The following is a 40,558-nucleotide window of genomic DNA, read 5'->3' on the forward strand; positions in this document are numbered from 1 at the left end:
TCTCGAGGAGTTGGGCGATGCCGCGTCGGACGATCTCGTGGTCGTCGAGCAGGAACACCGAGATGGTCACCGGGGGCCTCCTGGGGTGCCGTGCCCTCGACACTAACCCCCGTTCGTCCCCCGGGGCACCGACCCGACGACCTCACGTCGCGGGACCAAGGTCCCTGACTGTTCGACAACACTTGTTGTGGATGACACTACAGCTGTAGTTTCGCGATGTGTCCAACCGGCGCGAGGTCCTGCTCGACGCGGCGGTCCGGGTGCTCGGCGGCCGCGGGATGCGGGCGCTGACCCACCGGGCCGTCGACGCGGAGGCGGCCGTGCCCGTCGGCTCGACCGCGAACTACTTCCCGAACCGGGAGTCGCTGCTCGGCGCGATCGTCGAACGGATCTCGGCCCGCGAACGCGCGAACTTCGAGGAGATCGCCAGGACGGTCTCGCCGACGACCCCGGCCGAGCTCGCCCGCGTCCTCGGTGCGGCGGCCCGCGACGCCGCGGGCGTGCACCGCGAGCTGACGCTCGCGCGGTACGCGATCCTCGTCGAGGCCGGGCACAACGCCGCGATCCGCCGGCGCGTCGCCGAGAACGGGAGCAGGGTCGATGCGTGGTTCGCCGTCTGGTTGCGGCTCATCGGGTCCCACGATCCCGACCATCTGCACCTGGTCGCCAACTACCTGACCGGGCTGATCCTGCACCAGCTCGCCGTGCCCGACCCGGCGTTCGACCCGACGGCCATGATCGCCGGCTTCCTCGAGTCCCTGGTCGCAGCCGTCGGCACACACGAGACCGAGACCGCGGGGAGGACGATCTGATGACGCGCCAGGAACCCTGGAGCCCGGCCCCGATGGACCGCACCCAGGCATGGACCGCCATCGACGCGCACCGCCAGGACCTGGTGCGGCTGCTGGAGGATCTGTCGGCAGACGAGTGGCGACGACCCTCGCTGTGCGCGGGCTGGACCGTCCGCCAGGTGGCCGCGCACATCGCGCTGCAGAACACAGGCTGGTCCGACATGCCACGGGCGATGGTCGACACGATCCGGCACGGCGGGATGAACGCGGCGATCCATGCCGCGGCGTGCCGGCACGCGGAACTCCCGGTCGACGTGATCGTCGACGAGATCCGCGTCCGGATCGGGGTCTGGCGTCCGCTGCCGACCCTGACCCACCACGCGACCGCCATCGACTACCTCGTGCACGGGCAGGACATCGCCCTCCCGCTCGGGCGCACCCTCGCGATGCCGCCACGGCTCGCCGCCCTGGCCGCCGACCGCGTGTGGTCGCACGGGGCGATGTTCCACACCCGGCGGCGGCTGGCCGGATACCGGTTCGTGGCCGACGACATCGAGTGGGCCGCCGGGGCGGGCCGCGAGGTCCGCGGGTCCATCGACGCCCTGCTCCTGCTGCTCACCGGCCGCCCCGCCGCGCTGGACCGGCTGACCGGTCCCGGGGTGCCCGCGCTGCGCGCCCCCGCGGCGCCGTGACACCCGGCCGCGCCTCCGGAGCGGCGCGGCCGCGGGGTGACGACGTGGGGCCCGGCGAACATCGCCGGGCCCCACGTCGATCGGGCCGCGTGCCGGTGCGTCGGGTCAGGAGGGGTTCCCGTCGGGCCGCAGGGTCACCCGGCGGCTGACGACTCCCCGGCTGCCTGCTGACCGGTGCCCTCGTGGGCGCGCACCGCGATCGGCGCCCCGGCGAGGTCCTCGTCGTTGCACAGCAACTTGACCTCGTAGTAGACGCCGTCGGGGCTGTCGTCGTAGTCGAGGTGGATGCCGATGACGTCGACGGGCTCCCCGAGCCACTCCTGGACCTCCCGCAGCCAACGGGCCGAACGCTCCAGGGCCGAGGGCAGGTCGTCGTCGCGGAATCCGACGGGCCGGAACGGTACGTCCTGGATCGCGTCGTGCCGGTGATCCGGCCGCGGGAGGCCGCGGGCCAGGCCGGAGTCGTCGAGGTCCAGGGCTACTGACTTCTCGCTCACCCGTCCAGGATGGCCGCGCCGCCGCGGGCCGGGCAACTCGGCACCTCCGAGCGGGGACGAGACGCACGACCTCGCCGGTGCTCCTCGTCCGGTGAACGCGGTGACACGGGCCGAGCGACCGCGGACGGCCACCTGTCCCGGCACATCTTGGGCGGCAACGGGATCTCCGGCGAGTACTCGCCGCTGCGGCACGCCAACAACCTCGAGTCGGTGCGAACCTACGAGGGCACCGACGAGGTCCACACCCTCGTCGTCGGCCAGGCGCTCACCGGGCAGGCCGCCTACCGGTGACCGGGCTGCGCCGCGTGCGCGACCCGGTCGAGCGTCGTCAGCCGCCGCAGGATCTCGGTGAGGACCGCGTCGACGTCGGCGTCGAGGGCGACCTCGACGGGTGCGCCGGGTGCCTCGGGGCGGCGGTCCGGGACCATGAGCCCCCGCTCCGGGCCCATCGTGCACGCGACGCCGAGCCGCAACGCGGTCGTCCGGAGCGTGCCCGGGACGGCGGCCTCGAGCACCGCCAGCGTGTCGTGCAGGACCAGGGCGTCGCGGCCGTAGCGGCCGAGGAAGGTGCTGCGGTAGAGCGCGGCGGTCCCGGCGAGCGTGGCGCACCGGGGGCCCGCCGCGGTGAGCTCGTCGAGCCACGTGCCCTCGACGGCGCAGCGCATGGTCAGGTCGAGCGGCACGAGGGTGACGGGCACGTCGGCCTGGATGAGCACCCGGTGTGCCGCCTCCGGATCGGCGTAGATGTTGAACTCCCCGGCGCCACGGGTGTTCCCGCTGCCCAGCGACCCGCCCATCGCGACGATCCGCCCGATCCGGGGGATCAGCGCGGGGTGGCTCCCGAGCAGCAGCGCGGCGTCGGTCATCGGGCCCAGGCAGACGATCGTCACCGGGGCCTCCGCGGAGGTGAGCACGTCGGCCATGAGCTCGACGGCCGACCGGGCATCGCCCGGGCCGGGCGCGGGGAACGCGTCGGCGCGGAGCCCGAGACCGTCGACGCCGTGCCAGTCGGGCGCGGTCTCGGCCTGCGGGTGGACGAGCGGACGGACCGCGCCGGCAGCGGCCGGCACGTCGGCGCGGTCGGCGAGCGCGAGGATGCGCCGGAGGTTCGGGAACGTCTGCTCCCGGCCGACGTTGCCGAACGTCGCGGTCACTGCCCGCACGTCGCACTCGGGGCTCCGCAGCGCGAGGACCAGCGCGAACGCGTCGTCGACACCCGGGTCGGTGTCGATGATCATGGGGATCGGACCGCTCGTCACCGCTCGTCTCCTGTCGTCGGGCTCGTGGTCAGGAGCCTTCCACCGGCTCCCACCGCCGGTCATGTCGAGGCTGCCACGCCCGCAGCCGGTCGAGCAGCGTGGCGGGGTCGGTCGCGGAGAGGACGAGTGCGCGGTCGGCCGCGCGGAGGAAGCCCTGCTCGACGGCGTGGTCGAGGAAGCGGAGGAAATGGTCGTAGTACCCGGCGGTGTCGAGCAGCGCCGTCGGCTTCGCGTGGATGCCCAGCTGCGACCAGGTCAGGGCGTCCGCGAGCTCACCCGGCCCCCGGCGGCGAGAACGGCGTCGGCGAGTGCGCCCATCGTGCCGACGGCGGCGCCCCCGTCCACGAGCCCGATGCCGTCGGTGGCGAGCCGGGTGCCGAGCCGTCGTGCGGCGTCGAGGTAGGCCGACGTTCGATCCGCAGAACACGCACAGGGTGTCGATCGTGCCCACAGGTCACCTCGGGCGTCGACGTGGCGTTCGGTCGATCGCGGACCGACCGGCCGGGCAGTGGAGTGGCGAGCGGGGAGAGAAACGTTTCTGTCACTGTGGAGTCCGAACGCGAACGCGGTCAACGACGGACGGCGGCTGCCGAATCGGAGTGGTCATGGCTCACGCCACTCAAGAAGGCCTGCGAGGATAGAATCGATTCACGAGGCAAGGGTCCGCTCGCTCGCCGGTCGGCCGCGAGGCCCCGGAGGTCAGGCCGGGAAGACGGTGGTCCAGTCGTTCCTGATGCTCGCGACGGTCCAGTTGTCGGTCTTCGCCCGCGAGAGCGCCTCCTCGGCGCCGGCGGTGTAGGCGAACTCGCGCTCGGGGTCGTCGTGCAGCAGGAGGAGCCGCAGGGTGGGCGCGTCGGGGCGGTGGGTGAACTCGAGCATCGGGACGTCACCGTTGGAGTTGCCGGCGGCGAGGAGGGGACGGCGGCCGGTGCGGTTCCAGATCCGGATCGGCTTCTCGGGGCCGTCGTCGAGGTAGTCGGCCTCGGGCCTGTGCGTGATCGTCCCGCCGACGTCGTTGCTGGTGTAGGTGAAGGTGCTGCTGCTGCCGATCACGCGCTCGCGGGGGATGGCGTACATGTCCTGGCTGACCGGACGCATGAAGTCGCGGCCGCCGCCGGAGGCGATGTAGGTCGTGAACCCGTTGTCGGTCAGGTGGTCGAGCAGCTCGACCATCGGGGCGTAGGCGCAGCGCAGGTAGCCGCGACCGAGTGTGGGGTGGGTCGCGGTGCGCAGGAACGTGTCGGCCTGGCGTTCGAAGTCCTCCACGCTGATCCCGGCGTAGGCGGCGAGGATCCCGCCCGCCAGCGTCCGCACGTCGGTGTCGTCCCCGGCGTAGTGCGCGGTCATCAGGGAGGCGAACCAGCCGAGGTCACCGGTGGCGGCGGCCGCCCACGGCTGACGTTCGCGCAGCTCCGGTCGTGCCTCCGCCATCTCGGTGAGCCGGCGCAGGATGAAGTCGAGCTGGATGGGCATCGGCTTCTCGCACCAGAGGGTGCCGTCGTTGTCGAACACGGCGACGCGTTCCTCGACCGGCACCGGCGGGGATCCGTCCTCGCCGCAGGTGCGCCGGACGAAGTCGAGGACGGCGTCCTTCGTCGGTCCGTCGCGCCACGTCGCGAGTGGGGTGTCGGCCACGACTCGTCCTCCTGGGCTCGGTGCGCCGCTGCTCTTGCTCTGGTCCGACGACCGGGCGGCCGGTCGTGCTCGGGTGGGGGAGGGTCAGGGATCGGCCGCCATGCGGAAGCCGATGTTGCCGGCGCTGCTGTCGGGGGTGTTGGCCGAACGCGCGGCGCAGCGGTAGCGCCAGCAGTAGGACTCGTGGCAGGGGTAGGACCCGCCGCGCATGTTCCGTTGCCCGGGCCGGCCCGGGCCGAACCGGTCGGCACACCACTCCCAGACGTTGCCCGTCATGTTGTGCAGCCCGTACCCGTTGGGCGCGAACGCGTGCACCGGCGCCGTACCGCGGTAGCCGTCCGCGCCGGTGTCGTGTGCGGGGAAGCGGCCTTGGAAGACGTTCATGCGGTGCTGGCCGCCGGGCGTCAGCTCGTCGCCCCACGGGTAGCGGGCGCCGTCCAGCCCGCCGCGCGCCGCGTACTCCCACTCGGTCTCCGACGGCAGGCGCCCGCCGGCCCAGCGGCAGTACTCGCGGGCGTCGAGCCACGAGACGTGGACGACGGGATGGTCGCCGCGACCGTCGAGGTCCGACCGCGGGCCTTCCGGTCGGCGCCAGTCGGCGAGGTGGACCTGGCGCCACCACGGGGCCCCGACGACCGAGCGGGTCGGGGGGAACCGGTCGGGCAGCAGACCCACGAACACGAAGGACCAGCCCTCCCGTTCGGCCGTGGTGAGGTACCCGGTGGCGTCGACGAACGCCGCGAAGTCGTCGTTGCTCACCGCGTGTGCCGCGATCCCGAACGGCGCGACCCTGGCGACCCGCGTGGGGCCTTCACCGTCCTCGGGGTAGCGCTGCTCGTCGGAGCCCATCGTGAACTCGCCCCCGGCGAGCGCCACGAGTGCGGTCTCCGCCGGTGCGCGCGCGCCGGGAGCCGGTTCCTCGACGGTGGCCCGGATGGTCGGCGAGGACGGACAGCAGCACGTGTCGCTGCCGGCACCGACGGGTCGGGTCACGGCCCGACTATCGGCGGCCCGCCCACCTCATCGCATCACTCGCGAAGGGTGAGGGCCGCCGCCGCGCCGCGCCCCGCCCGAGCCTGGCTCGCTCACCCTCGCCGGGTGGTCCGTGGCGCGCCCCGGGCTGGGCAGGGTCTGAGTCCTCGCCGTCCTCCGCCTCACACCTCGCGCGGACCGGACCGCGCACGGGCGTGATCGGCGGGCCGGGTCCGCGGCGGCGCGCGTCCTGGTGACGAGGCGGCAGAGGAGACAGTTCCATGGCACCACGACCGTTCCGCGGTGTGATCAACGTCGACATCCGCGACTCGAAACCGGACTGGACGCCGTTCGAGCCGCCGAGAGCGCCCGACGGCGCGTCGAACGTCGTCTACATCGTGCTCGACGACGTCGGTTTCTCGGCCATGTCCTGCTACGGCGGCCCGATCGCGACCCCGAACATCGACCGCATCGCCGACGACGGGGTCCGCTTCACCCAGTGGCACACGACGGCCCTCTGCTCGCCGACGCGGTCGTGCCTGTTGACCGGGCGCAACCACACCCGCAACTCGATGGCCTGCATCACCGAAGCGGCCGTCGGCTTCCCGAACGCGAGTGGCACCGTCCCGCCGGAGAACGGCATGTTGCCCGAGATCCTGGGCGAGCGCGGCTGGAACACCTACATGGTCGGCAAGTGGCACCTGTGCCCGACGGTCGAGATGAACCTGGCCTCGACCCGGCGGAACTGGCCGTCCGGGCGAGGCTTCGAGCGCTGGTACGGGTTCCTCGGGGCGGAGACGAACCAGTGGTATCCCGACCTGGTCTACGACAACCACCCGGTGGACCAGCCGAAGTCGCCGGAGGAGGGCTACCACCTCACCGAGGACCTCACCGACAAGGCGATCGAGTTCATCCGCGACGCCAAGACCATCGCGCCGGAGAAGCCCTTCTTCCTCTACTACGCCCCCGGTGCGGCGCACGCCCCGCACCACGCCCCCAAGGAGTGGATCAGCAGGTTCGCCGGGCAGTTCGACATGGGCTACGAGGCCATGCGCGTCCAGACCCTCGCGCGGCAGAAGGAGCTCGGGATCGTCCCGCAGGACACCGAACTGCCGCCCATCAACCCGCTCGGCACGCCGGAGACCCGCACCGGGCCCGACGGGCAGCCGTTCCCGCCGCTGGACGAGACCCGGCCCTGGGACTCGCTGGGCGACGACGAGAAGCGGTTGTTCACGCGGATGGCCGAGGTGTACGCCGGCTTCCTCGCGCACGCCGACCATCACATCGGCCGGCTGCTGGACTACCTGGAGGAGTCCGGACAGCGCGACAACACGATGATCATCGTGGTGTCGGACAACGGCGCCAGCGGCGAGGGCGGCCCCGACGGGTCGATCAACGAGATGAAGTTCGCCAACGGCATCCCCGACGACATGCAGTCCAACCTGGCGATGCTCGACGAGCTCGGCGGCACGCGCACCTACAACCACTACCCGAACGGCTGGGCGATGGCCTTCAACACGCCGTTCAAGATGTGGAAGCGCTACGAGTTCAACGGCGGCACCGCCGACCCGTGCATCATCTCCTGGCCCACGGCCGGCGCCGCGGCCGACGTGGCGGGCAACGGTCAGCTGCGCCACCAGTACCACCACGCGATCGACATCGTGCCGACGATCCTGGACACGCTCGGCGTCGAGGCCCCGGACACGATCAAGGGTCATGTGCAGAGCCGGATCGACGGCGTCAGCATGCGTTACAGCATCGGCGACCCGTCCGCGCCGTCGGCGAGGACGACGCAGTTCTACTCGATGCTCGGCTCGCGCGGCATCTGGCACGACGGCTGGAAGGCGGTCACGACCCACCCCACGCTGAGCGGCTGGAGCGACTTCAACAACGACACCTGGGAGCTCTACCACGTCGACGTCGACCGGGCCGAGCTGCACGACCTGGCGGAGGAGCAGCCCGACAAGCTGCGTGAGCTGGTCAGCCTGTGGTACGCCGAGGCTGGCGACAACGGTGCCTTCCCGCTCGACGACCGGTCCGCGCTGGAGATCATGATCACGCCGCGCCCACAGGTGACGGCCGAGCGCGACCGATACATCTACTACCCGAACACCGCCGAGGTTCCCGAGCAGCAGGCGGTCAACGTCCGCAACCGGTCGTTCTCGATCGGCGCGCTCGTCGACATCCCGGCCCCGGGCGCGCAGGGTGTGCTGTTCGCCCACGGCTCACGCTTCGGCGGCCACGCCCTCTACGTCAAGGAGGGCCGGCTGCACTACGTCAACAACTTCGTCGGTCTGACGGAGCAGAAGATCGACGGCACGGTCGACCTGCCGATCGGTGAGAAGCTGCTGCTCGCGGCCTCGTTCGACAAGGACGGCGAGGACCCCAAGGGCGTCGCCACCGGGATCCTGTCGCTCTACCACGCCGACCGGAAGGTCGGCGAGGGCCGGATCAAGACCCAGCCCGGGCTCTACAGCCTGGCCGGGGAAGGCCTGTGCGTCGGGCGCGACAGCGGCGAGCCGGTGACGTCGGACTACCCCGGCGAGCACCCGTTCGTGTTCACCGGCGGAACGATCCGGCGCGTCGCCGTCGACGTCAGCGGTGACCTGTACGTCGACCTGGAGCGTGAGGCCCAGGCCATGATGGCGAGGGAGTAGCGACACGTGCGCCCTCCGGGGGATCGGTGGGCGACAGCCGATCCCCCGGAGCGGGCCGCACCGCGGTTCAGCCGACCGTCGCGAGGGCGCCGGGTGCGATCTCGACCCGGACGGGGGTGTGCGCGTCGACGGCGAGGACCTCTCCGTCGAGCTGCAGGGGGGTCGGCTTGTGGGTGACGAACCGGTAGGCGGTCGCCGTCGGTTGCGGGCCCAGTCCGCGGGTCGCCGCCCTGATCGCGACGCCGAGGACCTTCCATTTCGACACGTGCGGGAGCGCGATCACCTCGAACCGGCCGTCGTCGGGTCGCCCGGTCGCGCTGATCGTCGCGTATTTGGCCATCTGGGTGATGTTGGCGAAGAGGAGGCTGTCGAGGTTGCGGCGGGTGCCGTCGTCCAGGGTGACGGCGAACGGGCGGAACCGCGCGAACGTGCGCACCACCGAGACGATCTCCCGCAGTGAGCCCTTGCCCCCCTTCTCCAGGTCGATGGCGACGATCGGGGTGAGGCCGACGCCGATGTAGGAATGCGCGTAGCGGACGACGGTGCCGGGCCCCTCGCCGACGGTGAGGCGCAGCAGGTCGAGGTGCCGCACCTCGCCGGCGACGATGGCGTCGCCGAGGGCCTGCTCGCGGGTGGTCCGGCGGTGGTCGTTGGCGTTGCCCGCGGCCATGACCGCACAGACCGTTCCGGTGTCGCCCGCCTGCATGACGCCGTCGACGACCTCGTTGTAGCCGCCGTCCCCGCTCACCGAGACGATCAGGGAACGGGGCACGCGGGCCGCCTCCCCGGCCAGCTCGCGAGCATGGCCCGCGCGTTCGGTGGGGCGCAGGCGAACCGTCGTCCGCGGCAGGCGCCGGGTGAGCTCGGCGCCGAGTTCCGCCGCCAGCTCGGCGGCGGAACCCGTGCTGTGCGGGTTGAAGATCACGACGATGCGATCGAACCGGGGCCGGGTGGTCACGTCTGCCTCCCGCGGTGTCCCGTGTCGTCGTCCGCCTCGGGCAGGCACTCGCCGAGCCCCGGACTGCACGGTACGAGCCCGTCGGCGGAACGCAACACGGGGCAACCGGCCCGCAACGTCGAAAAAACGCATGTGAAATACGGATTCGGGAAGGTCATCGAGCCGGCGGCCGTGGCCGTGCACACCCGGGCACCGGCGAGTCCTCGTCCCACACCCCACCTGGAGAATCGATGACCATCGACTTCACGATGTCCGACGAGCAGAAGAAGCTGCAGTACGACGTGCGTGCGTTCGCCGAGAACGTGCTCAAGCCGATCGTCGCCGCAGCCGACGCGGAACCGGACCCGCTCAAGGGCTTCCAGATGACCAAGCCGGCCTACGTCGAGGCGTACAAGGCCGGGATCGCCATGTGCATGCTGCCGGCCGAGTACGGCGGCGGCGGCATCTCCTGCGTCGACCTGGTGATCGCCGCCGAGGAGATCTGTGTCGTCGACCCCGGGTTCGCCTGCACCGTGCTGTGCAACGGGCTCGGCCTGATGCCGGTGGCGTGGTACGGCTCGGAGGAGCAGAAGCAGAAGTTCCTGGGTGCCGCGACCTCGGACCCGACCGGCGAGTACCTCGGTGGCTGGACCGCGAGCGAACCGCCCGGCAACCCGTCCGGGACCGCGAACTTCGACATCCCGCTGCCGCGGCCGGCCGGGGTCGGCCTCACCGCCGAGCTCGATGGTGACCACTACGTCGTCAACGGCCGCAAGTACTGGCCGTCATCGGCGGGCTGGGACGAACGCGGGGTCAACGCGGGCACGTTGATCGTCCGGACCGACCCGAACGTCGGCGGCACCTCCGGTCTCTCGGCCCTGGTCCTGGAGCGGGACACCCCGGGCGTCACCTACCGGCACCTCGACAAGACGGGGCATCGGCTGGCGTCGAACGCGGAGATCGTCTTCGAGAACGCCAGGATCCCCGCGACGAACCTGCTCCCGGGTGCCGTCGGGAACGGCGATCTGGTGATCAACAGGAACTTCGCCTGGTCCGGGCCGGTCGCGGCGATCGCCGCGGTGGGCATGGCGCGGGCGGCCTACGAGATGGCGCTCGACTTCGCCAAGGGCAACACCGCCGGTGCGCTGAAGCCGATCATGGGCTTCCAGAACGTCGGGTACGTCCTCGGTGACGTCGCGGCGAAGATCGAGATGGGCCGCTACTTCTCCTGGCGGGCCGCGGACTACCTGGACAAGCACGACCAGCACGCGGAGCTGGTCGGGGCGATGAACAAGATCCAGGTCACCGAGCTGATGTTCGAGTGCGTGTACAAGTGCATGCAGATCGTCGGGGTGAACAGCCTGGAGACCAAGAACGGTTTCGGCAAGATCCTGCGTGAGGCCTCCGTCCTGCCCATCTACGACGGCGGGAACATGGGTATGCAGCGTCGCCGGGTGCACGGAATCCTCGCCGACCCGCTGTTCAACCCGCGGGCGATCATGGAGGACGACTACGTGGTGTTCGGGAAGCACCACGAGGAGATCGACACGATCGCCGGCTGAGCCGGGCGGCCCGGCCCGGCGCTGCTCCGCCGGGCCGGGCCGGTATCGGGTAGGTTCGGGCCGTCCCAAACGAGACGAGCCGAAGTTGAGACACACCAACCACGCCGACTACGCGCTGCGTGTCCTGCTCTACCTCCGGGTCGCGCCGGGTAGGCGGGGCTCGGTCGGCGACATCGCCACCGCGCACCACATCTCCCGTCACCATCTCGACAAGGTCGTCACCGGGCTGGCCGCGGCGGGGCTGGTGGAGACGGCCAGGGGCCGCGGCGGCGGGGTGCGCCTCGTCCGGGATCCGGCCTCGATCACGCTGGGCGAGATCATGCGGGCGATGGAGAACGACTACGCGGTGGTGGAGTGCCTGGGCCCGGCGCGGTTCTGCCGGGTGGCCGGGGTCTGCGGGGCGCGGAACGTCTTCTCGCGCGCACTGGACGCATATTTCGCCGTGCTCGACGACGCCACGCTCGAGGAGATCGCCGACAACGACCTCGGTCTGCGCGGCGCGCTCGGTCTGAGCGGCGGCACCGGACACTGAACCGCTCGCGTTCCCGGACGGCCGTCGTGACGCCCCGGGGACCATCGTCTCGTGCCTGAAGGGGACATCGTGGCCGTCGACTTCGCGCTCACGGATCGGCAGCGTGCGCTCAAGCGCAATGCTCGTGAGTTCGCCCGTGAGGTGCTGCGGCCCGCCGCGGAGGCGGCCGACCGGATCGCCGATCCGCACGAGGCGTTCCGGGCCATGAAGCCGGTGTACGAGCAGGCCGCTGCGGCGGGCATGACCACCATGTTCCTGCCCGCGGAGTACGGCGGGGGCGGCGCGTCGAACGTCGACTTCCTGATCGCCATCGAGGAGCTCTGCGCGGTCGACCCGGGGTTCCCGACGATCCTGCTCGTGAACGGGCTGGCCCTCATGCCCGTGCTCTGGCACGGCACCGACGAGCAGCGGGAGAGGTGGCTCGGGTACGCGACCGGACCGCGCCGCAGCGACTTCCTGGCGGGCTGGGCCGTGAGCGAACGGGGTGGCACCGCGAACTTCGACCATCCGAGCCCGCGCGCCGGGATCCAGCTGCTCGCCGAGCTCGACGCGGCCACCGACGAGTACGTGCTCACCGGCGAGAAGCACTGGCCCTGCAACTCGGGGGGCTGGGACCTCGACGGGGCCGACATGAGCGTCTGCATCGTGCGGACGGACCGGTCCGGCGGCGGCACGGAGGCGCTGAGCGCGATCATCGTCGAGCGTGGCACCCCGGGCATCACCTACGAATCCATCGACAAGCTCGCGCACCGCACCTGTCAGAACGTGACGATGACGTTCCGCGGCGCCCGGGTCCCGGCCGCGAACCTCCTCTGCCCCGGCGACGGGGATTTGCTGATCAGTCGGAACTTCACGTGGTCGGGCCCCATCGCCGCGATCGCCTCGGTCGGCGTGGCGCGCGGGGCCTACGACTTCGCGCTCAAGTGGGCGAAGTCCTACACCGGCGGGGGAGCGGGGCCGATCATCGAGCACCAGGCCGTCGGGCACCTGCTCACCGACATCGCGGCCAGGATCGAGGCTGCCCGGTACTTCTGCTGGAAGGCCGCCCACTACCTCGACGCCCATCCCGACGGCGGCCACGCGATCGGCGCGATGAACAAGACCTTCTGCGGCGACCTCATGCAGAGGGTCGTCTTCGACTGCATGCGTCTGGTCGGCGTCAACGCCCTCGACACGCGGTTCCCGTTGGCGCGCCTCTACCGGGAGTCGGTCGTGTTCCCGCTCTACGACGCGGGCAACCTGGGGATGCAGCGCCGCCGGGCCTGGGGGGTCATGGCCGATCGCGGATTCAGCCCCGACACCTTCGTGGACGGGGACCCGCTGCCGTTCACGAAGGCGATGGAGGGCTACGGCGCCGGGGGCGTACCCGGCCTCCCCTGACCGTGAGCCGGCGGGCGGGCCGCCGCGACAGCGGGCGCGAGACGCGCCGCCGGAAGATCCGGTTCGGGTGCCGTCGGCCGTGGCGGCGGGCTCACTCGTGTGGTTCCGACGGGTGAGTGACCGGCGAGCCTCGTTTGCGTTATTGCGTCGCACCGCGGTCGGCGCGTACACCGGAATGCGTACTCCTGGGGCGGCCATCGGAAGATCCGCTTGCGGCAGCGTCGCCCGACCGTGGACGCGCGGGGCCGGTACGCACCGGGCCGGCTTCGGACGAACCAAAGGCGGTTCTCCATATGACCGACGGACAGCGGCTCGCAACACCACCCGGAACGGGCAACGGTTCGGTGCTGGACGCATGGGAGCGGTTCCAGCAGGGCGACGACCACATCCGTGGGGTCCGGCCCGAAGTGGTGGTGTCGTGGCTGCGCTGCCGGGAGAAGTACAAGGTCGACCCGCACCTCACCGAGGCGCCCGCGGCCCCCGCCGCCGGCGAGCACGCGCTGGAGCACGGTGTGGTCTTCACCGAGATGGGCGGGGTCGCAGCGTCCGCGACCCGCGAGGTGGAGGGCCTCAACGGCATCGTCACCGTCACCGACTGCACGGGCCGTGTCCTGGCCGTCTGGGGTGACCCGGCCACCCGGCTGCGCGCCGACGAGGCGAACCTGAAGCCGTGGCACTGCTGGTCGGAGTGCGCCGCGGGCACCAACGGCATGGGGACGGCACTGGAGACGCACGGCCCCGTGCTGGTCGGCGGGGCCGAACACTGGTGCGAGGCGTTCCACAACTGGGTGTGCGCCGGCGTCGCCGTGCGTGACGTCGTGACCCGCGAGCCGATCGCGGTCCTGAACGTCTCGTGCTGGCGCACCGCGCTGCCCCGGTCGACCGCGGGCTGGCTCGCCAACGCGGTCATGCGGGCCCAGAGCATCCTGAAACGCCGCGCCCGCGACAGCGGCGCGGAGCTCGTCGCCGCGTTCACGCAGGCCAAGGGGCAGTCGAGCAGCCCGCTGGCCGCGGTGGACACCGCGGGCAAGGTCGTGATCGCGAACGACCCGGCGAGCGTGCTGATGGGCGTGCCGGCATCGACGCCGGCGGTGGATCCGACGGTCCGCTGGAACTCCGGGCTACCCGACATCATCGGCGCCGCGCGATACGCCAGCGTGCACGCTGCGCACAACCCCGCCTGGGTCGGCTCCACCCAGGTCTTCACCCACCTCGCCGACGACCCGACGCCCGTCAGCATCCGGCCCGTCTTCCTGTCCGGGCACCTGGTCGGCAGCCTGATCGCGTTCGGGTCCTCGGACGGCGAGCGCCTCGCGCCCGGCGAGGGGGCCGCGCACCCCCGCATGCCGGTCCGGCGCCTGGTGGGCGTCCGGGACGACCGGATGGTGCTGCTGCGGTTGCCGGAGGTGTCCTTCGCCGAGTCCGACGGCAACGACGTCTGGCTGGCGACCGACGAGGGGCGGTTGCGCGCGGCCACGCCCGGCCTCGACAAGCTCGACGCCGAGCTCGCCGGCTCGGGGTTCCTGCGGGTCCACCGCCGCTACGTCGTCAACGTGGACCGGATCCGCGAGATCGAGCGGGGGCCGCGGGGCGAGATGCTGCTGGTCATGGAGGGTCGGCAGCGGGAAGCGGTGCCCGTTTCGCGACGCAACTCCGCGGCCGTCCGCCGCGCGCTCGGAATCTGAGCGGAACCGGGTGCGAACGGTGTCGATCGGTCCGCGAACGGCGCGTTCCGGGGAACGGACGGTGAATTCGGCGGACCCCGATCGCGGCGGGCGTAGAGTCGTTCTCCCGGGACGGCCCGAACGGGTGCCGGCCCGGATTCGCGTGTGTGCGAGCGCGGGGCGGGCGCCGCCGTGGGCGTGACGATTCCGCCGCGCCGTCGTGACAGTTCTGGAGCGTCTCCGAAGGAATTCCGTGTCCGCCACCCATGACGTGTCCGCCACCTATGACGTCGTCCTCCGTACGCGGAACGCCGAGCGCGCCGCCCTCCCGCACCCGACGCGCGGCGGCGCCAACCGGGTCTGGTGGCCGCACCGGCTGGACCTGACGGTCCTCGCGCCCGACGCCGCCGACCCGTGGGCTGCGGGCTTCGACTACGGCGCCGCGTTCGAGACGCTCGATCTCGCCGCCGTGCGCCGCGACATCGAGCGGGTCCTCACGACCTCGCAGCCCTGGTGGCCCGCGGACTACGGCAGCTACGGCCCGCTCATGGTGCGCATGGCGTGGCACGCCGCCGGCACCTACCGCGTCCGCGACGGGCGCGGCGGTGCCCGCGGCGGCTACCAGCGCTTCGCGCCGCAGAACAGCTGGCCGGACAACAAGGGGCTGGACAAGGCGCGGCGACTGCTGTGGCCGGTGAAGAAGCGGTACGGCCGCGCGCTGTCGTGGGCCGACCTGATGATCTTCGCCGGTACCGTCGCGCTGGAGACCATGGGCGTGCCGACGCTGGGCTTCGGTGGTGGCCGCGAGGACGCGTGGGCGCCGGACGACTCGGTCGACTGGGGCCCGGAGCGCGCCTGGCTCGCCGACGAGCGGCACACCCGTGTCCGCGAGCTGGACGAGCCGCTCGCCGCCTCGGAGATGGGCCTGATCTACGTCAACCCCGAGGGCCCGCGCAGCGTCCCCGATCCGTGGCTCGCCGGGCGGGACATCCGGGAGACGTTCCGGCGCATGGGGTTCGACGACGAGGAGACGGTCGCGCTGATCGCGGGCGGGCACACGTTCGGCAAGACCCACGGTGCTGCGCACGACAGTCACCTCGGGCCGGAGCCCGAGGGCGCCCCGCTGGAGGAGCAGGGTCTGGGCTGGCGCAACGACCACGGCACCGGCGTCGGACCCGACGCGATCGTGAGCAGCCTGGAGGGCGTCTGGACGGCGCACCCGACCCGCTGGGACCACGGCTACCTGGAGACGCTCTACCGCTACGACTGGGACGCGGTGCTCAGCCCTGCCGGGCTCTGGCAGTGGGTCCCGTCCGGCGGGGCCGGTGCCGGCACGGTGCCCGATGCCCACGACCCGGCGGTCACCCATGTCCCCACGTTCCTCACGACGGACCTGGCGCTGCGCTACGACCCCGGGTACGAGCCGGTCTCGCGGCGCTTCCTCGAACGGCCCGACCTGTTCGCCGACGCCTTCGCCCACGCGTGGTTCAAGCTCACCCACCAGGACATGGGTCCGATCCAGTGCTATCGCGGGCCGCTGGTCCCCGCGGAGCCACAGCTGTGGCAGGACCGCGTCCCCGACGTCGACCACGAGCTGGTCGGGCCGGCGGAGGTCGCCGACCTGAAGCGGCGGCTCCTCGCCGCCGGGCCGTCGGTGGCGCAGCTCGTGACCACCGCGTGGGCGTCGGCCTCGACGTTCCGGGTGAGCGACCGCCGCGGCGGCGCGAACGGTGCCCGGATCCGCCTGCGTCCGCAGCGCGACTGGGAGGTCAACGAGCCCGCCCGGCTCGCCGAGGTCCTGGACGCGCTCGAGCAGGTCCGGGCGGCGGCACCGCACCCGGTGTCGCTCGCCGACCTCCTCGTCCTGGGCGGGTGCGCGGCCGTCGAGCGGGCCGCGGCCGACGCGGGCCACGACCTGCAGGTCCCGTTCGTGCCGGGCCGCACCGACGCCACCCAGGAGCAGACCGACGTCGACTCGTTCGCGGCGCTGGAACCCGTCGCGGACGGTTTCCGCCAGTACCGGGGCCCGGGCTGCCGGCTGCCGGGCGAGCACGCGCTGGTCGAGCGCGCCGCCCTGCTGGGCCTCAGCGCACCGGAGACGGTGGTGCTCCTCGGGGGCCTGCGGGCGCTCGGGGTGACCGTCGGCGGGTCGCGGCGGGGGGTGCTCACCGCGACGCCCGGTGTGCTGACCACCGACTTCTTCGTGAACCTGCTCGACCCGGGCACGTCGTGGACCCCCGCGGGCGCCGACGCCTTCGACGGCCGCGATCGCGCCACCGGCGAGCTCCGGTGGACCGCGAGTCGCGTCGACCTCGCCGTCGGCTCGAACTCCGAACTGCGCGCGATCGCGGAGGTGTACGCCGCCGACGACGCCCATGGGCGGTTCGTCACGGATTTCGCGGCGGCCTGGGACAAGGTCATGACCCTCGACCGCTTCGACCTCCGATGACCCACGCGTGGCACGAGCGGTGCCCCTGCTCACACGAACGGTAGGCGGGTCAGGGTGAGCGGCGCGGCTCTTGTGAGCGGAAATCCGGCGGGCGTACGCTCCGAATACCGAATTCGCAAAGCATTGCCGCGAGGGGTCTCGAATTCAATCCCGCGGACCAAGAATGCTGTCGAGAAACGGATTCCAGGCTCAGGGAGGTGACGCCCGTGACCAGTGCTCAGGAGCGATCGGACCTGATGGGCAAACTCGGGCTGAACGTGCAGAACAGAGCGGCGATCGGGAGGCTGCTCAATTCGGGCAATGTCGGTGAGGCCAAGGAACACGGGGACGGCCGCATGACGGCCACGATCCGGATCAACCCGGACGAACTGACCTGGGACCCGCAGATCCTGGTCATGCCGCACGGCGGCGACATCGAGCTCGAGCTCATCAACGACGACCAGAACACCCACTGCGCGCTGCTGCCGAGCAACGGCGACCGCAAGTTCATCTGGCTGGTGAACCACTCGCGCGGCCGGGCGACCCTCAACCTCGACGGCCCCGGTTGCTACTGGTACAGCTCGCCGACCGGCAACGACGAGGGCCGCGGTCTGACCGGTGCCATCGTCGTGCTCGGCGACGTGCCGCCGGAAGCGCGCCTCGACCGACCCGACCAGCCGCGCCCATAGGAGGAGCACACGCCATGACCGTCGAGTACGTCGACGCCGGCGAGGCGATCGACCAGGGAGATCTCAGCGGCAAGCACGGCACCGCGCCGCCGGTCGTCGAGGGCGTCACCTACGAGCGGATCCTCGAGGCCCGCTCCGAGCCGCAGAACTGGCTCACCTACTACGGCGCCTACAACGGGCAGCGGTTCAGCCCGCTCGACCAGATCAACACCGAGAACGTGAAGCGGATCGGGCCGGCCTGGGTCTTCCAGGCGGGGTCCAGCGGCATGATCGCGGGCGCCTCCACCTACGCGTTCGAGGCCGCCCCGCTCGTGGTCGACGGGGTCATGTTCGTCTCGGGCTGGGACGGCTGGGTCTGGGCGCTGAACGCGGCGACCGGCAACGAGATCTGGCGCTACAAGCACGCGACCCCGTACGACGTGTCGCTGTGCTGCGGCAACGTCAACCGCGGTGTCGCCGTCGCCAAGGGCAAGGTCTTCAGCGTCACGCCGAACGCACACCTCATCGCCCTCGATGCGACCACCGGGAAGAAGCTCTGGGACCGGACCTACGGCGACGTGCGGGCAGGGGAGAGCGCGACGTGCGCCCCGCTGATCGTGAAGAACCTCGTCATCGTGGGCAGCTCCGGCGGCGAGTTCGGCGTCCGCGGCCACCTCGACGCCTTCGACCTCGACAGCGGCGAGCACGCGTGGCGCTGCTACATGGTGCCCAAGCCCGGCGAGCCCGGCTCGGACACGTGGCCGTCCGAGGGACAGGCGTGGGCGCGCGGCGGCGGCAACTGCTGGCTCACCGGCACGTTCGACCCGGAGACCAACCTTCTCTACTGGGGCACCGGCAACCCGGCCCCGGACTTCGACGGCGAGGTGCGCGAGGGCGACAACCTCTACACCGACAGCATCGTCGCGATCGATGCCGACGCGGGTGAGATCCGCTGGCACTACCAGTGCACGCCGCACGACGTGTGGGACTACGACTCGATCTCCGAGTGCATCCTGTTCGAGCACGAGGGCCGCAAGCTGCTCGGGCACTTCGACAAGAACGGCTACTTCTTCGTCGTCGACCGCACCAACGGCGAGCTGGTCCGGATCACGCCGTTCGTCGACCGGATCGACTGGGGCAACATCACCCGCGACGGCAAGGTCACACCGTCGCGCTATCCGGAGAAGGAGGGCGAGCCGGTCCACTTCTTCCCGGGTCCGGCCGGTGCCAAGGAGTGGACGCACGCGGCGTACAACCCGGAGACGGAGCTGTTCTACGTACCGGTACAGGACGTCGGTGCCACCGCGACTCGGCGCCGCCGCGAGTTCAAGGAGAGCATCCCGTACTGGGGTGCCGGCGTGCAGGTCGACATCGAGGACATGACCGGCTACGTCAGCGCCTACGACGCGAACGGCGAGGAGAAGTGGCGCTGGCGCGCCAAGCTCCCGATGTGTGCGTCGGTGCTGACCACGGGCGGCGGCCTCGTCTTCGCCGGTGAGCCCAACGGCATGTTCAACGCCCTCGACGCCCGCACCGGCGAGCACCTGTGGCAGTTCCAGTGCGGCAGCGGCCACCACAGCAGCCCCGTCAGCTACAGCGTCGACGGCCGGCAGTTCGTCGCCGTCCCCGTCGGCTGGGGCGGTTGGGCCGAGGGCTTCCTGCCCGGGATGCTCGGCGCCGGCCACGGCAGCGCGCTGATGGTCTTCGCCCTGCCGCCGGAGTGACCACCCGCCCGCGATCGACAGACAGGAGGTGACCAGTGGAAACGACCGCTCGTAGCGAGTGGGAGGCACCCGAGTTCGACGAGATCGGCTGCGCTCCCGAGGTGACGATGTACGTCGCCCGCAAGGAGGACTGAGGGCGCGCGGGGCGCCGGCCGCACGGTCGGCGCCCCGCGTCCGTCGGACGGGGAGGTCCGCGATGTGGCTGCAGGTGCTCGGCTCGGCTGCGGGCGGCGGCTTCCCGCAGTGGAACTGCGGGTGCCCGGGCTGCCGCGCGGTCCGCGACGGCTCGCGACCCGCCCGCCCGCGGACGCAGTCCTGCGTGGCGGTGAGTGCCGACCGGCAGCGCTGGTTCCTGCTCAACGCATCGCCGGACGTCCGCAGCCAGGTCGAGGCGTTCCCGCCCCTGCAACCGCGCGCCGGCCGGGCCACTCCGCTGGGCGCGGTCCTGCTCACCGACGGGGAGCTCGACCACACGTTGGGTTTGCTCCTGCTGCGGGAGGCCGAGCGCCTGGAGGTGCACGCCACCGAGGCCGTCGCCGCGACCCTGCGCGACGGCAGCGGCGTGCTCGCGACGCTGGAGCGTTACTGCGACGTGGACCTCCGGACGGTCGTACCCGGCGTCGACGTGCCGCTCGCCGACGGCCTGACCTACCGCGCCTTCGACGTCCCGACCACCAAGCGGGCGCGCTTCGGCGGCGGTCCGCAGGAGGGCCGGGTCGTCGGCTACCGGCTGACCGACGGGCGCAGCGGCCGGGCGGCCGTCCACCTGCCGGGCATGCAGCGGCTCACCCCCCAGGTGCGCGCGGAGATCGACGGCTGCGCGTGCCTGTTCCTCGACGGCACCTGCTGGGACGACGACGAGCTGATCCGCCTCGGGCTCGCGGCGAAGACGTCGCAGGAGATGGGGCACCTGGCGATCGGCGGTCCCGGCGGGAGCCTGGAGCAGCTGGCCGGGGTGGACGTCGAACGCACGATCTACATCCACATGAACAACACCAACCCCGTCCTGCTCGAGGACTCCGCGCAGCGACGGACGCTCACCGACCGCGGCCTGGACGTGGCCGAGGACGGTCTCGAAGTGAAGGTGTAGGGGGCCCATGACCACGTCGTTGCAGACGTCGCACACCGAGGCGTTCGTCGAGGCGCTGCGCGCGCAGTCGCGTGCCTACCACGACCAGCACCCGTTCCACGTGCGGATGAACGCAGGACTGTTGAGCCGCAACCAGCTGCAGGGCTGGGTGGCCAACCGCTTCTGCTACCAGCTGGCCATCCCGCGCAAGGACGCCGCGATCCTCGCCAACTGCCCGGACGTCGCGGTGCGCAGGCGCTGGATCCGGCGCATCGTCGACCACGACGGCACCGGGCCCGGAGAGGGCGGCATCGAGGCCTGGCTGCGGCTGGGCGAGGCCGTCGGGCTCTCGCGCGAGGACATGCTCGCCGAGACCCTCATCGTGCCGAGCGTGCGGTTCGCCGTCGACGCGTACGTGACCTTCGCGCGCACCCGCCCGTGGGTGGACGCGGTCGCCTCGTCGCTGACCGAGCTGTTCGCCCCCGACCTCATGGCCGAGCGGCTCGCCGCGTTCGAGCGCCACTACCCGTGGATCGACCGCGACGGCCTCGCCTACTTCCGTGCCCGCCTGTACCAGGCGCCGCGCGACTCCGAGCACGCGCTGGAGGTCGTCACCGAGCACTGCCGCACGCCGGAGGACCAGCAGCGCGCCGTGGCCGCACTGGCGTTCAAGTGCGACGTGCTCTGGAGCATCCTGGACGGCATCGACCGGGCGTACCCGGAGTGACCGCCGTGGACGGCGGGGAGGTCGTCGAGGACGTCCGCAGGCCGCGGCTCGCCCCGCACGTCCGGCTGCGGTTCGACGCCGCCCGTGGCCGGCACGTCCTGCTCAGCCCCGAGACCGTCGCGGTGCTCAACGCGACCAGCGCGGACATCCTGCTGCTGTGCGACGGGCGGACCGTCGCCGAGATCGTCGCGGAGCTGCGGGCGCGGTACGACCACGTCGAGGAGGCGGACGTGCGCGAGTTCCTGCGGCAGATGGCCGAGCGACGCTGCGTGGAGGTGTGATGAACCGGCCGTTCGGACTGCTCGCCGAGCTGACCTACCGCTGCCCGCTGTCGTGTGCCTACTGCTCGAACCCGGTCACCCTGGCCGAGTACGGCGACGAGCTGACGACGGCCGAGTGGTGCCGCGTGTTCGAGCAGGCCCAGGAGCTGGGTGTGCTGCAGCTGCACCTGTCGGGCGGGGAGCCCCTGCTGCGCCGCGACGTCGTCGAGCTGGCGGCCACCGCCCGCGAGCTGGGGATGTACTCGAACCTCGTGACGAGCGCGCTCGGACTCGACCGTCGCCGTGCCGAGCGGCTACGCGCAGCGGGCCTCGATCACGTGCAGGTCAGCGTGCAGGCGGACGAGCAGGAGATGTCGGACCGGATCGCCGGCACGCGCTCGTTCGACCGCAAGATCGAGGCGTGCCGGCTCGTGAAGGAGCTGGGCTGGCCGCTCACGCTCAACGTCGTGCTGCACCGACAGAACATCCACCGGGTCGGCGACCTGCTGGCGCTGGCCGAGGAGCTGGACGCCGACCGGATCGAGCTGGCCAACACCCAGTACTACGGGTGGGCCTGGCGCAACCGCGACGCGCTGCTGCCCAGCCGGGCGCAGCTCGCCGAGGCCGAGCCGGTCGTCAGCGCGGCCCGGGCGCGGCTGGCCGGCCGCATGGAGGTCGTGTACGTGCTGCCCGACTACTACAGCCGCTACCCGAAGCCGTGCATGGGCGGCTGGGCCGAACGCCAGCTCACGGTGGCGCCCAACGGCGACGTGCTGCCCTGCCCGGCAGCGCAGTCGCTGCCCCTGCCGCGCGCGAGCGTGCGCGAGGACCCGCTCGAACGGATCTGGACGAGCTCGCCGCTGTTCGAGAGCTACCGGGGCACGGACTGGATGCCCGACCCGTGCCGCGGCTGTGACCGGCGGGAGATCGACTTCGGCGGTTGCCGGTGTCAGGCGTTCCAGCTCACGGGCGACGCGGGGCGCACGGATCCCGTCTGCCACCTCTCACCCGACCACCACCTCGTCGACGAGGCGGTGCGGGTCGCGAACGGGGAGCCGGTGGAGCTGGAGCTCGTGCCGCGGCCGCACCGGGCGGGCGCGTCGTGACCGAGATCAACGCCGACTCGGCGATCAGCATCGCCGTCCTCGCCTTCTTCCTCAGCCTGGACAACTTCCGGTCCGCGATCGCGATCGGGACCGTCCCGTTCGGGATCCGGCGGGCGGTGCAGATCGCACTCGTCTTCGGGCTCTGGGACTTCGTCGCGCCCCTGGTGGGCGGCGAGTTGGGCCACCTCGTCGGCGACGCGATCGGCGACGTCTCCGAGTACGTCGGCCCGGTCGTCCTCGGCGTCTACGGGCTGTACCTGCTCATCGGGGCGCTGCGGAAACCCGAGCCGGAGGAGGTGGACCATCCCTGGGTGACGCTGCTGGGCATGCCGCTCGCGCTGAGCGTCGACAACCTGCTGGCCGGTACGGGTCTGGGTCTGCTCGGCGTCGCGCCCGTCGTCCCGGCGCTGGTGTTCGGCCTCGCCACCGTCGTGATGTCGCTGGCGGGACTGTTCATCGGGCGGCTGGTCGCCCGTGCCATCCCGATCCGCGCGGACCTGCTCTCCGGCATCTCGCTCGTCACCGCCGCCGTGGTGCTGCCGCTCGTGTTCTCTTCCTGACGCACCTGCCCGCATCGTCAGACTCCCGCGGCAGGTGGGGGGTGCCGCGGGGAATCCTGCCGGTCTCGCTGCAGCGCCAGGGTGGGGCAGGCGTCGATCGCCGCCTGGGCGAGTCGCAGCAGCGAGTGCGGAAGCGGGTCGCTCGTCCGCCCGTTCGCGAGTATCGGGTATCCCCACTCGTCCAGCGTGATCACCTCGGGCAGCAGCTGGGCGCAGAGCGCGTGCCCGTCGCAGGCGACGAAGTCGACGCGTAGACGTACGTCCGACACCCGGCGGCGATCGCTCATCGGGCACGGCCCGGCAGGGGGAAGAGTGCCGGTGCGGCCGCACCCGCGCACGGCAGGCCCCGCAGGTGATCGTGCAGGTCGTGCCGAAAGACCCGGAGGGCGCTGCGCACCAGCCGGACGGAGCCGTCCGGATGTGCACAGGCGCCACGGCCGTCGACGGTCCCCAGCCGGCGCTGGAGGCGGGCGTGCGCGTCGGGGGCGCCGGGAGAGCCGTGCACGATCGCCCGCAGGTCCTGGGCGATCGCCGGCAGGCCGAACCGGCACGGTCCGCACTGCCCGGCGGACTCGGCGGCGAGATGGTCGAGCAGGTGGGCGGTCTGACCCAGCCCGCACACGCGGGTGGGCAGCGCGAGCAGCGTCGGGACGCCGAGTGCCGATCCCGCGGACCGCATCGCCTCGTGGGTGAGCGGGGTGGCGAGCGCGTCGATCCCGAGCCACGCGCCGCCGTAGCCGCCGGACAGGATCGCCTGCACGGGCTCGGCCGGACCGCCGGCGAGTTCGAGGACCGCCTGCACGGTCGTGCCGCCGGGAACCTCGTCGACGCCGGGGTCACGGAGTGCGCCACCGGTGGTGACGAGCAGCGTGCCGGGCAGGTCGGACGTCCCGGCGCGGCGGAACCAGTCCGGTCCGTGGTGGGCGATCAGCGCGAGGTGGGCGAGTGTCTCGACGTTGTCGACCAGCGTCGGACGGCCGGCGACGCCGCGCTCGGCGGGTCGCGGCGGCGTGGTCGTCGGCAGCGCGGGCCGGCCCGAGAGGTACCCGACCAGCGCGGACTCCTCGCTCGCGACGTAGCGGCGGGGGACGGTGACCACCCGCGCGGGGACCCGGTCGTCGCGGGTGGCCACCGCGGCCCGCAGATCCCCGAGGCCCGGCTCGCCGGTGTGCACGCAGAGGATGGCGTCGTCGGCTCCGAGGGCGTCCGCGGCGGCGGCGAGCCCGTCGAGCACGAGGTGCGGGGAGTGGTGGAGCAGGACGGCGTCCTTGCGCGAGGCGGGCTCGCCCTCGCACCCGTTGGCGACGACGACCGGGACGCGCCGGCGTGCGCGCACACCCCGCGCGGCGACGGCGCGCAGCTTCACTGCGGTCGGGAACCCCGCCCCGCCGCGCCCTCGCAGCCCGGCCACCTCGACGAGGTCGGCGAGCCCGGCAACGTCGAGCACCGGCAGGGACCCGTGGCGGCGCCGGTGCGCCGCCAGGTCGTCGCGGTCGCCGTCGGCGTACCACGAGGCCAGGAGCCGGTGGGCGTGCGACAGGTCCTGGGCCGTCGTCATCGTGTGGGCTCCCGGGAGTCGTCGGACCAGATCAGCGCCCGCCAGAGCAGCCCGGCGGTGGCCGCCGCGACGCAACCGAGGGTGAGGACGAGGACCCAGCCGGTGGTCGAGTCGGCTCCCCCGATGCCGAGCCCGTGCGCGACGGCGAGCGGCCAGCACGCGTACGCGGTCATGTGGACCGCCTTCCACGCGCGCAGGCCCAGCCGGGCGCGCAGCAGGCTCGTGACGACCAGCGCGGCGAGGAGGTCGAAGGCCACCGCGCCCAGCCCGAGCCAGAACGGCTCGTACGCGGAGGTGAAGGGGAGCACGACGTCGAGCCACCGGATCGGGACGTAGCCGTCGAGTACCGCGGTGGCCACGTGCACCGCGAGGAACACGATCGCGAGCAGCGAGACGTTGCGGTGCAGGCGGCCCAGCGCGAACCGGGGCCAGCGTGTCGTGGCCGCGCGGGCGACCCCGGAGATGCCGAGCAGCAGCGTCGTGGTGAGCAGCACGAGCACGACGAGGCCCGCAGCACGGCTCGCGTACCAGGTCCACATCAGCGTGCGTCGAGATCGGCCGGCCAGCCGCCCAGTACCACGAGCTGCCCGTCGTCGGCGACGAGCCGCGCGGGCAGGTTCGCCTGCGACAGCCAGTGGCAACCCTCGTGCCCCGCCACGATCGCCGCGGTGGCCGCGGTGTTCGCCTCCAGGCACGTCCTGGCGGCGACGCTGACGGTCCGCCAACCGCCCGCGGTCGGAAGGCCCGTCCGTGGGTCGACGATGTGGTGACAGCGGAGGTCGCCGCGCCGCCAGCGTCGGCGGGTCGTCCCCGACGTCGCCAGCCCGCCGGAGGCGATCGCGACCACAGGCCCCGGACCGCGCGCGGCGTGGTCCTCGCCGATCCGGATCCGCCACCCGGTCGCCGGGGGCGGCCCGGCGACGGCCACGTCTCCGCCCAGGCTCACCAGCACTCCGCAGCCGGTGCGGTCCGCGATCGCCGCCGCGGACCGGTCGGCGGCGAGTGCCTTCGCCGTCGAGCCGAGGTCGATGCCGGTCCCGCGGGGGACCAGCACGGTCCGGTCGGTGACGTTCCAGCCGACCCGCCACCAACCCGGTGCGGGCACCGGGGCGGCGGCGGTGTCGGAGTCGGCCACGTCGGCGATGTCGCGGTCGTAGCCGAGGGCATCCATGCAGGTCCCGACCGTCGGATCCAGCAGGCCGTCGGTGAGCGACGCGGCCCGTAGCGCCGCGTCGAGGTGCAGGGCGAGGGTGTCGCCGACGGGGACCGCCGTCCCGGCCCGCCGCTCGACCCCGCGGATCTCGGAGTCGACCCGGAACCGGGAGCAGGACCGGTCGAGCTCGTCGAGCTCCGCGCGCAGCATCGCGACCGCCGTGCGGAGTGCGGCCCCGTCGGTCACGACGACCGTGGCGGTCGTGCCGATCGCGGGGAAGGACTCCGAGACCTCCGGCCCGACGACGGTGGCGGTCACGACGCACCCGACGAGACGTGATGTCCGCCCTGCGGCGCGACGGGGACCACCGGCGTCGCCGGCGCCTGCAGTCCCTGTCGGCCCGACGAGTGGTGCGACCGGTTCGGGACGGCGGGGTTCGTGCCCGGCGGGTCCGCCGCGGCCGGGCCGCCCTCGCCTGGGCCACCGTCATCGTCCGGGACCTGCCCGGTCAGAGCGGGCGGGGCAGTGGTCGCGGTGTCGGTGGTGGCCGCGGCCGGGGCCTGCGAGAACACGACCGCTGCCAGCGCCGTCGCCGCGATGCCGCCGACCGCGATCCAGCCGGTCGCGGTGGAAGCCCGTTGCAGGGCGCGGTCGCGGGCGGCGGCGCGTCCCCGTTGCGAATCCGTCACGGCACCCACTCAACCCCCGCGTTCTTGGAGATTCCTGGGGAGTGGGACACCCACGTGGAGCAGCGCGGACAAATCGTCCCGCGGCGGGTGGTGTCGGGGCACGGCGTTGCGCCGTTCGTCATGATGGCGTCCATGAACGCGCCGTCCGGATCCGCCGTCCCGGGGTCCGCGCACCCCGGGGCACCCGTGACCGCGCGACCGCGGGTGCTGCTCGTGGAGGACGAGGGTGAGCTGGCCGCGATGCTGGCCGGGTTGTTCCGCGAGGAGGGCTACCTCGTCGACGTCGCCGCCGACGGGCACACCGGACTGCACTACGGGCTGACCCGCAGCTACGACGTCGCGGTGCTCGACCGGGGACTGCCCGCCCTCGAGGGGCTCGACCTGCTGGGCCGGCTGCGGCGCAGCGGGGTGACGACGCCGGTGCTCGTCCTCTCGGCCCTGGGCAATCCGGCCGACCGGGTCGCGGGGCTGGACGCGGGCGCCGAGGACTACCTCACGAAACCCTTCGACATCGACGAGCTGCTGGCCCGCCTGCGCGCGCTGCGCCGTCGGCATCTCGACGCGGCACGGGTGCTCCCGATCGGCGAGGCCCGGCTCGACCTGGACGCGCGCGACGTCGTCGTCGGTGGGAGCCGGGTCGCGCTGTCGGAACGCGAGTGCGCCCTGCTCGCGACGCTGGCCTCGCGGCCGCGTCAGGTGTTCGGTCGCGACGACCTGCTCGCGCTGGCGTTCCCCGAGGCCGAGAACCCCGTCGTCGTCGACACCTACGTGCACTACCTGCGGCGCAAGCTCGGGCGCGGCGTCGTCGAGACGGTGCGCGGGCGCGGCTACCGGGTCGGCGTCCCGGCCGCTCCCGGCGTCGACGGACCGGTGGGATGAGGCCCCGGCCGGCGGGGGAGGCCCTGCTGGCGCGACGGGCCGCGGTCCGGCTCGGCGTGCAGGCCGCCGTCATCGCCGGGCTGATCGTCGTCGCGCTGACGGCGGTCGCGGTCGTCGTGCTGCTCGGTGCGCAACGCGCGCAGGTCGCCACCCAGCTGCAGCGGGCGATCGTCAGGGCCGACGACGTCGCCGACCCGCCCGACGGGATGTACCTCGTCCTGCGCGACCGGACCGGAGCGGTCACCGTCACCCCGGGCCTGCACGCCGGCGTCGCCGATCTCGGAGCCGTCGCCGACGCGGCCGCGGGCGGCTCCCCGCCGACCGTCGAACGCAGCGTCGACCACGTCCAGTACGAGGTCGCCACCGAGCTGCGCAGCGACGGGACCACCGTGCAGGCGATCCTCGACCTGACCGTCAACCACGCCGAGCGGAACCGGCTGCTCGCCACCATGTTCGCGACCGGCCTCGCGGGCCTGCTCGTGGCGGGCGCGGCGGGGACCTGGCTGGGCCACCGGGCACTCGCGCCGTTGTCGGCCGCGCTGTCGTTGCAGCGGCGGTTCGTCGCCGACGCCGGCCACGAGCTCCGCACGCCGCTGACCTTGCTGGGCACCCGGGCGCAGCTGCTGCGCCGGCGGCTGCGTCGCGATCCCGGCGCCGACCCCGAGGTGGTCGCCGAGGTCGAAGGGGTCGTGACCGACGCCGGCCGGCTGACCGCGATCCTCGAGGACCTGCTGCTCGCCGCCGACCCGGTCGGCGCCCGGCCCCGCGAGGTCGTCGACCTGACCGACCTGTGCCGCGACGTGGTGGCCGCCGCCGAGGCCGACGCCACCGACCGTGGGATCGATCTCGGACTCGACGTGGGTGACCCCGTGCACACGACGGGGTCGGCCGCCGCACTCCGCCGCGCGCTCACCGCGCTCGCGGACAACGCGGTGCGCCACGCCGCGCGGGTCGTGACCATGACCGTCCGGGTCGAGGGGCACACCGCGGTCGTCGACGTCACCGACGACGGCGAGGGCGTCGACCCGGCTCTGGCGCCGCGGCTCTTCGACCGGTTCGCGACGACGTCGCGGCCCGGCGAGGCCGGCAGGCGCCGCTACGGCCTCGGGCTGGCCCTGGTCGCCGAGATCGCGGCGGCGCACGACGGGCGCGTCGCGCTCGTCGACACCGCGGGCCGGGGCGCGACGTTCCGGCTCACCCTGCCCGTGGCTCCAAGGAACCTCTGAGAATTCGCCGCCACGATCGACGTCGTCTCGTGACCGCCGTTGTGGAAGGCCGCGCCGTTGCCCACGTTCATGTTCGGACTCCCCCTGCATCCGCTGGTGGTGCACGCGGTGGTGGTGCTGGTGCCGGCCGCCGTCATCGGCTCGGTGCTCGTCGCGGCGTGGCCCCGGATCCGGCCGCGGTGGGGGTGGCCGGTGGTCGCCCTGACGGCCCTCGCGACGCTGGCGATCCCGGTCGCCACCAGCACCGGGGAGAGCCTCGAGCACAACCTCCCGCGCACGGCGGCGATGGAGACCCACACGCAGCTCGGTGACGAGCTGCTGGTCTTCGTCGCCCCGCTGCTGCTGTTCGTCGCGGGGCTCGTCCTGCTCGACCACCTGCGCCGCCGGACGACGGACCGCGACACCGCGACCGCCCGGCACGCCGGACCGGGCACGATGGCCGCGCCCCGCATCCGCGACGGGCAGGCGCGCGTCGGGGTCGTCGTCCTCGCGGTGCTCGTCGTCGTGTTCGCGGTGGTGTCGGCCGTGCAGGTCGTGCGCATCGGCGACAGCGGTGCGCGCGCGGCCTGGGGCGGCGTGCAGTACGCGCCCCAGCCGCGGCACCTCGATCGACCGGCCGGCTGACCCGGTCGCGGAGCCGTCGGCCGGGCTCCGGCGCCACGCTGCCCCGCTCGCCCGGGCACGCCCTGACCCCGGGCGCAACCCCACTGCTCCGGATCGGGCCGGCGCCGACCGTGGGGTTGCGCCCGGCTCCGACGTCCGCGGCGAGCCGCGTCGCACGTCGGAGCAGACGAGGCCGTGGCGTCAGCAGTGCCGCAGGTCGGGGGTGCTGACACTGATCGCGTCGCGGTGCACGAACCCGGTCGAGCCCTGCGGGTCGGGAGTCAGGCTGATCCGGAACCAGTTGTGGTTGCCGTCGACGGTCTGCCCCTCGGTGAAGCAGAGCGCGGTGACCTGCTGCCCGGGCTTGAGGTTGGTGAAGATCGGCGCGGACCGGTTGTCGGCGTGCTGGTAGGCCGTCGCGGGTGCCTTGATGTAGGCGGGATGCCCCGCCTCCGCGGCAGCCGCGGTCCCGGCGAACCCGACGAGGCCTGCCACGGCGACCGCGGCTCCGACGGCCGCGAGAAGACTGGTGCGCATTTGGTTGCCCTCCGTTTCGATGGTCGGCGCCGGGATTCCGGCGCAGGACCACCATGTCGCGAACCCGGCGTCCGCGATGTCGGGCGAGCGACGGAGCGCGTGGGGGAGGGCGGCGTCGGTCGATCGGCCGGGCCCCGGGTCCGCCGGTCCGCCGACGGCACAGGAGCACTGGGCGCTGCGCCGGGGCGACAGCGGTCAGTCGAGCAGGTCGGCGACGGCACGCAGCACGGTCGCCGCGCGTGACCCGGTGCCGCGGTCGGCCGTGCCGTCCGGTGCTGGTTCCGGGGTGCCGCGGGGGGCGAGCAACGGTCGGGACGCCGCCGACGGGGCACTGTCGAGGAACGGCGTCTGCCGCGGGTTGCGTCCGAAAGCCGCGAGGACCTGCTCCTGGAACTGCTGGTTCGTGCCCTGGGCGGTGTCCAGCAGCGGCACGGCGATGCGCGAGTAGTCCCCGCGACCACCGGTCTCGAACGCCAGCTCGCTCTGCAGGCAGGCGCTGAAGGTGATCTCCCGCATCGCCTCCGTGCCCCTGGTCGACCGGCCGGCCGGGGTGGCGCCCGTGCGCTGGCGGAACGCGCGGTGCGCCGCCTCCAGCGCGGCGTCGGCGAGGATGAACCGCGGCCTGCCGGGTTCCGGCGGTGGCTCGTCGACGTGCCGGAGGTAGGCCCGGCGCGTCGCGGTGGCCGAGTGGCAGCAGTCCAGGAAGCAGGTCAGGTTCACCTGGTCCGGGAGGTCGGCGAAGAGGGCGCGGAGGTCGTCGTCGACCAGCAGCGCGCCGGAGGCGAAGTCCACCGGGCACAGGGCCTGGTCGAAGAGTTCGTCCCCGTCGACGTCCGCGACCGTCGTGCCGTGTCCGGCGTACTGGAACACGATCACGTCGCCGGGCTCCGCGGACCCGACAAGCCCACCGAGCCGGTCCACGATCGCCTGCCGGGTGGCCGCGCCGTCGAGCAGCGTCTCGGTCTCGAACCCGCGCCGGACCAGCGCCGCCGCCCACGACTCGGCGTCCGCGACGCAGCCCGACAGCGTGTTCGGGTCGGGGTAGGCGTTGATCCCCACGCACAACGCGCGTCGGGCGCCCGTCCGCGCACCGGGAGCGGCAGCCGTGGTCGCGCCGACGACCGTCACACCCGCAGGACCGGCGAGGACGTCCGGCGCGCGCTCTCCGGCCCGGGCGACCGGGTAGGGCTGTGCGAGCCTGCCGGTGATCCGCCGGACGATGCCCTCCATGGTCGCGGGGTCGTCGTCGAACCCACCGTGGGTCGTCGACGTGCTCGCCGCCTCCGGCGGAGTGCCCGGTGCGGTCGGGGCCCAGACGTGCCGGACGTCGGCGGGTCCGCCCGGACCGAACAGCGACCAGAGCCAGGGATCGGCGTGCACGCTCTCCTCGAGACCGAGGATCGGGGTGAGCTCCTCGTCCTCCAGCGCCGCGCGGATCAGCAGGAGCAGCGAGTCGTGGTAGACGGTGAAGGAGCCGACCGCGCACACGTCCGCCCGCTCGTGGTCGCGGTCCATCGTGATCAGCGCGAGCTCCGCGACGCCGTGGCCGACGAGAGGTGCGAGGCCGGCGTGGAAGGCGTCGACGCGCAGGGCGGGGGCGAGCAGGGACAGCGAGTCGAAGGCGGCGCCCTCGGCCACCGCGACGGGCACGAAGTGCCGGTGCAGGATCGCGCCGGCGCTGTGTCCCACGGCGTGCAGCCGCACGGCGCCGGGGTGGTCGCGCACGAACGCCCCGAGCGCCTGCGCGACCAGCCGGGCCCCGCCGTCCGGTGCCGACGCCCGTTCCGCGCTGCTCTTCATCGAGCCCCAGACGGCCCGGCCGCCGAGGTGGCGCACCGTCCACTCGACGAGCCGGTCCGTGACGGCGTCGAGCCCCCGGCCCCCGACGAACGAGCCCAGCAGCTGGTGGAGCGCGTCGGAGAACCCCGCCTCCCAGGCGAAGAAGATCGGGTAGACGCCGTTGTCGAGCCACCACCGGACCTGTCGCTCGGCGATCCGGAGCCCCGACGCCTCGTCGACCAGCCCGCCGTGCGCCCACAGGACGACGGGCACGTCGGCGCGGCCGTCGACGAAGGCAGGCAGGTGCTCGGCGAAGATCCGGTCGACGTCCTGGGCGGAGGTCGTGGCGAGCCCGGAGTCCGACAGCGTTCCGCGGGTCAGGTTCACCAGGTGCGGCCGCAGGCCGGTGAGCTGCGCGGGCGTGACGAGGTCGCGGTCGTCCACGGTGCTACCAGCCCGGGAACAGGGCCTGCGGGCGGACCAGGATGGGGCTCGGGTCACCGGGCGCGCCCAGGAACCGGGACCCGACGTCGACCTCGACGAACTTCTCGAGGGGACCGACGTCGCGGGCGCCGCGTGCCTCACGGGCCCGCCGCACCGCGACGAGCATGCTCTGGATCTGGTGCTGGTCGAGGTGCGCGGTCTCCGCCGCCGCTGCCGCCGCCTCGGCCGGGATCCCGATCCTCAGATGGGTGAACTCGTAAGGCGTGGCGCGGTCGATGACGGTGAGATCGGGCAGGACGAGCGTCATGGGAGTCCACTCCTTCGTCGGTCAGTGCTCGACCGCGGCCAGCCGTGCACGCAGCTCCGCGACCTCCGCCTGCAGCTCGCGGACCAGCCGGTCCAGGGCCTGGATGGACACCAGGCACACGCCGGCCGCGTCGACCACCGCGATGGTGCGGTCGTTCTCGCCGAGCCCGAACGTCGCGGCCCAGTCCTGGGCCATCGGCCCGAGGTGGCGTACCTCCCGGCCCTGCCACCGGTAGCGCCAGGTGCTGACGGGCAGGCCCGCGACCTGCTCGAGGATCCGGAACCCGTTGACCGGCTCGGCCCCACCGGCCGGCCCGTACCCGGGACGGTCGGCGGGGTCGGGTGCGGCCGGCGGGGCCGGCGATGTCAGCGGGTCCACACCACCGGGGTGATGTCGGTCTTGAGGGTGCGGTCGCTGAGGAAGCCGCCGATGGTCGTCGCGATCGGCGCGGCGGTCTTGACGACGTCCCCGACGGTCTTCACGACGTCGAACACCTTGTCGAAGTCGATGCCGAACAGGTCGGCCTCCACCCCGCCGTCCGCGGTCATCGCGGCGCCGGGCAGCTGGCTGCGGTCGATGGGCATCGCCTGCATCGGCAGGCTCAGCGTCGGTGTGTCGATCATGGCACTCTCCCTCGTTGTCAGAAATAGACGCCGTACTGGCTCGCGTAGCACAGCTCGCGGGCCATGCCGGTCAGGTCGCCGCAGCCTGCGGCCACCACGCCGTCGGTCCCCTGAGCGGCTCCCTCCCGGGGTTCGTCCCGCTCGACCGGCCGGACCTGGGGCGGTAGCCGCAGGACGGGCTCGGTCGACGGGGTGGTCGTATCGCTCATGCATCCCTCCTCATCACGCCCGGTCTCAGCGACCGAGGAACCGGTGCGGCGGTGCCAGGCTCACCGGGAGCTCGGCACTGACGTCGATCGTGAACAGCCACGAGACCCGGGCGCGCCGCTCGTCGACGGGGTCGAAGAACGTGATGACGACGTCCCAGCAGTCGGAGTCCATCCGGCAGTACGGGCTCTTGGCCACACTGATCGTGTCCAGCGCGAACAACCCGCGGTCCGGTCCGGGCACGTACTCGCCGGAGAGGAAGCCCTGTTGGATCTCGCTGCCGAACAGGAACGCGTTGGTGCCGGCGAAGTTGAGCGCACGGTCCTGCGGGCTCTGCCCGGTGTTGCGGAACTGGTAGTAGATCTTGTCGAGGAACGCACGGACGTTGCGCTCGTTCGTCGTCCGGTCGAACCCGGCGTTCGCGCCGTCCTGCCCTGCCATCTCCTCCACCTGGTCGACGACGGCCTGGACGAGGCGGGCCTCGTTCCACGTGTACAGCCCGCGGGCGCTGACCCGCACCACCGGGACGATCTGCCCGGAGAACAGGCGCACGGTGCGCCCGGTGAGCCGGCCGGGGATCGACACCCGCGACACGAAACTGTCGATCGTGTCCGGGTCCGCCGGGTTGAGGACCTGCCCGACGACGGCGTCCCGGAACACCTTGTACACATAGGACACCGGTGGATGGGCGCCGAAGCCCGACAGGATCGTCGCCAGGTCCTTCGGGTTGCCGACGACGTCCTCGAGCTCGGGCTTGTTCGCGTCCGGCGAGGTGAAGGGCTCCCACGTCATGCCGACAGGGTTCTCGGCCTCCAGCGCGTAGATCGGGGTGCGGTCGAGGTTGAGCGTCCAGGTGAGCTTGTCCGACGCCCAGGGGTTCTCCGCGAGGTACCGCGCCAGGTGACGCGGGTCGTACGGGTTGGGTTGGGCCATGATCGGCACGCCGTTGTCGCGGCCGATCTCGAACTCCTTCATCTGCTGCCGGAAACCGTCCCGCTCCGCCTCGGTGCGGAAGTCGTAGCCGACCGCCCCGAGGGCGTAGACCAGAGCGCCCCCGCCCGCTCCGCCGCCCTCCCCGCCGCAGCCGCAGCCGGAGGCCGGGCGGACCTCGCTCGGTCGGACGGCCGGGGGTTCGGGCGGGCAGCTGCACTCGCCGGCGGCCTCGACGCCCACCGTCGGCTCGGGTGGCGCCTGCTCCCCAGGGCTCTGCTCGGGCATCGTCGTCACGGCATCGGGACTGTCCACGGCCGTTCCACCTTCCTGAAGGACGAGTTCGGAGGCCCGCGGGACGTCGAGGGTGCCGCTGAGGAACCGGCGGCAGCCCGGGTCGTCGGCGGGCAGGCAGGGAGCCGCGCCCGCGAGGATCGCCGCGCTCACCGCCCGGGGATCGCCCGCGCGCCCCGCGGCCCGGCGCGCGCTCGAGAGCAGCGCGGCCACCCCGGACACGATCGGTGTCGCGAAGCTGCTGCCGGTGAGCGCGGCCGTGCCGCCGCCGGGCCGGGCCCCCTCGATCGCCCGGCCCGGTGCGAGGACGCCGTGCGACCGGTAGGTCTCACCCCAGTTGCTGCTGTCCAGGGGCTGCCCGTCGGCGCCGCAGGCACCGACGGCCAGCGTGGTGTCGACCGAGGCGGGGACCTGCAGGCAGTCGCACCCGTCGTTGCCGACGGCGGCCACCACGAGGACGCCGTCGTCGGCGCACCGGCGCAGGGTCCGGGCCAGCAGGTCCTGGGCCTCACCCGCCGGGGCCCGCTCGCCACCGCTGATGTTGATGATGTCCGCGCCCGCGTCGAGCGCCTGGTCGATCGCCCGGGCGAGGTCGAGCTGCGAGCATCGCTCGCCGTCCCGGAACACGGGGGCGACCAGGCCCCGGCACCGCGGTGCGATCCCGGGGACGGGGCCGTCCGGCTGTCCGAACAACAGGCTCGCCACGTGGGTCCCGTGCAGCGCCATCACGCTGTCGTCCGCGACGTTCGGCACGAGCGTCTCGAGCGCGGTCAGGTCCGCACCCGCGAAGCAGGGATGGGCGAGGTCGACCGGTCCGTCCAGCACGGCGACGCAGACCTCGGGGTCGCCGAGGGTGACGCCCTGGAGCTCCCGCAGTCCTGGCACCAGGTCACGGACGTCCATCCACGTCACCCCCTTGGCTCGCACCCGAGGGCGGGAGCCTCCCCCACCCGCGTCACCAGGCCGTCGTCCGTCCGTCGGTGCCGTGTGGCCGGGCCGTCGGCGTCGGATGCGTCCGGCCACGGCCGCAGGTGCGGTGCGACGGCGATCGCGGCCGTTCGGGGCCGTCGTTGACAGGGTGAGGATGGGCCGGTGACGGAGCCGTGACAGCGTGTGCCCGGTTCAGCGGTTCTCCCGCGGCGGGACAGGGTGCTCAAATCGACGACACACGACATACGCACCTGGGGAAGACGGGGAATCAGGACCGGGGGAGGTGGGCCCTCGCTCGCCCCGTGGGGGGGAACTGATCGTGTCCGACTTCGCGTGTCTCGGGTTGCTCGGCGGTTTCGACTGCACCGTCGGTGACCAACGGTACTCGTTACCGCTCGGAACCCAGCGGCTACTCGCACTGCTCGCCCTGCAGGAGGGCGGCACGCACAGGTCAACGGCGGCCGAGCTCCTCTGGCCGGACAGTTCGGTCGCCCGCGCGGCGGGCAACCTCCGCTCGGCGCTGTGGCGCGGTCGGCAGCTCGGCGACGTCCCGCTGGTGGAGAACGTCGGGCCCCGCCTGCGCCTGACGCGCGACGTCCACGTGGACGTGCGCCGGACCCACACGGGCGTCGCCCGGGCCCTGCGGGGTGAGAGCACGCCGGACGACCCGCACTTCGGCGCGCTCGTGGTGGCGCTGAGCCTGGAGCTGCTCCCGAGCTGGTGCGACGAGTGGCTGCTGCTCGAGCGTGAACGCTGGGACCAGGTGCGGGTGCACGCCCTGGAGGGCATCGCGGAGCTGCTCCTCGCCGAGGCGCGGTACCTGGAGGCGATGCAGACCGCGCTCGCCGCCGTCGCGGTGGAGCCGATCCGCGAGACCGCGCACCGCATCGTGATCGAGGTGCACCTCGCGGAGGGGAACGCGGCGTCGGCGCTGCGGCACTACCACAAGTACCGGACGCAGCTGCACCGCGAGCTCGGGGTGGCGCCGTCCGCGCGGCTCGCCCGGCTCGCGAGCACGCTGCTTCCTTCATAGACGCCCGGGAGACGACCGCGCACGAGCATGGCGCGATGGCGCGGCGTGGCGCGGACACGGCCGTCTTCCTCGTCCGGGTGTGGTGGGAGGACGGCGATTTCCGCGCGCGGATCACCCACGACGTCGGCGACGGCGTCGTCACCCGGCTCGTGACCGCCGACCCGGACGAGGTCGTCGGGGAGCTCAGGGCCTGGCTGGAGGAGGTCTGCTCGCCGTCGTCGTAGTCAGGCGAACCGGTCCCGGAAGGCGGCGAGCAGCTCGTCGTAGGCCTCGTCGGGAAGCGTCTCGACCGGAACCGAGCCGAGCGCCGCGATCGTGGCCCGCATCTGCGCCACGTAGACCCGGCACGGCGGGCAGATCTCGAGATGGGCCTCGACGGCGGCAACCTCGTCGGGGGGCAGCGCACCTTCGAGGTAGTCGGTGAGCAGCTCCACCAGCTCGACGCAGGCGATGTCGCGCGGGGTCGTCATGCGAGCACCCCTTCGAGCGCGGCACGCAGCCTGGCCCGGCCGCGGTGGAGCAGGACACGCTGGTTGGCCGCGGTGAGGTCCAGCAGCTCGCACACCTCCTCGCCGTCGAAACCGTGGACGTCGCGCAGCTCGACCACGGCACGCTGGCGCTCGGGGAGCTCGGTGAGCGCCTTGCCCAGCGCAGCACGGAACTCGGCGGCGAGCACCTCGGGCTCCGGTCCCCAGTCGACGGGCGCGGCGTCGTCGCGCCAGTGGCCGGGGTAGGGATCGTCGTCGTCCCGGAACCTGCGCGGGTCCACCGTCGGCCCCATCAGCTCGGCGTTGGCCCGCTCGTCGGCCCGGCCGCGCCGCCGGGCCACGTTGACGAGGATGCGGAACACCCAGGTCCGCAGCTGGGAGCGACCCTCGAAGCCGTCGAGCGAACGGACCACGCCGAGCCAGGCCTCCTGGACCACCTCCTCGGCCGAGGAGTGCGTGTGGACGTAGGACCGGGCCACCCGGAGCATCACCGGGGACCACTGCCGGACGACGGCCGCGAACGCGTCCCGGTCGCCGGCCCGGAGCCGGGCGACCAGCTGCGGATCCTCGGCCTCCACGCCCAGAGAGTAACGCGGGTCACACTCGGGGCCGTCGCCGGTTTCGCGAGCACGGCCAGCGCCGCCACCGGGAACACCAGGACCGACACGACGCCCGCGGTGATCAGCCCGGCACCGACGGCCGGATCGAGCAGCCCCATCTGTTCCCCGATCTCGACGACGGCGAGCAGGAACGGCAACGACGTCGCCTGCAGCAGCCCGACGGCGAACAGCTCGCGGCGGCTCAGGTCACGCCGGAACGCGACCGCCGGGACGCCCCGGACCAGCAGCAACGCCAGCAGGAACGCCGGCACGGTGGCCAGCGCCGCCGGGTGCTCGACCAGCCCGGCGACGTCGAGCGTCAGCCCGCTCGTGACGAAGAAGATCGGCACCAGCAGCCCGTAGCCGATCGCCTCCAGCTTGACGGGGTAGAGCGGGTGCGTCCGTCGCGGGTCGGGGTCCAGCGCGCGCACGAGCATCCCGGCCAGGAACGCGCCGAGGATCGCCTCGAAGCCCAGTGCCTGCGCGGCGAGGGCGAGGCCGGCCACGAGGAGCACCGTGAGCCGGACCCGGATCTGCGCGCTGGTGTCGGCGAGCCGGGCGATCACGGCGCTGAGCCGGGCCGAGTGCTCGGCGCCGAGCACCGCCAGCCCGATCACGCCGAGCGCGCCGAGCAGCAGCGCCAGCAGGAGCAACCGGCCGGCCAGCGGGGTGTCGCCACCGGCGAGCCCCACCGAGAGCAGGACGACCGCCACGACCTCGCCCGCCGACGCGCCCGCGATGGTCAGCCGGCCCACCGGGCGGCCGAGCGCTCCGGCGTCGGACAGCACCGGCACCACGAGCCCGAGCGAGGTCGCCAGGAACGCCACCCCGATCAGCGGTGCGCCGCCGACGCCCAGCGCGAGCAGCACCGCCACGACGATTCCCGCGCCGGCCAGGGACAGTACGACCGACACGGCGACCTGCCGGCCCAGGCTGCCGCGGAACCGGCGCAGGTCGACCTCGGACCCGGCGAGGAACAGCAGGAACGACAGGCCCAGCAGCGCGAACGCGCGGATCGTCTCGTCCGGGGTGACCCAGCCGAGCACCGACGGTCCGATCAGCACCCCGGCGACGATCTCCAGCAGGGCGCCCGGCAGCCGCACCGCCGGGAACAGCCCGAGCAGCAGCGGCACCCCCGCCGCCACCGCGAGTACGACGACCAGCCCCGCGGACACGTCACACCAGCTCCGCGTCGGCGTGGACGTGCAGCAGGGCGGGCCCGTCGGCGGCGAAGAGCGCCTTCATCGCCTCGTCGAGCTCGTCGGCCCGGTGCACCGGGATGCCGGTCGCGCCGCACAGCTCGGCGTAGCCCGCGAAGTCGGGGTTGACCAGCGACGTCTGCCAGACGGGGTAGCTGCCGGCCAGCTGCTCCTTGCTGATCTTGCCGAGGGCCCCGTTGTCGAGCAGGACGTGCTTCACGGGGATGCCGTACTTGACCGCGGTGGTCACCTCGGCGAGGTACTGGCCGAAGCCGCCGTCGCCGGTCACGGCGACCACCGGCCGGGACGGGTCGGCGGCCCACGCGCCCAGCGCGGCGGGATAGCCGAAGCCGATGGAGCCCAGGTAGCCCGACATGAGCACCGGCTGGCCCGCGCTCTCGAAGTAGCGGCCGAACGAGTACGCGTGGTTGCCGACGTCGACCGTGATCGTGGCGTCGACCGGACAGTGCGCGGACAGCGCGGCGAACACCGCGGCACTGGAGACGCCGCGACCGCGGTCGTCGACCGCGCGGCGGCGCTTCTCCGCGCGCCAGATCGCCCACCGCGCGGCGACGTCGGCGCGCTGGTCCGTCGCGGCGGCGGACCCGCCGTCGAGCCGGGCGAGCAGGGCCCGCAGCGTGACGGCGGCGTCGCCGAGCAGCCCGACGTCGGAGCCGTGGAAGCGGCCGATCGCCGACGGGGTGTCGTCGACCTGCACGATCGGCTTGTAGGTGGCGATCCCGGTGTGGTTGGCGAACGAGGCCCCCACGACGAGCAGCAGGTCCGACTCGTTCATCAGCCAGGACGCGACCGGCGTGCCGGAGCGGCCGAGCACGCCCGCGCCGAGCGGGTGCGTGTCGGGCAGCAGACCCTTGGCCCGGAACGTCGTGAGCACCGGGGCGCCGAGACGCTCGGCGAGCTCGCGCACCTCGGTGGCCGCGACCCGCGCGCCCTGACCCACGATGATCACCGGCCGGCGTGCGGCGCGGACCCGGCTCGCGGCCGCGTCCATCGACGCGGGCGACGGCGCGATCCCCAGGTCGGCGCGACGTCCCCGCGGCGATCCCGCCGGGGCGTCGCTGGGCAGGTCCTGCACCTCGTCGGGGAGCACCAGATGCGCGACGCCGCGGCCGTCCAGCGCGTGCTTGACGGCCGTCGCGGCCAGCTCGGCGTGGTCGGAACCGGCCGTCACCGTGACCGTCGAGAGCGCGACGTCGCCGAACACCGCCGACAGGTCGACGTCCTGGAACGCGCCCCGGCCGCGGACCTTGGAGGGCACCTGGCCCGAGATCGCGAGCACCGGCGCGCCGTCGAGCCGGGCGTCGTAGAGCCCGGTCAGCAGGTTGGTCGAGCCCGGCCCCGCGATCGCGAAGCACGCGGCAGGCCGTCCGGTCAGCTTCCCGTAGGCCGACGCGGCGAACGCGGCCGCGCCCTCGTGCCGGATGCCGACGTAGCGCAGCTCGCCGCGGTCCTCGGCGCGCCGCAGCGCCTCGGCGAACCCGAGGTTGGAGTGCCCGACCATGCCGAAGACGGTGTCGACCCCCCAGGCCACCAGCGTCTCCACCAGCACGTCGGACACGCTGCGCGGGCGCTCGACGACGTCGGGCAGCGCGACGTAGGTGCCCTCGGCCCGCTCCTCGACGGGGAACGCCCGCGGCGCGTCGGAGAAGCCCTCCGGCGGCGTGCCCGTCAGCGGGTCGTAGTCGTAGCCGTGCCACGGGCAGCGCAGCAGCCCGTTCTCGATCGAGCCCTCGCCGAGCGGGCCGCCCTGGTGCGGGCAGTGGTTGTCGAGCGCGCCGACGTGCCCGCCGCAGCGGGACACGGCGATGCTGCGGCCGTCGACGATCGCGGTGTGCACCCGGCCCTCGTCGGGGACGTCGTCGATGCGATGCCAACCGGTGCTGATGGCTCTACCTTCCCTTCGCACGGTGGTTCCCGGCAGGGAGCGCTTTCGGTGCTC

43 protein-coding genes and 1 pseudogene are annotated in these 40,558 nt (G+C 73.0%); 22 read left to right on the top strand and 22 right to left on the bottom strand.

What is annotated here, in order from left to right:
• The first annotated feature begins 218 nt into the window (after positions 1 to 218).
• A complete protein-coding gene (locus PSD17_RS02500; RefSeq protein WP_103380570.1) occupies positions 219 to 812 on the top strand; it encodes a TetR/AcrR family transcriptional regulator in 594 nt (197 codons plus the stop codon).
• Positions 812 to 1,483: a maleylpyruvate isomerase family mycothiol-dependent enzyme gene (locus tag PSD17_RS02505; RefSeq protein WP_339121260.1), complete on the top strand. Its 672-nt coding sequence runs from the start codon at positions 812 to 814 to the stop codon at positions 1,481 to 1,483. The genes PSD17_RS02500 and PSD17_RS02505 overlap by 1 nt, the downstream gene beginning before the upstream one ends.
• A gap of 134 nt (positions 1,484 to 1,617) precedes the next feature.
• Here PSD17_RS02505 and PSD17_RS02510 read toward each other — a convergent pair whose 3' ends face one another.
• Positions 1,618 to 1,980 (bottom strand): hypothetical protein, encoded by a 363-nt coding sequence (locus PSD17_RS02510; protein WP_013672925.1) that lies wholly within the window; start codon positions 1,978 to 1,980, stop codon positions 1,618 to 1,620.
• A 138-nt stretch (positions 1,981 to 2,118) separates the two neighbouring features.
• Here PSD17_RS02510 and PSD17_RS02515 point away from each other — a divergent pair.
• Positions 2,119 to 2,271 (top strand): annotated as a pseudogene (locus tag PSD17_RS02515) (acyl-CoA dehydrogenase family protein); the annotation flags it as partial.
• On the opposite strand, the gene PSD17_RS02520 reads toward PSD17_RS02515, so the two are convergent.
• From PSD17_RS02520 to PSD17_RS02535, 4 genes are all read right to left on the bottom strand, one after another.
• The gene (locus PSD17_RS02520) at positions 2,262 to 3,239 is read right to left on the bottom strand and encodes a nucleoside hydrolase (RefSeq protein ID WP_339121264.1); all 978 of its coding nucleotides are present in this window, start codon (positions 3,237 to 3,239) and stop codon (positions 2,262 to 2,264) included. The pseudogene PSD17_RS02515 and the gene PSD17_RS02520 overlap by 10 nt on opposite strands.
• Before the next feature lie 28 nt (positions 3,240 to 3,267).
• Positions 3,268 to 3,690 (bottom strand): LOG family protein, encoded by a 423-nt coding sequence (locus tag PSD17_RS02525; protein ID WP_339121266.1) that lies wholly within the window; start codon positions 3,688 to 3,690, stop codon positions 3,268 to 3,270.
• 248 nt (positions 3,691 to 3,938) lie between these two features.
• Positions 3,939 to 4,874, bottom strand: a complete 936-nt coding sequence (locus PSD17_RS02530; protein ID WP_339121267.1) for an HAD family hydrolase — start codon at positions 4,872 to 4,874, stop codon at positions 3,939 to 3,941.
• A gap of 84 nt (positions 4,875 to 4,958) precedes the next feature.
• On the bottom strand, positions 4,959 to 5,867 hold the full coding sequence (locus PSD17_RS02535; protein WP_339121269.1) for a formylglycine-generating enzyme family protein: 909 nt from the start codon (positions 5,865 to 5,867) through the stop codon (positions 4,959 to 4,961).
• A gap of 260 nt (positions 5,868 to 6,127) precedes the next feature.
• Between PSD17_RS02535 and PSD17_RS02540 the strand changes: the two genes are divergently transcribed.
• Positions 6,128 to 8,503, top strand: a complete 2,376-nt coding sequence (locus PSD17_RS02540) for an arylsulfatase (RefSeq protein WP_339121270.1) — start codon at positions 6,128 to 6,130, stop codon at positions 8,501 to 8,503.
• 67 nt (positions 8,504 to 8,570) lie between these two features.
• On the opposite strand, the gene PSD17_RS02545 is transcribed toward PSD17_RS02540, so the two are convergent.
• Positions 8,571 to 9,461 carry a diacylglycerol/lipid kinase family protein gene (locus PSD17_RS02545; RefSeq protein WP_339121271.1) on the bottom strand — a complete coding sequence of 297 codons (891 nt, stop codon included), beginning with the start codon at positions 9,459 to 9,461 and terminating at the stop codon, positions 8,571 to 8,573.
• 230 nt (positions 9,462 to 9,691) lie between these two features.
• Between PSD17_RS02545 and PSD17_RS02550 the strand changes: the two genes are divergently transcribed.
• From PSD17_RS02550 to PSD17_RS02610, 13 genes are all read left to right on the top strand, one after another.
• On the top strand, positions 9,692 to 11,002 hold the full coding sequence (locus PSD17_RS02550) for an acyl-CoA dehydrogenase family protein (RefSeq protein WP_013672931.1): 1,311 nt from the start codon (positions 9,692 to 9,694) through the stop codon (positions 11,000 to 11,002).
• 85 nt (positions 11,003 to 11,087) lie between these two features.
• Positions 11,088 to 11,534, top strand: coding sequence for an RrF2 family transcriptional regulator (locus PSD17_RS02555; RefSeq protein ID WP_013672932.1), 447 nt, complete (start codon positions 11,088 to 11,090; stop codon positions 11,532 to 11,534).
• 51 nt (positions 11,535 to 11,585) lie between these two features.
• On the top strand, positions 11,586 to 12,914 hold the full coding sequence (locus PSD17_RS02560) for an acyl-CoA dehydrogenase family protein (protein ID WP_013672933.1): 1,329 nt from the start codon (positions 11,586 to 11,588) through the stop codon (positions 12,912 to 12,914).
• Positions 12,915 to 13,207: 293 nt separating this feature from the next.
• Positions 13,208 to 14,599 (top strand): DNA-binding protein, encoded by a 1,392-nt coding sequence (locus tag PSD17_RS02565; protein WP_339121275.1) that lies wholly within the window; start codon positions 13,208 to 13,210, stop codon positions 14,597 to 14,599.
• 232 nt (positions 14,600 to 14,831) lie between these two features.
• On the top strand, positions 14,832 to 17,027 hold the full coding sequence (gene katG, locus PSD17_RS02570) for a catalase/peroxidase HPI (RefSeq protein WP_445260983.1): 2,196 nt from the start codon (positions 14,832 to 14,834) through the stop codon (positions 17,025 to 17,027).
• A 206-nt stretch (positions 17,028 to 17,233) separates the two neighbouring features.
• Complete coding sequence (locus PSD17_RS02575; RefSeq protein WP_013672936.1) at positions 17,234 to 17,695, top strand: MSMEG_3727 family PQQ-associated protein; 462 nt, start codon at positions 17,234 to 17,236, stop codon at positions 17,693 to 17,695.
• A gap of 14 nt (positions 17,696 to 17,709) precedes the next feature.
• On the top strand, positions 17,710 to 19,398 hold the full coding sequence (locus PSD17_RS02580) for a methanol/ethanol family PQQ-dependent dehydrogenase (RefSeq protein WP_339121277.1): 1,689 nt from the start codon (positions 17,710 to 17,712) through the stop codon (positions 19,396 to 19,398).
• Positions 19,399 to 19,433: 35 nt separating this feature from the next.
• Entirely contained in the window at positions 19,434 to 19,532 is a 99-nt protein-coding gene (pqqA, locus tag PSD17_RS02585; protein ID WP_013672938.1) for a pyrroloquinoline quinone precursor peptide PqqA, read from the top strand.
• Between the two features lie 62 nt (positions 19,533 to 19,594).
• Complete coding sequence (pqqB, locus tag PSD17_RS02590; protein ID WP_103380560.1) at positions 19,595 to 20,488, top strand: pyrroloquinoline quinone biosynthesis protein PqqB; 894 nt, start codon at positions 19,595 to 19,597, stop codon at positions 20,486 to 20,488.
• Positions 20,489 to 20,495: 7 nt separating this feature from the next.
• Entirely contained in the window at positions 20,496 to 21,194 is a 699-nt protein-coding gene (gene pqqC / locus PSD17_RS02595) for a pyrroloquinoline-quinone synthase PqqC (protein WP_013672940.1), read from the top strand.
• Positions 21,191 to 21,475: a pyrroloquinoline quinone biosynthesis peptide chaperone PqqD gene (gene pqqD, locus PSD17_RS02600; RefSeq protein ID WP_339121279.1), complete on the top strand. Its 285-nt coding sequence runs from the start codon at positions 21,191 to 21,193 to the stop codon at positions 21,473 to 21,475. The genes pqqC and pqqD overlap by 4 nt, the downstream gene beginning before the upstream one ends.
• A complete protein-coding gene (gene pqqE, locus PSD17_RS02605) occupies positions 21,475 to 22,560 on the top strand; it encodes a pyrroloquinoline quinone biosynthesis protein PqqE (RefSeq protein WP_013672942.1) in 1,086 nt (361 codons plus the stop codon). Before pqqD ends, pqqE begins: the two co-directional genes overlap by 1 nt.
• Positions 22,557 to 23,120, top strand: coding sequence for a manganese efflux pump MntP (locus tag PSD17_RS02610; protein WP_013672943.1), 564 nt, complete (start codon positions 22,557 to 22,559; stop codon positions 23,118 to 23,120). Before pqqE ends, PSD17_RS02610 begins: the two co-directional genes overlap by 4 nt.
• Before the next feature lie 17 nt (positions 23,121 to 23,137).
• On the opposite strand, the gene PSD17_RS02615 is transcribed toward PSD17_RS02610, so the two are convergent.
• From PSD17_RS02615 to PSD17_RS02635, 5 genes are read right to left on the bottom strand one after another with little or no spacing between them, the layout of a single operon-like run.
• A complete protein-coding gene (locus tag PSD17_RS02615; protein WP_013672944.1) occupies positions 23,138 to 23,407 on the bottom strand; it encodes a ferredoxin in 270 nt (89 codons plus the stop codon).
• A complete protein-coding gene (locus PSD17_RS02620) occupies positions 23,404 to 24,678 on the bottom strand; it encodes an NADH-ubiquinone oxidoreductase-F iron-sulfur binding region domain-containing protein (RefSeq protein WP_013672945.1) in 1,275 nt (424 codons plus the stop codon). The genes PSD17_RS02615 and PSD17_RS02620 overlap by 4 nt, the downstream gene beginning before the upstream one ends.
• Positions 24,675 to 25,217 carry a ferric reductase-like transmembrane domain-containing protein gene (locus PSD17_RS02625; protein WP_013672946.1) on the bottom strand — a complete coding sequence of 181 codons (543 nt, stop codon included), beginning with the start codon at positions 25,215 to 25,217 and terminating at the stop codon, positions 24,675 to 24,677. Before PSD17_RS02625 ends, PSD17_RS02620 begins: the two co-directional genes overlap by 4 nt.
• The gene (locus PSD17_RS02630; RefSeq protein WP_013672947.1) at positions 25,217 to 26,149 is read right to left on the bottom strand and encodes an FAD:protein FMN transferase; all 933 of its coding nucleotides are present in this window, start codon (positions 26,147 to 26,149) and stop codon (positions 25,217 to 25,219) included. Before PSD17_RS02630 ends, PSD17_RS02625 begins: the two co-directional genes overlap by 1 nt.
• Complete coding sequence (locus tag PSD17_RS02635) at positions 26,146 to 26,520, bottom strand: hypothetical protein (protein ID WP_158511288.1); 375 nt, start codon at positions 26,518 to 26,520, stop codon at positions 26,146 to 26,148. Before PSD17_RS02635 ends, PSD17_RS02630 begins: the two co-directional genes overlap by 4 nt.
• A gap of 204 nt (positions 26,521 to 26,724) precedes the next feature.
• On the opposite strand from PSD17_RS02635, the gene PSD17_RS02640 reads away from it, so the two are divergent.
• The 3 genes from PSD17_RS02640 (at position 26,725) to PSD17_RS02650 (ending at position 29,249) form a co-directional block, all read left to right on the top strand.
• Positions 26,725 to 27,399 (top strand): response regulator transcription factor, encoded by a 675-nt coding sequence (locus PSD17_RS02640; protein ID WP_233899420.1) that lies wholly within the window; start codon positions 26,725 to 26,727, stop codon positions 27,397 to 27,399.
• The gene (locus PSD17_RS02645) at positions 27,396 to 28,625 is read left to right on the top strand and encodes a sensor histidine kinase (RefSeq protein WP_013672950.1); all 1,230 of its coding nucleotides are present in this window, start codon (positions 27,396 to 27,398) and stop codon (positions 28,623 to 28,625) included. Before PSD17_RS02640 ends, PSD17_RS02645 begins: the two co-directional genes overlap by 4 nt.
• Before the next feature lie 69 nt (positions 28,626 to 28,694).
• Complete coding sequence (locus PSD17_RS02650; RefSeq protein WP_339121286.1) at positions 28,695 to 29,249, top strand: DUF2231 domain-containing protein; 555 nt, start codon at positions 28,695 to 28,697, stop codon at positions 29,247 to 29,249.
• A 180-nt stretch (positions 29,250 to 29,429) separates the two neighbouring features.
• Here PSD17_RS02650 and PSD17_RS02655 read toward each other — a convergent pair whose 3' ends face one another.
• The 7 genes from PSD17_RS02655 to PSD17_RS02685 all read right to left on the bottom strand — a co-directional run bounded on the left by PSD17_RS02655 (position 29,430) and on the right by PSD17_RS02685 (position 35,252).
• The gene (locus tag PSD17_RS02655) at positions 29,430 to 29,765 is read right to left on the bottom strand and encodes a hypothetical protein (RefSeq protein ID WP_013672952.1); all 336 of its coding nucleotides are present in this window, start codon (positions 29,763 to 29,765) and stop codon (positions 29,430 to 29,432) included.
• 195 nt (positions 29,766 to 29,960) lie between these two features.
• Positions 29,961 to 31,988 (bottom strand): caspase family protein, encoded by a 2,028-nt coding sequence (locus PSD17_RS02660; protein WP_339121288.1) that lies wholly within the window; start codon positions 31,986 to 31,988, stop codon positions 29,961 to 29,963.
• A 4-nt stretch (positions 31,989 to 31,992) separates the two neighbouring features.
• Positions 31,993 to 32,295, bottom strand: coding sequence for a hypothetical protein (locus PSD17_RS02665; protein WP_339121290.1), 303 nt, complete (start codon positions 32,293 to 32,295; stop codon positions 31,993 to 31,995).
• 21 nt (positions 32,296 to 32,316) lie between these two features.
• Entirely contained in the window at positions 32,317 to 32,673 is a 357-nt protein-coding gene (locus tag PSD17_RS02670) for a tail fiber domain-containing protein (RefSeq protein WP_339121292.1), read from the bottom strand.
• Positions 32,661 to 32,918, bottom strand: a complete 258-nt coding sequence (locus PSD17_RS02675; protein ID WP_339121294.1) for a hypothetical protein — start codon at positions 32,916 to 32,918, stop codon at positions 32,661 to 32,663. Before PSD17_RS02675 ends, PSD17_RS02670 begins: the two co-directional genes overlap by 13 nt.
• A gap of 17 nt (positions 32,919 to 32,935) precedes the next feature.
• The gene (locus PSD17_RS02680; RefSeq protein WP_339121296.1) at positions 32,936 to 33,127 is read right to left on the bottom strand and encodes a hypothetical protein; all 192 of its coding nucleotides are present in this window, start codon (positions 33,125 to 33,127) and stop codon (positions 32,936 to 32,938) included.
• Positions 33,128 to 33,152: 25 nt separating this feature from the next.
• Complete coding sequence (locus PSD17_RS02685; RefSeq protein WP_339121298.1) at positions 33,153 to 35,252, bottom strand: cyanobactin maturation protease PatG family protein; 2,100 nt, start codon at positions 35,250 to 35,252, stop codon at positions 33,153 to 33,155.
• A gap of 346 nt (positions 35,253 to 35,598) precedes the next feature.
• Between PSD17_RS02685 and PSD17_RS02690 the strand changes: the two genes are divergently transcribed.
• Both PSD17_RS02690 and PSD17_RS02695 read left to right on the top strand, forming a co-directional pair.
• Positions 35,599 to 36,312: an AfsR/SARP family transcriptional regulator gene (locus PSD17_RS02690; RefSeq protein ID WP_339121300.1), complete on the top strand. Its 714-nt coding sequence runs from the start codon at positions 35,599 to 35,601 to the stop codon at positions 36,310 to 36,312.
• A 35-nt stretch (positions 36,313 to 36,347) separates the two neighbouring features.
• On the top strand, positions 36,348 to 36,536 hold the full coding sequence (locus PSD17_RS02695) for a hypothetical protein (protein ID WP_339121302.1): 189 nt from the start codon (positions 36,348 to 36,350) through the stop codon (positions 36,534 to 36,536).
• On the opposite strand, the gene PSD17_RS02700 is transcribed toward PSD17_RS02695, so the two are convergent.
• The 4 genes from PSD17_RS02700 to PSD17_RS02715 are packed head-to-tail and all read right to left on the bottom strand — an operon-like array spanning position 36,537 to position 40,525.
• The gene (locus PSD17_RS02700; protein ID WP_339121304.1) at positions 36,537 to 36,782 is read right to left on the bottom strand and encodes an anti-sigma factor family protein; all 246 of its coding nucleotides are present in this window, start codon (positions 36,780 to 36,782) and stop codon (positions 36,537 to 36,539) included.
• On the bottom strand, positions 36,779 to 37,378 hold the full coding sequence (locus tag PSD17_RS02705) for an RNA polymerase sigma factor (RefSeq protein WP_339121306.1): 600 nt from the start codon (positions 37,376 to 37,378) through the stop codon (positions 36,779 to 36,781). The genes PSD17_RS02700 and PSD17_RS02705 overlap by 4 nt, the downstream gene beginning before the upstream one ends.
• Positions 37,288 to 38,574, bottom strand: coding sequence for a cation:proton antiporter (locus PSD17_RS02710; protein ID WP_339121307.1), 1,287 nt, complete (start codon positions 38,572 to 38,574; stop codon positions 37,288 to 37,290). Before PSD17_RS02710 ends, PSD17_RS02705 begins: the two co-directional genes overlap by 91 nt.
• Before the next feature lies 1 nt (position 38,575).
• The gene (locus PSD17_RS02715; RefSeq protein ID WP_339121311.1) at positions 38,576 to 40,525 is read right to left on the bottom strand and encodes a thiamine pyrophosphate-binding protein; all 1,950 of its coding nucleotides are present in this window, start codon (positions 40,523 to 40,525) and stop codon (positions 38,576 to 38,578) included.
• Positions 40,526 to 40,558: the final 33 nt, after the last annotated feature.

Source organism: Pseudonocardia sp. D17 (assembly GCF_036984265.1).
In the GTDB taxonomy this organism is placed as follows: domain Bacteria; phylum Actinomycetota; class Actinomycetes; order Mycobacteriales; family Pseudonocardiaceae; genus Pseudonocardia; species Pseudonocardia benzenivorans.

What these genes read in the sequence shown, in the direction of transcription:
- pqqB (WP_103380560.1), top strand. Translation starts at nt 19,595, where the DNA reads ATGTGGCTGCAGGTGCTCGGCTCGGCTGCGGGCGGCGGCTTCCCGCAG.
- PSD17_RS02700 (WP_339121304.1), bottom strand. Translation starts at nt 36,782, where the DNA reads ATGACGACCCCGCGCGACATCGCCTGCGTCGAGCTGGTGGAGCTGCTC.
- PSD17_RS02615 (WP_013672944.1), bottom strand. Translation starts at nt 23,407, where the DNA reads ATGAGCGATCGCCGCCGGGTGTCGGACGTACGTCTACGCGTCGACTTC.
- PSD17_RS02680 (WP_339121296.1), bottom strand. Translation starts at nt 33,127, where the DNA reads ATGAGCGATACGACCACCCCGTCGACCGAGCCCGTCCTGCGGCTACCG.
- PSD17_RS02620 (WP_013672945.1), bottom strand. Translation starts at nt 24,678, where the DNA reads ATGACGACGGCCCAGGACCTGTCGCACGCCCACCGGCTCCTGGCCTCG.
- PSD17_RS02695 (WP_339121302.1), top strand. Translation starts at nt 36,348, where the DNA reads ATGGCGCGGCGTGGCGCGGACACGGCCGTCTTCCTCGTCCGGGTGTGG.
- PSD17_RS02650 (WP_339121286.1), top strand. Translation starts at nt 28,695, where the DNA reads ATGTTCGGACTCCCCCTGCATCCGCTGGTGGTGCACGCGGTGGTGGTG.
- pqqC (WP_013672940.1), top strand. Translation starts at nt 20,496, where the DNA reads ATGACCACGTCGTTGCAGACGTCGCACACCGAGGCGTTCGTCGAGGCG.
- PSD17_RS02685 (WP_339121298.1), bottom strand. Translation starts at nt 35,252, where the DNA reads ATGGACGTCCGTGACCTGGTGCCAGGACTGCGGGAGCTCCAGGGCGTC.
- PSD17_RS02505 (WP_339121260.1), top strand. Translation starts at nt 812, where the DNA reads ATGACGCGCCAGGAACCCTGGAGCCCGGCCCCGATGGACCGCACCCAG.
- PSD17_RS02580 (WP_339121277.1), top strand. Translation starts at nt 17,710, where the DNA reads ATGACCGTCGAGTACGTCGACGCCGGCGAGGCGATCGACCAGGGAGAT.
- PSD17_RS02625 (WP_013672946.1), bottom strand. Translation starts at nt 25,217, where the DNA reads ATGTGGACCTGGTACGCGAGCCGTGCTGCGGGCCTCGTCGTGCTCGTG.
- PSD17_RS02645 (WP_013672950.1), top strand. Translation starts at nt 27,396, where the DNA reads ATGAGGCCCCGGCCGGCGGGGGAGGCCCTGCTGGCGCGACGGGCCGCG.
- PSD17_RS02675 (WP_339121294.1), bottom strand. Translation starts at nt 32,918, where the DNA reads ATGATCGACACACCGACGCTGAGCCTGCCGATGCAGGCGATGCCCATC.
- PSD17_RS02540 (WP_339121270.1), top strand. Translation starts at nt 6,128, where the DNA reads ATGGCACCACGACCGTTCCGCGGTGTGATCAACGTCGACATCCGCGAC.
- PSD17_RS02565 (WP_339121275.1), top strand. Translation starts at nt 13,208, where the DNA reads ATGACCGACGGACAGCGGCTCGCAACACCACCCGGAACGGGCAACGGT.
- PSD17_RS02550 (WP_013672931.1), top strand. Translation starts at nt 9,692, where the DNA reads ATGACCATCGACTTCACGATGTCCGACGAGCAGAAGAAGCTGCAGTAC.
- pqqE (WP_013672942.1), top strand. Translation starts at nt 21,475, where the DNA reads ATGAACCGGCCGTTCGGACTGCTCGCCGAGCTGACCTACCGCTGCCCG.
- PSD17_RS02665 (WP_339121290.1), bottom strand. Translation starts at nt 32,295, where the DNA reads ATGACGCTCGTCCTGCCCGATCTCACCGTCATCGACCGCGCCACGCCT.
- PSD17_RS02655 (WP_013672952.1), bottom strand. Translation starts at nt 29,765, where the DNA reads ATGCGCACCAGTCTTCTCGCGGCCGTCGGAGCCGCGGTCGCCGTGGCA.